This is a genomic window from Comamonas humi (assembly GCF_054782535.1).
Map to the genome: position 1 here is coordinate 334,815 of NZ_BAAGSH010000018.1, position 55,699 is coordinate 390,513.

53 protein-coding genes and 1 riboswitch (1 of these 54 running past the window's edge) are annotated in these 55,699 nt (G+C 65.9%); of the genes, 26 read left to right on the top strand and 27 right to left on the bottom strand.

The window, feature by feature from the left end:
• The 4 genes from ACYVKR_RS19630 to ACYVKR_RS19645 all read right to left on the bottom strand — a co-directional run.
• Positions 1–663, bottom strand: partial view of a nitroreductase gene (locus ACYVKR_RS19630; protein WP_460482641.1) — the 5' portion only. The gene continues 3 nt to the left of window position 1, outside the view; the window shows 663 of its 666 coding nt (coding positions 1–663); the start codon lies at positions 661–663; its stop codon lies beyond the left edge, outside the window.
• A gap of 175 nt (positions 664–838) precedes the next feature.
• Positions 839–2,023, bottom strand: coding sequence for a hypothetical protein (locus ACYVKR_RS19635; RefSeq protein ID WP_460482642.1), 1,185 nt, complete (start codon positions 2,021–2,023; stop codon positions 839–841).
• A gap of 41 nt (positions 2,024–2,064) precedes the next feature.
• Complete coding sequence (locus ACYVKR_RS19640) at positions 2,065–2,514, bottom strand: YdcA family protein (protein WP_460482643.1); 450 nt, start codon at positions 2,512–2,514, stop codon at positions 2,065–2,067.
• Positions 2,515–2,567: 53 nt separating this feature from the next.
• The gene (locus ACYVKR_RS19645; protein WP_460482644.1) at positions 2,568–2,861 is read right to left on the bottom strand and encodes a hypothetical protein; all 294 of its coding nucleotides are present in this window, start codon (positions 2,859–2,861) and stop codon (positions 2,568–2,570) included.
• 132 nt (positions 2,862–2,993) lie between these two features.
• Between ACYVKR_RS19645 and ACYVKR_RS19650 the strand changes: the two genes are divergently transcribed.
• Positions 2,994–3,710 carry an ArsR/SmtB family transcription factor gene (locus ACYVKR_RS19650; RefSeq protein ID WP_460482645.1) on the top strand — a complete coding sequence of 239 codons (717 nt, stop codon included), beginning with the start codon at positions 2,994–2,996 and terminating at the stop codon, positions 3,708–3,710.
• A 289-nt stretch (positions 3,711–3,999) separates the two neighbouring features.
• Positions 4,000–4,731 (top strand): TorF family putative porin, encoded by a 732-nt coding sequence (locus ACYVKR_RS19655; protein ID WP_460482646.1) that lies wholly within the window; start codon positions 4,000–4,002, stop codon positions 4,729–4,731.
• A gap of 2 nt (positions 4,732–4,733) precedes the next feature.
• Here the strand turns inward: ACYVKR_RS19655 and corA are convergent, their stop codons facing one another.
• Positions 4,734–5,708: a magnesium and cobalt transport protein CorA gene (gene corA, locus ACYVKR_RS19660; protein WP_460482647.1), complete on the bottom strand. Its 975-nt coding sequence runs from the start codon at positions 5,706–5,708 to the stop codon at positions 4,734–4,736.
• 146 nt (positions 5,709–5,854) lie between these two features.
• Here corA and ACYVKR_RS19665 point away from each other — a divergent pair, with 146 nt between their 5' ends.
• The gene (locus ACYVKR_RS19665) at positions 5,855–6,283 is read left to right on the top strand and encodes a nuclear transport factor 2 family protein (protein ID WP_460482648.1); all 429 of its coding nucleotides are present in this window, start codon (positions 5,855–5,857) and stop codon (positions 6,281–6,283) included.
• Positions 6,284–6,391: 108 nt separating this feature from the next.
• Here the strand turns inward: ACYVKR_RS19665 and thiC are convergent, their stop codons facing one another.
• The 3 genes from thiC to ACYVKR_RS19680 form a co-directional block, all read right to left on the bottom strand.
• On the bottom strand, positions 6,392–8,326 hold the full coding sequence (gene thiC, locus ACYVKR_RS19670) for a phosphomethylpyrimidine synthase ThiC (RefSeq protein ID WP_460482649.1): 1,935 nt from the start codon (positions 8,324–8,326) through the stop codon (positions 6,392–6,394).
• A 225-nt stretch (positions 8,327–8,551) separates the two neighbouring features.
• Positions 8,552–8,679: riboswitch (TPP riboswitch) on the bottom strand.
• 29 nt (positions 8,680–8,708) lie between these two features.
• Positions 8,709–9,488, bottom strand: a complete 780-nt coding sequence (gene cysE / locus ACYVKR_RS19675; RefSeq protein ID WP_460482650.1) for a serine O-acetyltransferase — start codon at positions 9,486–9,488, stop codon at positions 8,709–8,711.
• 43 nt (positions 9,489–9,531) lie between these two features.
• Complete coding sequence (locus tag ACYVKR_RS19680; RefSeq protein WP_460482651.1) at positions 9,532–10,332, bottom strand: RNA methyltransferase; 801 nt, start codon at positions 10,330–10,332, stop codon at positions 9,532–9,534.
• A gap of 127 nt (positions 10,333–10,459) precedes the next feature.
• Here ACYVKR_RS19680 and ACYVKR_RS19685 point away from each other — a divergent pair, with 127 nt between their 5' ends.
• Positions 10,460–11,356 (top strand): inositol monophosphatase family protein, encoded by an 897-nt coding sequence (locus tag ACYVKR_RS19685; RefSeq protein ID WP_460482652.1) that lies wholly within the window; start codon positions 10,460–10,462, stop codon positions 11,354–11,356.
• Between the two features lie 102 nt (positions 11,357–11,458).
• Here the strand turns inward: ACYVKR_RS19685 and phbB are convergent, their stop codons facing one another.
• From phbB to ACYVKR_RS19700, 3 genes are all read right to left on the bottom strand, one after another.
• The gene (gene phbB / locus ACYVKR_RS19690) at positions 11,459–12,196 is read right to left on the bottom strand and encodes a Rossmann-fold NAD(P)-binding domain-containing protein (RefSeq protein WP_460482653.1); all 738 of its coding nucleotides are present in this window, start codon (positions 12,194–12,196) and stop codon (positions 11,459–11,461) included.
• A 238-nt stretch (positions 12,197–12,434) separates the two neighbouring features.
• Positions 12,435–13,616, bottom strand: a complete 1,182-nt coding sequence (locus tag ACYVKR_RS19695; protein ID WP_460482654.1) for an acetyl-CoA C-acetyltransferase — start codon at positions 13,614–13,616, stop codon at positions 12,435–12,437.
• Between the two features lie 98 nt (positions 13,617–13,714).
• Positions 13,715–15,427 carry a PHA/PHB synthase family protein gene (locus ACYVKR_RS19700; RefSeq protein WP_460482655.1) on the bottom strand — a complete coding sequence of 571 codons (1,713 nt, stop codon included), beginning with the start codon at positions 15,425–15,427 and terminating at the stop codon, positions 13,715–13,717.
• A 227-nt stretch (positions 15,428–15,654) separates the two neighbouring features.
• Here ACYVKR_RS19700 and ACYVKR_RS19705 point away from each other — a divergent pair, with 227 nt between their 5' ends.
• The 4 genes from ACYVKR_RS19705 to ACYVKR_RS19720 all read left to right on the top strand — a co-directional run bounded on the left by ACYVKR_RS19705 (position 15,655) and on the right by ACYVKR_RS19720 (position 17,486).
• Positions 15,655–15,840, top strand: coding sequence for a hypothetical protein (locus tag ACYVKR_RS19705; protein ID WP_460482656.1), 186 nt, complete (start codon positions 15,655–15,657; stop codon positions 15,838–15,840).
• 153 nt (positions 15,841–15,993) lie between these two features.
• Positions 15,994–16,242 (top strand): GlsB/YeaQ/YmgE family stress response membrane protein, encoded by a 249-nt coding sequence (locus ACYVKR_RS19710; RefSeq protein ID WP_460482657.1) that lies wholly within the window; start codon positions 15,994–15,996, stop codon positions 16,240–16,242.
• Between the two features lie 86 nt (positions 16,243–16,328).
• Entirely contained in the window at positions 16,329–16,859 is a 531-nt protein-coding gene (locus ACYVKR_RS19715; protein ID WP_460482658.1) for a hypothetical protein, read from the top strand.
• Between the two features lie 24 nt (positions 16,860–16,883).
• On the top strand, positions 16,884–17,486 hold the full coding sequence (locus tag ACYVKR_RS19720; protein ID WP_460482659.1) for a cysteine hydrolase family protein: 603 nt from the start codon (positions 16,884–16,886) through the stop codon (positions 17,484–17,486).
• A gap of 15 nt (positions 17,487–17,501) precedes the next feature.
• On the opposite strand, the gene ACYVKR_RS19725 is transcribed toward ACYVKR_RS19720, so the two are convergent.
• Positions 17,502–18,413 (bottom strand): LysR family transcriptional regulator, encoded by a 912-nt coding sequence (locus tag ACYVKR_RS19725; RefSeq protein ID WP_460482660.1) that lies wholly within the window; start codon positions 18,411–18,413, stop codon positions 17,502–17,504.
• Between the two features lie 89 nt (positions 18,414–18,502).
• On the opposite strand from ACYVKR_RS19725, the gene ACYVKR_RS19730 reads away from it, so the two are divergent.
• The 8 genes from ACYVKR_RS19730 (at position 18,503) to ACYVKR_RS19765 (ending at position 25,157) form a co-directional block, all read left to right on the top strand.
• Positions 18,503–19,285 carry a Clp protease/crotonase-like domain-containing protein gene (locus ACYVKR_RS19730; RefSeq protein WP_460482661.1) on the top strand — a complete coding sequence of 261 codons (783 nt, stop codon included), beginning with the start codon at positions 18,503–18,505 and terminating at the stop codon, positions 19,283–19,285.
• A 24-nt stretch (positions 19,286–19,309) separates the two neighbouring features.
• A complete protein-coding gene (locus ACYVKR_RS19735) occupies positions 19,310–20,290 on the top strand; it encodes a Bug family tripartite tricarboxylate transporter substrate binding protein (protein WP_460482662.1) in 981 nt (326 codons plus the stop codon).
• A gap of 2 nt (positions 20,291–20,292) precedes the next feature.
• Positions 20,293–21,492 carry a CaiB/BaiF CoA transferase family protein gene (locus ACYVKR_RS19740; RefSeq protein ID WP_460482663.1) on the top strand — a complete coding sequence of 400 codons (1,200 nt, stop codon included), beginning with the start codon at positions 20,293–20,295 and terminating at the stop codon, positions 21,490–21,492.
• Between the two features lie 29 nt (positions 21,493–21,521).
• Positions 21,522–23,015 carry a protein adenylyltransferase SelO gene (locus tag ACYVKR_RS19745; protein ID WP_460482664.1) on the top strand — a complete coding sequence of 498 codons (1,494 nt, stop codon included), beginning with the start codon at positions 21,522–21,524 and terminating at the stop codon, positions 23,013–23,015.
• On the top strand, positions 23,012–23,428 hold the full coding sequence (gene msrB / locus ACYVKR_RS19750) for a peptide-methionine (R)-S-oxide reductase (protein ID WP_460482665.1): 417 nt from the start codon (positions 23,012–23,014) through the stop codon (positions 23,426–23,428). The genes ACYVKR_RS19745 and msrB overlap by 4 nt, the downstream gene beginning before the upstream one ends.
• A gap of 42 nt (positions 23,429–23,470) precedes the next feature.
• On the top strand, positions 23,471–24,025 hold the full coding sequence (locus ACYVKR_RS19755; protein ID WP_460482666.1) for an inner membrane-spanning protein YciB: 555 nt from the start codon (positions 23,471–23,473) through the stop codon (positions 24,023–24,025).
• 5 nt (positions 24,026–24,030) lie between these two features.
• Positions 24,031–24,300, top strand: coding sequence for a BolA family protein (locus ACYVKR_RS19760; RefSeq protein WP_460482667.1), 270 nt, complete (start codon positions 24,031–24,033; stop codon positions 24,298–24,300).
• A gap of 74 nt (positions 24,301–24,374) precedes the next feature.
• Positions 24,375–25,157, top strand: coding sequence for a peptidylprolyl isomerase (locus tag ACYVKR_RS19765; protein ID WP_460482668.1), 783 nt, complete (start codon positions 24,375–24,377; stop codon positions 25,155–25,157).
• Between the two features lie 172 nt (positions 25,158–25,329).
• Here the strand turns inward: ACYVKR_RS19765 and ACYVKR_RS19770 are convergent, their stop codons facing one another.
• The 10 genes from ACYVKR_RS19770 to ACYVKR_RS19815 form a co-directional block, all read right to left on the bottom strand.
• Complete coding sequence (locus ACYVKR_RS19770; RefSeq protein WP_460482669.1) at positions 25,330–27,753, bottom strand: AI-2E family transporter; 2,424 nt, start codon at positions 27,751–27,753, stop codon at positions 25,330–25,332.
• Positions 27,754–27,856: 103 nt separating this feature from the next.
• Entirely contained in the window at positions 27,857–29,239 is a 1,383-nt protein-coding gene (locus tag ACYVKR_RS19775) for a PI-PLC domain-containing protein (RefSeq protein ID WP_460482670.1), read from the bottom strand.
• Positions 29,240–29,345: 106 nt separating this feature from the next.
• Complete coding sequence (locus ACYVKR_RS19780; protein ID WP_460482671.1) at positions 29,346–30,254, bottom strand: LysR family transcriptional regulator; 909 nt, start codon at positions 30,252–30,254, stop codon at positions 29,346–29,348.
• Positions 30,255–30,280: 26 nt separating this feature from the next.
• Positions 30,281–31,054 carry an SDR family oxidoreductase gene (locus ACYVKR_RS19785; RefSeq protein ID WP_460482672.1) on the bottom strand — a complete coding sequence of 258 codons (774 nt, stop codon included), beginning with the start codon at positions 31,052–31,054 and terminating at the stop codon, positions 30,281–30,283.
• A 116-nt stretch (positions 31,055–31,170) separates the two neighbouring features.
• Entirely contained in the window at positions 31,171–31,836 is a 666-nt protein-coding gene (locus ACYVKR_RS19790; RefSeq protein ID WP_460482673.1) for a methionine ABC transporter permease, read from the bottom strand.
• A 14-nt stretch (positions 31,837–31,850) separates the two neighbouring features.
• Positions 31,851–32,888 (bottom strand): methionine ABC transporter ATP-binding protein, encoded by a 1,038-nt coding sequence (locus ACYVKR_RS19795; protein ID WP_460482674.1) that lies wholly within the window; start codon positions 32,886–32,888, stop codon positions 31,851–31,853.
• A gap of 212 nt (positions 32,889–33,100) precedes the next feature.
• Positions 33,101–34,231: a branched-chain amino acid ABC transporter substrate-binding protein gene (locus ACYVKR_RS19800; RefSeq protein WP_460482675.1), complete on the bottom strand. Its 1,131-nt coding sequence runs from the start codon at positions 34,229–34,231 to the stop codon at positions 33,101–33,103.
• 74 nt (positions 34,232–34,305) lie between these two features.
• Positions 34,306–34,767 carry a hypothetical protein gene (locus tag ACYVKR_RS19805; protein ID WP_460482676.1) on the bottom strand — a complete coding sequence of 154 codons (462 nt, stop codon included), beginning with the start codon at positions 34,765–34,767 and terminating at the stop codon, positions 34,306–34,308.
• A 5-nt stretch (positions 34,768–34,772) separates the two neighbouring features.
• Positions 34,773–35,228, bottom strand: coding sequence for a DNA polymerase III subunit chi (locus tag ACYVKR_RS19810; protein WP_460482677.1), 456 nt, complete (start codon positions 35,226–35,228; stop codon positions 34,773–34,775).
• On the bottom strand, positions 35,225–36,679 hold the full coding sequence (locus tag ACYVKR_RS19815; RefSeq protein ID WP_460482678.1) for a leucyl aminopeptidase family protein: 1,455 nt from the start codon (positions 36,677–36,679) through the stop codon (positions 35,225–35,227). The genes ACYVKR_RS19810 and ACYVKR_RS19815 overlap by 4 nt, the downstream gene beginning before the upstream one ends.
• A gap of 80 nt (positions 36,680–36,759) precedes the next feature.
• Between ACYVKR_RS19815 and lptF the strand changes: the two genes are divergently transcribed.
• From lptF to ACYVKR_RS19835, 4 genes are all read left to right on the top strand, one after another.
• A complete protein-coding gene (lptF, locus tag ACYVKR_RS19820) occupies positions 36,760–37,797 on the top strand; it encodes an LPS export ABC transporter permease LptF (protein WP_460482763.1) in 1,038 nt (345 codons plus the stop codon).
• Positions 37,794–38,888 carry an LPS export ABC transporter permease LptG gene (gene lptG, locus ACYVKR_RS19825; RefSeq protein WP_460482679.1) on the top strand — a complete coding sequence of 365 codons (1,095 nt, stop codon included), beginning with the start codon at positions 37,794–37,796 and terminating at the stop codon, positions 38,886–38,888. Before lptF ends, lptG begins: the two co-directional genes overlap by 4 nt.
• 50 nt (positions 38,889–38,938) lie before the next feature.
• A complete protein-coding gene (gene gloA, locus ACYVKR_RS19830; RefSeq protein ID WP_460482680.1) occupies positions 38,939–39,352 on the top strand; it encodes a lactoylglutathione lyase in 414 nt (137 codons plus the stop codon).
• Positions 39,353–39,453: 101 nt separating this feature from the next.
• Entirely contained in the window at positions 39,454–41,463 is a 2,010-nt protein-coding gene (locus tag ACYVKR_RS19835) for an OPT family oligopeptide transporter (protein ID WP_460482681.1), read from the top strand.
• 105 nt (positions 41,464–41,568) lie between these two features.
• On the opposite strand, the gene eda is transcribed toward ACYVKR_RS19835, so the two are convergent.
• The 3 genes from eda to ACYVKR_RS19850 all read right to left on the bottom strand — a co-directional run bounded on the left by eda (position 41,569) and on the right by ACYVKR_RS19850 (position 44,607).
• Entirely contained in the window at positions 41,569–42,210 is a 642-nt protein-coding gene (gene eda, locus ACYVKR_RS19840; protein ID WP_460482682.1) for a bifunctional 4-hydroxy-2-oxoglutarate aldolase/2-dehydro-3-deoxy-phosphogluconate aldolase, read from the bottom strand.
• Positions 42,195–44,018 carry an IlvD/Edd family dehydratase gene (gene edd / locus ACYVKR_RS19845; RefSeq protein WP_460482683.1) on the bottom strand — a complete coding sequence of 608 codons (1,824 nt, stop codon included), beginning with the start codon at positions 44,016–44,018 and terminating at the stop codon, positions 42,195–42,197. Before edd ends, eda begins: the two co-directional genes overlap by 16 nt.
• Positions 44,019–44,106: 88 nt before the next feature.
• The gene (locus tag ACYVKR_RS19850) at positions 44,107–44,607 is read right to left on the bottom strand and encodes a gluconokinase (RefSeq protein WP_460482684.1); all 501 of its coding nucleotides are present in this window, start codon (positions 44,605–44,607) and stop codon (positions 44,107–44,109) included.
• Between the two features lie 158 nt (positions 44,608–44,765).
• Between ACYVKR_RS19850 and gntR the strand changes: the two genes are divergently transcribed.
• From gntR to ACYVKR_RS19880, 6 genes are all read left to right on the top strand, one after another.
• Positions 44,766–45,833 carry a LacI family DNA-binding transcriptional regulator gene (gene gntR / locus ACYVKR_RS19855; RefSeq protein WP_460482685.1) on the top strand — a complete coding sequence of 356 codons (1,068 nt, stop codon included), beginning with the start codon at positions 44,766–44,768 and terminating at the stop codon, positions 45,831–45,833.
• 13 nt (positions 45,834–45,846) lie between these two features.
• A complete protein-coding gene (locus ACYVKR_RS19860; protein ID WP_460482686.1) occupies positions 45,847–46,920 on the top strand; it encodes an endonuclease/exonuclease/phosphatase family protein in 1,074 nt (357 codons plus the stop codon).
• Between the two features lie 176 nt (positions 46,921–47,096).
• Positions 47,097–48,854, top strand: a complete 1,758-nt coding sequence (locus ACYVKR_RS19865) for a M14 family metallopeptidase (protein WP_460482687.1) — start codon at positions 47,097–47,099, stop codon at positions 48,852–48,854.
• Between the two features lie 140 nt (positions 48,855–48,994).
• On the top strand, positions 48,995–49,369 hold the full coding sequence (locus ACYVKR_RS19870) for a hypothetical protein (protein ID WP_460482688.1): 375 nt from the start codon (positions 48,995–48,997) through the stop codon (positions 49,367–49,369).
• Between the two features lie 68 nt (positions 49,370–49,437).
• Complete coding sequence (locus tag ACYVKR_RS19875; RefSeq protein ID WP_460482689.1) at positions 49,438–51,747, top strand: TonB-dependent receptor; 2,310 nt, start codon at positions 49,438–49,440, stop codon at positions 51,745–51,747.
• A 79-nt stretch (positions 51,748–51,826) separates the two neighbouring features.
• On the top strand, positions 51,827–52,717 hold the full coding sequence (locus tag ACYVKR_RS19880) for a copper chaperone PCu(A)C (RefSeq protein WP_460482690.1): 891 nt from the start codon (positions 51,827–51,829) through the stop codon (positions 52,715–52,717).
• Between the two features lie 1,248 nt (positions 52,718–53,965).
• Here ACYVKR_RS19880 and ACYVKR_RS19885 read toward each other — a convergent pair.
• A complete protein-coding gene (locus tag ACYVKR_RS19885; RefSeq protein ID WP_460482691.1) occupies positions 53,966–55,039 on the bottom strand; it encodes a caspase family protein in 1,074 nt (357 codons plus the stop codon).
• A 5-nt stretch (positions 55,040–55,044) separates the two neighbouring features.
• Positions 55,045–55,674 carry a DUF1353 domain-containing protein gene (locus tag ACYVKR_RS19890; RefSeq protein ID WP_460482692.1) on the bottom strand — a complete coding sequence of 210 codons (630 nt, stop codon included), beginning with the start codon at positions 55,672–55,674 and terminating at the stop codon, positions 55,045–55,047.
• Between the last annotated feature and the right edge of the window lie 25 nt (positions 55,675–55,699).

Sequence of the window (55,699 nt, forward strand, 5' to 3'; positions counted from 1 at the left end):
GAAGCCGCGCATCTGCGCCCACTCTTCCCACGGCGCGCGGTCGGAGCGCAGCGCGTTGATCGGCGCCTCCAGGTCCTCGTAGCCCAGCGCAATGCCGAAGGCCACGCGGTACGGCTCGGGCACCTTCAGCGTGCGCTCCACCGCATCGCCAAAGCGGCGCCAGTAGCCCTGCGCACAGGTGGCCATGCCGCGCTCGGTGGCCAGCAGCATGAATGACTGCAGGTAGATGCCCAAATCCACCCACTGCGGATGCACCATGCGCTCGTCCACCAGCACGATCAGCCCCACCGGCGCGCCAAAGAAGCGGCCGTTCTTCGCCACCTGCTCCAGGCGCGCGGCCCTGTTGTCGCGCGGGATGTCGATGGTGCGGTACAGATCCTCGCCGTTCTTGTAGCGGCGGCTGCGGTACGGATCCCACAGGCTGGACGGGTAGGATGCGCTGGCCGGCAGATCGTCGCCCGGCACCGACTGCGCCACGGCATCGATGAACTCCTGCAGCGGCTCGCCCGTCAACGCCACCACGCGCCAGGGCTGCACATTGCCGCCTGACGCCGCTGCCTGCGCGGCATCGGCCATCAGGCCTTGTACCTGCTCCTTGGTAGGCACACGGGGCAAAAAGGCGCGCACCGAGCGGCGTGCGAGCATGGCTTCGGAAACATTCATCACAGGGTTCTCCAGGAAATTCGGCACGCCATGGACGAGCGCCATGTCCAGCCATTGCGCGGCAGTGTAGAACAGCGCGGCGGGAAGCACTGACGCCTGGGCGGCACTTTCGGTGGGAACGGAATGGAAGGCCGCTCGACAAGCACTCGCCACCATCGATGTTTGGCCCAAGCGGCTACTGCAAACACATGGACATCGGTATTTTCGTATCGCGCCCTACCGAGAAGGCAGTTTCCATCAGATGCGAATACACCACCTGCCAATCCAGCTTCTGGTCCACAGCACCGATCAGCCAAGCGCCAACGACCACGGGACTATTGCCATAGACATGCGTACCCTGAGTGATCAAAGGTTTGAACCATGAGGGGAATTTATCCTTCTGCCCATGTTCTTTGTGATTCTGCTCATTGTAATTGTAGGCATCATAAAGAACGGCTTTCACCATGCCATCTGCATCCTGCCGTACTCGACACGTATGTGCAGGAGAAAATGAATCCTGAAGTATATGCAGCATGGTTCCCAGCGCCACATCCGGAGTGATTTGGTTGCGATACGCCAGAGAAGCTGCGTCACTGGGCCCCACTCTGGCCAGGAGCGAGCGCACCTTGACGTTGGCGGGATTGCTCAGACAGAGGTTCTTGGCAATGGAGGGCAATCGTAGACGCTCCTCATCCTCAGGGGTGAGAGGATCCGTCGGCCTGATTTCCCCAATGGCAACCTTGTAGGCAAACTCCATCCACACCATGGCATTCGCGGTCGTTTGCTCCACCCGCTCTTTCGCCGTATGGTTTTGGTCCAACGTCGACATGAAATGCAGATGCTGCAGAGATCCAAAATGCGACCATCGCGGCAAATGCTGCTCTCTTCTCACGTCGCAATTCTCCACATCACCTTGATAGTGCGATCGCTCGCCTATATCAAATACCTGCTTGAATTTATATGCCCCCTTGGTAAAGTCCAGCCCACTGCCCCAAAGGTACATGAGCGGATCGTCGTTCCACCATGTTCCCTGCATCAAAGCCAGCGTATGGTGCCAGACACCGTCTCTCATTGACCAGGGATGCACCGACGAATAGTTGTACGCGAGTCGGCCAGTGGGATCGAATTTATTGCGTGACCAATGAACCGGGGCCCCATACGTATGGATGGTGGCCAGCGTCATATGCTCATGCACTGCCAGTTGCAACTGAGCATCTGCGATCGCACATGGGTTCCCCTTCCAAACTGGCTCCTGCGACGGACTGCCATCTGTTATGGTAAGAACTCGCATGCATGGATTCAGCTTGAAAGCCCAGGCCTCGCCTGAAAACAAGCCAAACGCCAAGATCAATCCCAGTATTGATCGAAAAATCATTTTCATCCCCCGTTTCTTTCTAATTTTCTCAGCACGAACTCCATCACTTATTTCCTGACGTAGCTCTTATTACCTGTGTCGCTTATGCAGTATTGTCCACCCCGTGGTCCGGTGCAAACTCTCCCCTGGCGGCAAGAGCATCCTCCATCCGAGCCGGCACTGAGCCTATTTGTAGGCGCCGGCGATAGCAGCATTCGCGGCGCACCACCCCCCAACTCCGCTTGGCAGTTGCGCTGGCTTGCACTGATAGAACCGTCATTGCATACAAATCGTTCCCCGGCACAATGTGCCACCCCGCCTTTTCGTCCACTATAGGGATAGTTGGCTGCATGCGTGGTGGCTGCCAATACTGAGAGCAATAAGACAGCGAGCATCATCTTCATGGCAATACCGGGATGGGATTGAAAATGAAAGCCACATTGTCCCGGTTTGCCATCAGCAAACCAGCCCATGCCCCAACCAAGCTTCTTGATCGCACACACAAACCCATCCACCATGCCGTAACAATTTGTGCAAATATTAGCCTATATCGCGGCCTGATATCTGCCATTCATTGCAGATTCAAGATAATCCCAGCATCCAGGGGCAGGCAAGGCACCATGTTCGCTCTCAAAAAAGAAGCGTCCAGCGCTTGAAAAGCAATAGATTCAGAAACAAATACATCACAACCCGAATAAAACAAGGCGCTAGACGCTATCTTTTCTATATCGATGGCTCTTGCAGGAAAGCACCCCCAACTCAGGCCCGGGCTGTCCGGCCCAGCATCACCGCCGCCAGAACTGGCGGCGACGGTCGTCGCCACGACGGCATGGCGGCCCGGCAAGGGCATGGCTGCAGAAGGCATGGTGGATAGCTCATGGAACAAGGGATGCCCCACTTTGCCGCCCCCCGCCGCCGCGATGCTTCGGCGCGCGCCGAAGCATCGCCGTCCGAAAAATGGCTAAGCTGGCCGGGCCTGAACAAAGGAGCCCCCGCCATGGTTAGCACCGCCTCATTGGCCGAAACCGCATCGCTCATCGGAGACCTGGCGCGCGCCAGCATGCTGGCCGCGCTGATGGACGGGCGCGCCCTCACGGCCGCCGAACTGGCACAAGGGGCCGGCATCACCCCGCAGACCGCCAGCGGGCACCTCGCCAAGCTCACGCAGGCGGGTTTGCTGTCGGTGGAGAAGCAGGGGCGCCACCGCTACCACCGCATCGCCTCGCCGGCCGTGGCACGCCTGCTGGAGAACCTGATGTCGGTCTCCATCGAACGCGACGACGGCGCTTCGCCTCGCGGCCCGAAGGTCGTCACCGGTCCCCGCGACCAGGCGCTGCGCTATGCGCGCACCTGCTACGACCACCTGGCGGGCGAGGTGGGCGTGGCCATCACCGAACGCATGCTGGAGGCCGGCCATATCGAGCTGACCTCCGAGGCCGGCGCGCTGACGCAGTCCGGAGCGCGTTTCCTGCAGGACCTGGGCGTCGCCGTGGACACGGGCGCTCCCGCGCGCCGCGGCTCGCGCCGTGTCTTCTGCCGCCCCTGCCTGGACTGGAGCGAGCGCCGGCTGCACATCGCCGGCGCGTTGGGCGCGAGCCTGTTCCAGCACTATCTGGCGCAGCACTGGATACGGCGCAACGAGGCCGGCCGCTCGGTGAGCGTCACGCCCGAGGGGCACCAGGCCTTTGCCCGCATTTTTGGCCTGCACTTCTAGCGAACGCTGCGCCCGCCCAAAAGCGCAGGCCCGGCCTGCGCTTCTTATTTGATAGCTGCTCGCGCTTGATGGGAAATCGCTACAGCCCTTTTTGGCTTCACCCCCGTGCCCTGGCATCCGGCGCGACCGGGGCTGGGACCACCTCGCCTACACGCGCCCGAAGCCATGGCCCCCGCCGCAGGAGCCGCCTCCTGATCTGAAATTGACGGCCACGCCCGCATTCTTGAGGAAATCTATAGGCGCCTTTTTCTACGCTGGCAGCTTCGTTCATTTCCGCAAGATCGCTTCCATGATTTTCTCTGCCTCCAAGGTGCTCGCCACGGCATGCCTCGCCTCCTTTCCGCTGCTGGCTGACGCGCAGCTCACCGGCAATGTCAGCCTGACGAGCAACTACAAGTTCCGCGGCCAGGACCAGGATGCGTCCAGGGCCCGGGCCATCAAGCCCGCGCTGCAAGGCGGCTTCGACTATGCCTTCGGCGAATCCGGCTGGTACGCGGGCAACTGGAACTCCAGCGTGGACTGGCTGGCCAACAACTCGCTCGAATCCGACCTGTACGGCGGCTACCGGTTCAAGGCCGCTGGCGCGGACTTCGACGTGGGCGCACTGACCTATGTCTACCCCGGCAACCGCAGCGGCAATACCACCGAGCTGTATGGTGCTGCTACCTTGGGGCCCTTCACCGCTAAGTACTCGCACACCGTCTCCAAGGACTACTTTGGCTTTGCTGGCGCCAAGACCGGCTCAGGCCTGAGGGGACGCAACACCGGCTACCTCAACCTGGCATTTGCACAGGAAGTAGCGCCCCGCATCACGCTGAAAGCCGCGGTGGGCTTCACCCGCTTCGCCAGCGGCATCCGGGATACGGGCGTACCCAACTACCTGGACTACAGCCTGGGCGGCGCCTATGACTTCGGCGGCGGCCTCTCGCTCGGCGCTGCCGTGGCGGGTGCCAGCAGGCAGGCCTTCTTCGGCCACGTCAACAAGCCGCGCCTGATCGTCACGCTCAGCAAGACACTCTAGATCTACAGCCAGCCCGCCCGGCGGAAGCGGTAGTAGACATAGCCGCAGACGCTGGCCATGAGCAGCAGCGCGGCGGGGTAGCCGTACTGCCATTTCAGCTCGGGCATGTGCTCGAAGTTCATGCCCCACACGCCCACGAAGGCCGTGCAGATGGCGAAGATGCTGGCCCAGGCCGCCAGCCGCTTGGTGACTTCGTTCTCATCGATGGTGACCAGGGCGAGGTTGACCTGCATCGCCGTAGCGATGGTGTCGCGCATGCCGTCGATGAGCCCATTGATCCGCACCAGGTGGTCAGCCACGTCGCGGAAGTAATCCTGCGACCCGGCGCAGATCTGCGGCACGCGCCCGCCGTGGAGCTTGCTCACCGCCTCCAGCAGCGGCGCAACCGCATGCTTGAGGACCATGGCCCGCTGCTTCAGCCCGTAGAGCTGCTTGATGCTTTCGCGGGCCGCGCGCCGCGTGAAGATCTGCAGCTCCACCTCTTCCAGCTCGGCTTCCAGCGCCTCGATGATGGGGAAATAGCGGTCCACCACCGCATCCATCAGCGCATACAGCACAAAGCCCGAGCCATGCCTGAGCAGCTCAGGCTCGCGCTCGCAGCGGTCCCGCACGCCGAGGAAGCCGTGCTTGCTGCGGTTGCGCACCGACAGCACGTAGTTCGGGCCGACGAACACGTCCACCTCGCCCAGGTTGAACTGGCCGGGCTGCCCGGGGTCCGGCTCCAGCAAGTGCATCACCGCGAACAGGAACTGGCCGTATTCCTCGATCTTGGGCCGCTGGTGCCCGTGGCTCGCATCCTCCACCGCCAATTCGTGCAGGCCGAACTCCTCGCGCATCTCGTCCAGCTCGGCCGGGGTCGCATCGGCCATGGCCACCCAGACAAAGCAGCCCGGGCGGGCAATGTACTCGCTGATGTCGGCCACCGGAATATCCGCCAGCTTGGATCCGTTTTCGTAGGCAACGCAGTTGATCAGCATCGAGATCCTCAGGGGTCATTCGAGGACTTCGATGGTGCCACAAGCGACACCGGCCCAGAGGCTCGCATCGTCTGCCAGGACGATGGCAAACCCGTGGGCGGACGTAGGCTTGCAGGCCTCCACACCCTTCCCACTGAAAGGCCAGAATGACCCTGCAGGAAATCTCCGACAAGCTCGACATCCACGAACTCCTGGCACGGTACTGCCATGCGCTGGACCAGAAGGACTGGCTTGCCTTCCAGGCCGTCTTCACCGCGGATGCGGTGCTGGATTTCACGGCATTCGGTGGCCCCAAGGGGTCGGTGTCCGAGTTGCAGGCCTTCCTGGCGCCCATCCTGGCGAGCCTGGCCTCGTCCCAGCACACGGTATCCACGGTCAAGATCGACCTGGCGGGCGACCGCGCCCTGGCCCGATCGGCCGCCTTGGTGCCGATGACCGCCCCCGCGCCAGACGGCCGGGAGTCCACCTTCGTGAGCGGGCTCTGGTACGAAGACGTGCTGGAGCGCACCGCCGCCGGCTGGAAGATCCGCGAGCGCAAGCAGGTCCGGAGCTGGGCCGCCAACCTGGGCGGCTAGCCGCCACTCCCAGCACCCCACAAAAAAAGCGCAGGCTAGGCCTGCGCTTCTTATTTGATAGCTGCTTGCGCTTGATGGACAAGCGCTAGATCCCTATTTGGCACCAAATCAACGCGCCGTGGTATCCGACGCGATGGGGATATAGAAGTCGCCGCCCGCGCGGTTGAACTCCTCGGCCTTGGCCTGCATGCCCACCGAGATACCCTGCTCCGCCGCCACGCCCTGCGACTTGGCGAAGTCGCGCACCTCCTGCGTGATCTTCATCGAGCAGAACTTGGGCCCGCACATGGAGCAGAAGTGCGCCACCTTGGCGCTGTCCTTGGGCAGGGTCTCGTCGTGGAACTCGCGCGCCGTGTCGGGGTCCAGGCCCAGGTTGAACTGGTCTTCCCAGCGGAAGTCGAAGCGCGCCTGGCTCAGCGCATCGTCGCGCGAGCGCGCGCCCGGGTGGCCCTTGGCCACGTCGGCGGCGTGGGCCGCGATCTTGTAGGCGATGATGCCCTGCTTCACGTCATCGCGGTCGGGCAGGCCCAGGTGCTCCTTGGGCGTCACGTAGCACAGCATGGCGGTGCCGAACCAGCCGATCATGGCCGCGCCGATGGCGCTGGCGATGTGGTCGTAGCCCGGGGCGATGTCGATGGTCAGCGGGCCCAGGGTGTAGAACGGCGCCTCGTGGCAGTGCTTGAGCTGCTCGGTCATGTTGGCCTGGATCATGTGCATGGGCACGTGGCCGGGGCCTTCGATCATGGTCTGCACGTCGTGCTTCCACGCGGTCTGGGTCAGCTCGCCCAGCGTGCGCAGTTCGGCGAACTGGGCCTCGTCGTTGGCGTCTGACGCGCAGCCGGGGCGCAGGCCGTCGCCCAGCGAGAAGCTCACGTCGTACTGCTTCATGATGTCGCAGATGTCCTCGAAGTGCTCGTACAGGAAGCTTTCGCGGTGGTGGGCCATGCACCACTTGGCCATGATGGAGCCGCCACGCGAGACGATGCCGGTGCGGCGCTGCGCCGTGAGGTGGATGTAGGCCAGGCGCACGCCGGCGTGGATGGTGAAGTAGTCCACGCCCTGCTCGGCCTGCTCGACCAGCGTGTCGCGGAAGATCTCCCAGGTCAGGTCCTCGGCGATGCCGCCGACCTTCTCCAGCGCCTGGTAGATCGGCACGGTGCCGATGGGCACGGGCGAGTTGCGGATGATCCAGTCGCGCGTGGTGTGGATGTTCTTGCCGGTCGACAGGTCCATCACGTTGTCGGCGCCCCAGCGGATGGCCCAGACCAGCTTCTCGACTTCCTCTTCGATGCTCGACGTGACGGCCGAGTTGCCGATGTTGGCGTTGATCTTGACCTTGAAGTTGCGCCCGATGGCCATGGGCTCGATCTCGGGGTGGTTGATGTTGGCCGGGATGATGGCGCGGCCCCGCGCCACTTCGTCGCGCACGAACTCGGGCGTGATGATCTTGGGGATCGCGGCGCCCAGGCTGTTGCCGGCCAGGCGGGCTTCGCGGGCGGCGTCCTGCTGGTACTCGGCCATCCATTCGCGGCGGCCGTTCTCGCGCAGCGCCACGTACTCCATCTCGGGCGTGATGATGCCGCGCTTGGCGTAGTGCATCTGGGTCACGTTGCCGCCGGATTTGGCCCGGCGCGGCTGGCGCTGCAGCGCGGCCGCCTCGGCACGCAGCTGGGCCACGCGCGTGTCTTCCTCGCCGCGCTTGCCGCCGTCGTCCAGCGCCACGCGCAGGCGGCCGGAGTAATACTCGCTGTCGCCGCGCGCCTCGATCCAGCTGCCGCGCACGCTGGGCAGGCCACTGCGCACGTCGATGGCCACCGAGGGATCGGTGTAGGGCCCCGAGGTGTCGTACACGCTGACCTGCTCGCCATTGGTGAGCGCGATGTCGCGCACGGGCACGCGCAGCTCGGGGTGCAGGCTGCCGGCAAGGTAGCTCTTTTGCGATGCCGGGAAAGGCTGGCGCGACTGGGTCAGCAGATCGGCAAAGCGTGCAGCGTCGGGCGCGTTGCCGGCGGCCGGGATAAAGATGGATTCGGGGGCGTTCATGAATGGCTCCTTGGAAGGTCAACACACAACAGGTGGTTGCTCCGAGAAGCCTGGCTGGGCCTGGTGCGGGTCAGGTGCCTGGAGACCAGGGCCTGTCCACTGTGCCATCACGATTGGGTACGCGCACCACGGTGCGCGAGCCGGCCCGTGGTGGCAGGAAACTGCTGGCCGGTGGTGCTTGCCTGCCCTCTTGCTTGGGGCCTTATCTACCACCGCAGGGTTTCCTGCATCAAGTTCCGCTCTTCTTCCGCCGGTATGATCCGGATCAAGTTCGTCGGGTTCGTGGGGCCGCTGCGATTTCCATCGCAGGGCCGCTCACATCTCAGCGCATATGCACACCCCGGAGCGCTGGCAAGTATAGGGCAGTTCCGGGGCCTGCGGCCTATTTGCCCACCAAATCGTTCAGCTTGGCGGCCTCGAACTGCTCCTCGCGCGCGGCGTCGCAGGGCACGCAGTCGCCCACCTTGCCCTGCATGGACAGCTTCTCGATGGCCTGCCACAGCAGCGTGATCTGGTGCTCCTGCCCGGCGGCGTTGTCGATCAGCCCGCGCATGGCCTTGGACAGCGGATCGTCCTCCTGCGTGACGCCGTAGGCGGTGAACTTCTTCTCGCCGTGGCTTTCGGTCACGTCGGCGCTGTGCCCGTCCTTGGACGGGATGATGCGCGCCGGAATGCCCACGGCCGTGGCGCCGGCGGGCACGGGCTTGATGACCACGGCATTGCTGCCGATCTTGGCGCCGTCGCCCACCTCGAAGCCGCCCAGCACCTTGGCGCCGGCCGCCACGACCACGTCGCGCCCGAGCGTCGGGTGGCGCTTGGCGCCCTTGTACAGCGAGGTGCCGCCCAGCGTCACGCCGTGGTAGATGGTGCAGCCGTCGCCGATCTCGGCGGTCTCGCCAATGACGACGCCCATGCCGTGGTCGATGAAGACGTTGCGGCCGATCTTGGCGCCGGGGTGGATCTCGATGCCCGTGAGCCAGCGCCCCAGGTGCGAGACGAAGCGCCCCAGCCACTTGAAGCCATGGTTCCAGCACCAATGGGCCGGCCGGTGCAGCCAGATGGCGTGCAGGCCCGGATAACAGGTGATGACCTCCCAGCGGCTGCGGGCCGCGGGATCGCGGTCCAGGATGCACTGAATATCCGAGTTCAGGCGGTCAAGCATGGGGCGGGATTTCCGTTATCGTTGTGTTGTGTGGCCGCACAGTCTAGCGGTTTGCCGCCGCTGCCGTCTGCAGCATGGCCTTGGCAACACCGCGCAGTATGTGGATTTCCTCCTGCGTGAGCTGGGCCCGGTTGAACATCTGGTTGAGCCGCGGCATCAGCTTCTTGGGCGCGGCCGGATCGAGGAAGCCCACCGCCGCCAGCGCCTGTTCCCAGTGGCCCAGCATGCCGGCCACCTGGGCCGCATCGGCGCGCTCGCGCTGGCGCACGGCGTCCTCCACCTCGTAGCCGCCCAGCGCCTGGCGCCAGTCATAGGCCACCACCTGCACGGCCGAGGCCAGGTTCAGCGAGCCGAACTGCGGATTGGTAGGAATCGACAGTGCCACATCGCAGCGGTAGACGTCCTCGTTGGCCATGCCGTAGCGCTCGCAGCCGAAGAGGAAGGCGATGCCGGATTCCTGCGGCACGGCCTGGTCGGCCGGATTTTGAGCATTTTTGGCGTCTAAGGCAGATACAGCATGCACTGACAGCTCACCTTTCAATAGCAGATCGAAATGCTCGCGCGGCGAACGGGCCGGCGGGCCGAAGTCGCGCGGCGTCATCGCGGTGGCGCACAGATGGGTCATGCCGTCCAGCGCCTCTTCCACCGTGGCCACGATGCGGGCGTTGTCCAGCACGTCGAGCGCACCGCTGGCCCGCTGGATGGTCTCGGCCTTGCGCAGCACGTTGGCCCAGCGCGGGCGCACCAGCACGAGGTCGTCGAACCCCATGGTTTTGATGGCGCGGGCGGCCGCCCCCACATTGCCGGCGTGGCTGGTTTCGATCAGGACAAAACGGGTCTTCATAAACAGAGGGCAAGCAAAAGAATGCCGAGCTAGGTACAATCACCCCCCTATTGTCGCCGCCCGCATCGCCGGGCACGGCCAAACCGATCTTCACCCAGCGCGGCAGCTCGCCCGCGCCTTACAACCTATGTCGTCCTCCTCCCTGCACCCCATGCTCAACATGGCCATCAAAGCCGCACGCGCCGCCGGCGCCATCATCAACCGCGCCGCGCTCGACATCGAAGCCGTGCGCGTGTCGCAGAAGCAGGTGAACGACTTCGTGACCGAGGTGGATCGCGCTTCGGAGCAGGCCATCATCGACACCCTGCTCACCGCCTATCCCGACCACGGCATCCTGGGTGAAGAAACCGGCACCGAATACGGCAACCGCGATTCCGACTACGTGTGGATCATCGATCCGCTGGACGGCACCACCAACTTCATCCACGGCTTTCCCGTCTACTGCGTGAGCATCGCGCTGTCGGTGCGCGGCCGCATCGAGCAGGCCGTGGTCTACGACCCCACGCGCAACGACCTGTTCACCGCCACGCGCGGCCGTGGCGCGTTCCTCAACGAGCGCCGCATCCGCGTCTCCAAGCGCACCATGCTGCGCGACAGCCTGATCTCCACCGGCTTCCCCTACCGCCCGGGCGACAACCTGCAGCACTACCTGGCCATGCTGGGCGACGTGATGCAGCGCGCCAGCGGCCTGCGCCGCCCCGGCGCCGCCGCGCTGGACATGGCCTATGTGGCCGCAGGTTTTGCCGACGGCTTCTTCGAAACCGGCCTCAGCCCCTGGGACGTGGCCGCAGGCTCGCTGCTGGTGACCGAGGCCGGCGGCCTGGTCGGCAACTTCACTGGCGAGTCCGACTTCCTGGAACAGCGCGAGTGCCTGGCCGGCAACCCGCGCATCTACGGCCAGCTGGTGGGCATCCTGGGCAAGTACAGCAAGTTCGCCAGCGCCGGCGACAAGGCCGCCGTGCGCTCGGCGCAAGCCGCTGAGCCTCAGGACGAAACCCCGGCCGAAGGCGAAGACGCCGAATAAGCCCAAGCCCCGTTTGGCCCCATGCCCTTGCACGGCGGGGCTGGGCTGCAGGCATAAAAAAGCGCACCTTGCGGTGCGCTTTTTGCATGGGAAGCTGCGCGCTCAGTGCGTGTGCAGACCGCCGTTGACGGAGAACTCGGCACCCGTCGCGTAACCGCCGTCTTCCGAGGCCAGCCAGGCGATGATGGAAGCGATCTCCTTGGGCTCGCCCAGGCGCTTGGTGGGGATGGTGCCCACGATCTTTTCCAGCACGTCAGGGCGGATGGCCTTGACCATGTCGGTGCCGATGTAGCCCGGGCTCACGGTGTTCACCGTCACGCCCTTGCCTGCCAGCTCCTGCGCCAGCGCCATCGAGAAGCCGTGCATGCCGGCCTTGGCGGCGGAGTAGTTGGTCTGGCCAGCCTGGCCCTTGGCGCCGTTCACCGAGCTGATGTTGACGATGCGACCCCAGCCCTTTTCGACCATGTCCGCCACGACCTGCTTGGTCACGTTGAACATGGAGTTCAGGTTGGTCTCGATCACCGCCTGCCAGTCTTCGGGCGACATCTTCACGAACATGCGGTCACGGGTGATGCCGGCGTTGTTCACCAGCACATCGATCTTGCCGTGCTCAGCCTTGGCCTTCTCGAAAGCCTCGACCGTGGAAGCCCAATCGCCCACGTTGCCCACCGATGCGTAGAACGTGTAGCCCAGCGCCTTCTGCTCGTCCAACCATTTCTGGAAGTCGCGAGTCGGACCGCAACCTGCAATCACCTTCAAACCGTCTTGGTGCAAACGCTGGCAGATGGCCGTTCCGATGCCTCCCATGCCACCAGTTACATAGGCCACTTTCTGAGTCATGCAATATCTCCTTTGTGCTTGCGAAATACTCGATAACCACTGTACCCAAGAAATGAGGGGTCGCACTTCTGGTTAATACTCAACGCTATTAAATTTATGGCATTAAGCTTATTCCTGATGCGGGCTACAGCAGCATAAAAAAGAAAAGCGCACTGCTTGCGAGTGCGCTTTTTTGGGAAAACGATGCTCGACTAAGACCCAGGGATTTACATCAGCAAGCCATCGTTTTCCCTGCGTTTTAAACGCGCTCCACGGCCAGTGCCACGCCCATGCCGCCGCCGATGCACAAACCGGCTACGCCACGCTTGGCACCGGTGCGTTGCATCTCGTGCAGCAGAGTCACCAAAATGCGGCAACCGGACGCACCGATGGGGTGGCCGATGGCGATGGCGCCGCCATTGACGTTAACCTTGGACGTGTCCAGGCCCAGCTCCTGGTTCACGGCACAGGCCTGCGCGGCGAAGGCTTCGTTCAGCTCGAACAGGTCGACTTCTTCCTGCTTCCAGCCGGTCTTGGCCAGCACCTTGCGCACGGCGTGCATCGGGCCCATACCCATGATCTTGGGGTCCAGGCCCACGGTGGCAAAGCCGGCGATGCGCGCCAGCGGCGTGGCGCCCAGTTCCTTGGCCTTCTTGGCGCTGACCACCACCACGGCGGCGGCGCCGTCGTTGAGGCCGGAGGCATTGCCTGCCGTCACCGAGCCCGCCTTGTCGAACGCGGGCTTCAGGCCGCCCAGCGCATCGGCATTGGTCTTGCGGTTGATGAATTCGTCGGTCTTGAACTCGACCGGATCGCCCTTGCGCTGGGGAATATTCACGGTGACGATCTCGTCGGCGAACTTGCCGGCATCCTGCGCCGCGGTTGCCTTCTGCTGGCTGGCCAGCGCGAAGGCATCCTGCTTCTCGCGGCTGATCTCGAACTCCTTGGCCACGTTCTCGGCAGTGATGCCCATGTGGTACTGGTTGTACACGTCCCACAGGCCGTCGACGATCATGGTGTCGGTCATCTTCCAGTCGCCCATGCGCTGGCCGTCGCGCGAGCCGTTCAGCACGTGGGGCGACAGGCTCATGTTCTCCTGGCCGCCGGCGACGACCACATCGGCGTCACCGTTGCGGATGGCCTGCGCGGCCAGCATGACGGATTTCAGGCCCGAGCCGCACACTGCGTTGATGGTCAGCGCGGGCGTGCTCTTGGCCACGCCGGCCTTCATCATTGCCTGGCGCGCGGGGTTCTGGCCCACGCCCGCAGCCAGCACCTGGCCCATGATGACTTCGTCCACCTGGTCCGCGCTCACCCTGGCGCGCTGCAGTGCCTCCTTGATGACGGTGGCGCCCAACTCGGTTGCCGGCACCTTGGCCAGCGTACCGCCGAACTTGCCCACGGCGGTGCGTACGGCGGAGATGATGACTGCGTCTTCCATTATGTGTTTCCTTCTGTGTGAAAAATCAAGTGATTGCTTCGATGGGAATCGACCGGCGGCGACGGAGCCGCCGCACGGTCAGCGATCCATCAGGCAGCTCAGGCCTTGTGCAGCACGTAGCTGCCCGGCGCCGGCTCCTTGGACTTGTACTTGCGGGCCCCGCCATAGCTCTTGGGCGCCGCCACCTTCTTGCCGCCGGACTTCTGCAGCCACTCGGCCCAGTCGGTCCACCAGCTGCCGGGGTACTCGTCGGAACCAGCAATCCATTCGTCGACCGAGGCCGGGAACTTGCCGTCCTCGCGCAGCCAATGGCTGCGCTTATTCTTCGTGGGCGGGTTGATCACGCCGGCGATATGGCCCGACGCCCCCATCACGAAGCGCTTCTTGCCCTTGAAGACCTGCGTGCTGGCGTAGGCGCCGCCAATGGGCACGATGTGGTCCTCGCGCGAGCCGTAGAAGTACATGGGCACCTTGACCTTGGACAGGTCGATCTGCTCGCCGCACACCGTCACGCCGCCCGGCTGGATCAGGCGGTTCTCGAGGTAGAAGTTGCGGATGTACCAGGCGAAGTACGGGCCAGGCAGGTTGGTGCAATCGCTGTTCCAGTACAGCAGGTCGAACGGCGGCGGCGTCTCGCCCTTCAGGTAGTTGCCCACCACGTAGTTCCACACCAGGTCCACCGGGCGCAGGAAGCTGAAGGTCGATGCCAGCTCCTGGCCGCGCATCAGGCCACCCTTGCCGATGGACATCTCGCGGAAGCGCACGAAAGCCTCGTCGATGAAGACATCGAGCACGCCGGTGTCGGAAAAGTCGACCAGGGTCGTGAGCAGCGTGGTGCTCGCCACCGAATCGTCGCCGCGCGCGGCCAGCACGCCCAGCGCATTGACCAGCATGGTGCCGCCTACGCAGAAGCCCAGGGTGTTGATCTGCGGCTGGCCGCTGATCTCCTTGGCGACCTCGATGGCACGGATGACAGCGTTCTCGATGTAGTCGTCCCAGGTCTGGTTGCCCAGGCCCTCGTCCGGGTTGCGCCAGCTCACCACGAAGGTGCGGTGCCCCTCGCTGACGGCATAGCGGATCAGCGAATTGTCAGGCTGCAGGTCGAGGATGTAGAACTTGTTGATGCAGGGCGGCACGAACAGCAGCGGCCGCTCGTAGACCTGCGCCGTCAGCGGCTTGTACTCGATCAGCTGGAACAGCTCGTTCTCGTAGACCACGGCGCCTTCGGTGGTGGCCACGTTCTTGCCCACCTCGAACTTCGACTCGTCGGTCATCGAGACATGGCCCTGGCGCAGGTCGTTCAGCAAATTCTGCATGCCCTGGGCCAGGCTCTGCCCCTTGGTGTCGATGGCTTTCTGCTGGGCCTCGGCGTTGAAGGCCAGGAAGTTGCTCGGCGCCATCGCCGCCATCCACTGCTCCACGCCGAAGAGGATGCGCGCCCGCGTCTTCTCGTCGCCGACCACGGCGTCGGCCAGCCCCATCATGGTCCGGGCGTTGAGCACATAGCTGGCCGCGGAAAACGCCGCCAGCGGGTTCTGCTGCCAGGCGGCGGCGGCAAAGCGCTTGTCCTTGATGCCGCCCACCACGCCCTGCGAGCTTTGCTTCCACAACTCCATGGCTTCCTGCAGATACTGCTGCTGCAGCTCCCGCAAGCGGTCCTGGTCGAAGGCAACCGGCGCCGGGATGTCCGCAGCGGTGCCTGCGGGGGCGCCTGGCACATTCTGGAACGCTTTGAGCGCCTGCGCCCAACCGTTGCTCAACATCTGCATCATCTGCTCGTTTCCGGCGCCCCAAAATGCTTGCTGATTCATAGCCTCTGCTCTATCTGGTGGACAATGATCGCCGTATGGCCGAAACGATACGGCAAGGACGGCAGGCCATGGTCCATGTGTCTCCCCTGCACATTCCCGGGAACCATCTTAGATGCAAAAAAGGGGGCCTCAAGCCGTATTTACGCCATATTTCCCCCAATACGCCTGTTTAAAAAATGTACCTGATAGCCATAGCATGGCTCTATGTCGCGGTGATGATGGCCGTTGTGGAAGCAACCAGTTCGCAGGGCAGCCTGCTGGGCGCGTTCTTCACGCTGCTGCTCTATGGATTGCTGCCACTGTCCATCGTGCTGTATGTGGTCGGCACGCCGGCCCGCAAACGGGCGCTGCGCCGCAAGCAGCTCGAAGAGCAGCAGGCCAGCGCGCCGCCCTCCCCGCCGCAGGATCCGTAGCCCACCAGCCACCCCGTATCCGCCGGTTTGTGAATTTTGTTGGGCCCGTGCGGACAGGACGATGAATAGTCCTACACTCCCGCTGCGATCAGGCGGCTAAGCTGCTTCGCAGCAGAGCCTGAGCCCTGTCCTTCACTCTCTGGGAGAAACCAAGTGTCCATCATCGTTACGATTTTTGTAGGTCTGGTTGTCGGCCTGCTGGCGCGCGCGCTCAAGCCTGGCGACGACAAGCTGGGCTGGATCATGACCATCCTGCTGGGCATCGCCGGCTCTTTGCTGGCAACCTATGCCGGCGTGGCCATGGGCTGGTACCGCGAAGGCGAATCCGCCGGCTGGATTGCCTCGATCGTCGGTGCCGTCATCCTGTTGTTCATCTACGGGCTGGTGCGCAGCAAGCGCTGATCCACTCCGACCGGCGGCCGCTTGCACCAGCCACAATGGCATGGCGCAGGCGGCTTTTTCTTTTCCTTTCCTGAAAGCGGTAACCGATGAAGCTGCGCCACCGACCTCGCCAACCCGATGCACTGGAGCTGGCCCATGCCAGCGGCAATGCGGCCCTGGTCGATGCCGTTCAGGCATCGCGCAAGCTGCTGCACCGCAAGGCCCTGATGGCCGCCGTGGCCAGCGCCACCCCGCTGCCCGGGCTGGACATGGCCGTGGATGCCGCGCTGCTGTCGCGGCTGATTCCGCAGATCAACACCCATTTCGGGCTGAGCGATGCGCAGATCGCCAAGCTGACGCCCGAGCGGCGCGACAAGGTGCAGCGCACCGTGAGCATGCTGGGCGGCGTGTTGATCGGCAAGCTGATCACCAAGGACGTCGTGCTGCGCGCGGCGCGCCAGCTGGGCGTGCGCCTGACGGCGCAGCAGGCCTCCAAATACGTGCCCATTGCAGGGCAAGCCGTTTCGGCGGCCCTGGGCTATGCCACACTACGCTACCTTGGGGAGCAGCACTTGCGCGACTGCGTCAAGGTGGCCCATGCGGCAGGCCTGGCGCTGCCGCCGGCGGCCGGCTCCTGATGCCATTTGAGATTGGGTACCGGAATGCTATTGGACGTTGAAGATTCGCAATTGGTGCTGGTGGACTACCAGGCCAAACTGATGCCAGCCATTTTTGAAGGCGAGCAGGCGCTGCAGAACGCGCTGCGCCTCGCCCGCATCGCCAAGGCCGTCGAGGTGCCCGTGTTTGGCACCGAGCAGAACCCCGACCGGCTCGGCACCAACGATGCCGCGCTCAAGGAACTGTGCGACCGCACGCTGCGCAAGCTGTATTTCAGCGCCGTGCCCGAAGGTCTGAACGAATGGCTGCGCCCGCCTGTCAAGGCACCTTCGGGTAACGCCCGCAGCCTGCCGCGGCACCTGCAGAAGCCCGCGGCCCCGGAGGCCCAGCGCAACAGCATCGTGATCGCCGGCTGCGAAGCCCATGTCTGCCTGCTGCAGACCGCGCTCGAGCTGCTGGAAGACGAGTTCGACGTCTGGGTGGTCACCGACGCCTGCAGCTCGCGCACCGAGCGCAACCGCGATGCGGCCTTCGACCGCCTGGCCGGTGCCGGTGCCGAGCTGGTCACCACCGAGATGGTGGCCTTCGAGTGGCTGCGCACCTGCGAGCACCCGGAGTTCAAGACCCTGCTGTCGCAGATCAAGTAAGGCAGCCCTCCAGACTCATGCAGCGTCCGGCCCCAGCAGCGAAAAACTCTGCTGCAGATGGGCCAGAAAGCTGCGGGCCGACACCGACAGGCGCTGCGCATTCCTGCGGATCAGCGATACCTTGTGCCTGAACGGCGCCAGGTCTTCGATATCCAGCGCCTGCATGCCCCACTGGCCGGCAATCGCCGCCGTGTAGCCGGGGGCGATCAGGAAACCCGCCCCCTCCTTCACCAGCCCCAGGGCCGCGGTCAGCGTACCTACCTCGAGATGGCTCTCGTAGGCTATGCCGGTGCTGGCGAAGATCTGGTCCAGGCTGCGGCGGATGCTGTAGGAGCCGCGCAGCGAGATGTAGTTGTAGGGCACCAGTTCCGCAAGCCGCACCTGCTGGCGCCCAGCCAGCGCGTGTTCGCGGTGGACGATGGCATGCATGGCGTCCTCCAGGATCACCGAGCGCTGGATGTCGGGCAGCCCGGCGTCGGCCGCGCAGAAGCCGAAATCCACGGTACCCGCCATGACGCTGTCGATGGTCTCGTCGGTCGAATACTCGAATATCTCGAAATCGATGCCGGGATACCGCCGCCGGTAACCGGCGATGACCGGTGACAGAAAGCCGTACAGCATCAGCGGCGAAGCCGCGATGCTGACCTTGCCCCGCTCCAGCGTGATCAGCTCCTGCACGCTGCGCTTGGCGGTTTCCATGGTCGCGGTCACATCCAGCGCGAAATGGTAGAACTCGGTCGCCGCAGTGCTGGGCACGACCCGCCGCGTGGTCCGCTCGAACAGCGGCAGGCCGAGCTGGCTTTCGAGTTCGGCAATCATCTTGCTGGCCGCCGACTGCGTGACATGCAGCTTGTTCGCCGCCTCGGTGAAGCTGCCCGAGCGGAACACTGCGAGGAAGACCTCCAGCTGGCGGAAGGTGATATTCATTCCTTTAACTACTCAATGGATTAGAAGAATTCCATTGTGTCATGAGAAGCCGGCTTGAATAATTTGGGCATTCCCTTGAAAGCATGCCCATGAACACCCCAGCTTCCGCTCCCCAATGCCATGTCTCCCACTCCGATGACGGCGTGGCCACCGTACGTTTCGACAACGGCCGCCTCAACCTGCTCACCGAGGATGCCGCGAATATCTACGCCCAGACCCTGGGCAAGCTGGGCCGGCGCGAGGATATCAGCCTGCTGGTGATCCAGGGCGGCGCCTCGGCCTTCCTGGGCGGTGCGGACATCAAGTTCCTTAAGGACGCCGGCAAGGCCGACATCGACGCCTACATCCGCAGCGTCTACCGGCTGTGCGAGACCATCCGCGACATCCCCTATGCCACGATGTCGGTGATCTCGGGCTACTGCCTGGGCGCGGGCATGGAGGTGGCCGCCGTCTGCGACTTCAAGATCGCCGCGGCCGATGCGCAGTTCGGCATGCCCGAGGTCAAGCTGGGCGTGCCCTCGGTGATCCACGGCGCCATGCTGCCGGGCATGATTGGCTGGACCCACACGCGCGACCTGCTGCTCAGCGGCCGCATCATCCCTGCCGGCCTGGCCCAGGCCTGGGGCCTAGTCACCGACGTGGCCGGCGAACCGGGGCTGGATGCCGCCGTGGCGCACTGGAAGGCCGAGATCCTGGCCAACGGCCCGGTGTCCATGCGCATCCAGAAGAAGCTGATCCGCGACTGGGAGCGCATGCCGCTGCAGGAGGCCATCAACATCGGCATAGACGGCCTGGTCTCGGCCTACGAGACCGACGAGCCCAAGCGCTATATGGAAGCCTTCCTCGCCAGCCGCAAGCGCCGCGCCGACTGAGCAACTACTACCCAGGAGACAAGCATGACATTCCAGAAACTCCGGCGCAGCCTGCTGGTGCTGGCTACGGCACTCGCCACCCCACTGGTAACTGGCGGCGCCCTCGCCGCGGACTACCCTTCCCAGCCCGTCACCCTGGTCGTACCCTTCGCGGCCGGCGGCATGACCGACATCCTGGCGCGCCAGTTCGCCAAGACCCTGCAGACCCGCAGCGGCCAGCCCGCCGTGGTGGACAACAAGCCAGGCGCCGGCGGCATCATCGGCGCCACCCGCGTGGCCCGCGCCAAGCCTGACGGCTACACGCTGCTGATCACCACCACGGCGCACGTGGTGAACCCCTCGATCACCAAGAACCTGCCCTACAACACCGAAAAGGACTTCGCCCCCATCGCCATGCTGGCGCGCACGCCCAACGTGCTGCTGGTGAACCCTTCGCTGCCGGTCAAGACCGTGCCCGAGCTGCTGGACTATGCGCGCAAGCACAACGGCGTGAGCTATGGTTCCTCGGGCACCGGCGGCACCACCCACCTCTCGGGCGAGCTGCTGGCCGGCAAGACCGGCGCGCCGCTGATCCACGTGCCCTACAAGGGCACGGCACTGGCGGTGAACGACCTGCTCGGCGGGCAAATCCAGGCTTCTTTCGTTGATGGCCTCAGCGCGCTGCGCTACGTCAAGGCTGGCTCGCTGCGCGCCATCGGCGTTTCCACCAAGGAGCGCAACCCCATGCTGCCCGACGTGCCCACCATCGCCGAGCAAGGCGTGCCCGGCTACGAGACGGAAATCTGGATCGGCCTGTATGCGCCCGCCGGCACGCCACCCGCCCTGCTCGACCAGTTGAACAAGCTGGCGCTCGAATCCATGACCGAGCCCGCCTTCAAGAAGACCCTGGACGAGCAGGCCACCACGGCGGGCACCATGGACGTGGCCCAGACCCGCAGCTATGTCTCCGGCGAGATCCGCAAGTGGGGCGAGATCGTGAAGAAGGCCGGGATCGAGCCCCAATGAGCATGGCAGGCACCACCCGCCGGCTGCCGCTCGCCGGCATCCGCATCCTCGACCTCACCAGCGTCATCATGGGCCCCTATGCCACGCAGATGCTGGCTGAATATGGCGCCGACGTCGTCAAGCTGGAGCCGCCCGAAGGCGACATCATGCGCAACATGGGCCCGCACCGCGAACCGCAGATGGGCCCGGTCTACCTCAACCTGAACCGCGGCAAGCGCAGCGTGGTGCTGGACATGAAGCAGCCCGAGGCGCACGGCATCGTGGCCCGGGCCGTCCGCCACCAGGACGTTTTCGTCACCAACATGCGCCGCAAGGCGCTGAAGAAGCTGGGGCTGGACTGGGAGACCCTGTCGCGGCACAACCCGCGGCTCATCTATGTCTTCCTGGCCGGCTTTGCCGAAGACGGCCCGCATGCCGGCAAGCCGGCCTACGACGACCTGATCCAGGGCATGGCCGCGCTGCCCGACCTGGTGCAGACCGCCACCGGCGAGCGCCCCGGCTACCTGCCCATCAACATCGCCGACAAGACCGTGGGCCTGTTCGTGGTGCAGACCGTGCTGGCCGCGCTGCTGGAGCGCATGGCGTCCGGCGAGGGCCAGTACATCGAGGTGCCCATGTACGAGACCATGGCCGGCTTCATGCTGTCCGACCACCTGGGCGCAGCCACCTTCGCCGACGAAGCCGCCAGCCAGGCCGGCAATCCGCGGCTGCTGTCGCGCTACCGGCGGCCGTATCAGACGGCGGACGGCTGGATCAGCACCATCGTCTACACCGACAAGCACTGGGAGAGCTTTCTGCTCCTGATGGGTGACGAGCAGCTCTGGCTGACCGATGAACGCTTTCGCAGCATGGCCAGCCGCACGCAGCACATCGATGCGGTCTACGCCTATGTCGAAGAACAGCTGGCGCGCCGCGACACGGCCACCTGGGTTCGCCTGCTGGCCGAGGCAGACATCCCCGTCGCGCCCGTGGCGCGGCTGGGCGGATTGATCGAAGAACTGGAGCAAGGCGGCCAGGGCCTGATCGGCCGCTACCACGACGCGCAGGGCCGGGCCTACCGCGGTATCAACCCCAGCATCCGCTGGCAGCGCACCCCGCTGCGCGCCGGCGCCAAGGCGCCGCACCTGGGCGAGCACACAGAACAGGTGCTGGCGGAATGGGCTGCGCAGTCCGCATTGGCCGTGCAGGAGCATCCGGGATAAGGTTTTTGCCACTGGGTGACAATGCCCGGATGTCTCTTACCGACAACGATCTCCAGGCGGACAGCGAAACCGCCGCGGGCGGGCAGCCATCGGACTGGACCAACGGCTTTGCCCAGTTGCCACCGGCGTTCTATACCCGGCTGCGCCCCACCCCGCTGCCCGAACCGGTGCTGCGGGCCTGGTCGCCCGAGGTGGCGGCCAGCCTGGGCTGGGATGCCGCCTGGTTCGCCAGCGACGAGGCCGCGCACGTGCTGGGCGGCAACGCACTGCGCCCTGGCATGGACCCCATCGCCACGGTCTACAGCGGCCACCAGTTCGGCCAGTGGGCCGGGCAGCTGGGCGATGGCCGGGCCATCATGCTCGGCGAAACAGCCACCGGCCAGGAAATCCAGCTCAAGGGCAGCGGCAAGACGCCCTACTCGCGCATGGGCGACGGCCGCGCCGTACTGCGCTCCAGCATCCGCGAATACCTGTGCAGCGAGGCCATGCACGCGCTGGGCGTGCCCACCACGCGGGCGCTGAGCCTGGTGGCCTCGCCGCAGCCGGTCTACCGCGAGACGGTGGAAACCGCCGCCGTCGTGGCCCGGGTGGCGCCGAGCTTCGTGCGCTTCGGCCATTTCGAGCATTTCGCCGCGCGCGACCAGATCGATGCGCTGCGCACGCTGGCCGACTACGTCATCGAGCGCTACTACCCCGCGCTGCAGGCCCAGCCGGGCACGGCCCAGGAACGCTATGCGGGCCTGCTGCGCGAAGTGTCGCTGCGCACCGCCGGGCTGCTGGCCCACTGGCAGGCCATAGGCTTTTGCCATGGCGTGATGAACACCGACAACATGAGCATGCTCGGGCTGACGCTGGACTACGGCCCCTTCCAGTTCCTCGACCATTTCGACGCCAACCACATCTGCAACCACAGCGACACCAGCGGCCGCTACGCGTTTGCGCGCCAGCCGCAGATTGCCTACTGGAACCTGTTCTGCCTGGGCCAGGCGCTGCTGCCGCTGATCGAGGACGAGAAGGCCACCGTCGCGGCCATCGACGTCTACAAGGACCGGCTGCAGCAGGCCTTTGCGCAGCGCATGGCCCCCAAGCTGGGCCTGGACCTGGCCGGCGCCGAGGCGCTGATCGGCCCGCTGCTGTCGCTGCTGCAGACGCATACGGTGGACTACACGCTCTTCTGGCGTCGGCTGTCGCACGCCGTGGCCGACGGCGGCTACGATCCGGTGGCGGAGTTGTTCGGCGGCAGCAGCAGCTGGCAGGACTGGATGCTACAGTATCAAGAGCGCATTGCGCTCATGGATACTGCGCAAATGGCCGATTTGATGCTGAAGACCAATCCCAAGTACATTCTGCGGAACTACCTGGGCCAATCGGTGATCGAAGCGGCACAGCAGGGCGACTGGCAACCGCTGCACGACTTGCAAGCCGTGCTGCAGTCGCCCTATGAAGAACACCCGGCCTTCGAGGACTGGGCCCAACCACCGCCCGACTGGGCGCGGCACATCGAGATCAGCTGTTCATCATGACCTATCCCATCACCAAGACCGACGCCGAATGGCAGGCCGAACTGGCCGCCAAGCATGCCGAGCCGCAGGCCTTCCAGGTCACGCGCCATGCGGCCACCGAGCGTCCGTTCACCGGCAAGTACGAGGCGCACTGGGCCGACGGCAGCTACCACTGCATCTGCTGCGGTGCCAAACTGTTCGACTCGGGCACCAAGTTCGACGCCGGCTGCGGCTGGCCGAGCTTCTCCGAGGCTGTGCCCGGCGCCATCGCCGAGCATGTGGACCGCAGCCACGGCATGGTGCGCGTCGAGACGGTGTGCGCCAGCTGCGGCGCGCACCTGGGCCACGTCTTTCCCGACGGCCCGGCGCCCACCGGCCTGCGCTACTGCATGAATTCGGCCTCGCTCGATTTCGAGGCCGACGGCCAGCCCTAAACTCCCCCCTTTCCGCATTGTTGCCAAGGCCCATCCCACGCCATGAAGCTGCTCATTGAATTCTTCCCGATCCTGCTGTTTTTCGCGGCCTTCAAGCTGTGGGGCATCTTCGTTGCCACGGCCGTCGCAATCGCGGCCACCGTGGTGCAGATCGCCTACCTGCGCTACAAGCACGGCAAGGTCGAGCCCATGCAATGGATCAGCCTGGGCGTGATCGTGCTGTTTGGCGGCGCCACGCTGATCTCGCACAACGACACCTTCATCAAGTGGAAGCCCACGGTGCTGTACTGGGTGATGGCCGTGGTGCTGCTGGGCGGCCAGTGGCTGTTCAAGAAGAACCTGATGCAGAAGCTCATGGGCGCGCAGATGCAGCTGCCCGCGCCGGTCTGGAACACGGTGAACTACAGCTGGGCCGTGTTCTTCGCGGCCATGGGCGTGCTGAACCTGTGGGTGGCCTTCAACTTCGACCTGGATACCTGGGCCACCTTCAAGATGTTCGGCGGCCTGGGCCTGATGGTTGCCTTCGTCATCGTGCAGGCCATCTACCTGAGCCGCTACCTCAAGGACAGCGACACCGGCTCGTCCGCCCACGAGTGACCCGCATGCAACCCCAGGACATCACCGCGCCCGCCATCGAGGCGGCCCTGCGCAGCGCATTCCAGCCCACGCAACTCGAAGTCATCGACGAAAGCTGGCAGCACGCCGGCCACGCCGGCGCCAACGGATCGGGCTTCGGCACGCATTTCCGCGTACGCATCGGTTCACCGATTTTTACGGCTCGTTCCAGAGTGGCGCAGCATCGCCTTGTGTATGATGCGCTGCAAGAATTCCTGGATGCGGGGCTGCACGCCCTGGCCATCGAAATTCTGTGATGCCCTGCCGGGCGGACGGAACTCCGGCATGCGCATCGTACTCACACCACTTTCATAAACCGTTTGGAATCCGCATGAAAAAACAGCTCCTGAGCGCCCTCGTTGCTACCGCTGCATTGGGCATGAGCACCGCCGTATTGGCGCAAAACCTGGCTGTGGTCAATGGCAAGCCGGTTCCCGCGTCGCTGCTGAGCACGATCAAGCAGCAATTCGAGCAGAACGGCCGCCCGGTGCCGCCCGAACAGGAAGCCCAGCTCAAGGACGCCCTGATCGAGCGCGAGATCTACGCCCAGGAAGCTCGCAAGCAGGGCCTGGATGCCACCGAGTCGTTCAAGAACCAGGTGGAACTCAATCGCCAGGGCCTGCTGGCCCAGGAGCTGTTCGCCAAGTACGAGAAGTCCCATCCGATCACGGACGAGGCGGCCAAGGCCGAGTACAACAAGCTGGTCGCCGCCAACAGCGGCAAGGAATACCACGCCGCCCACATCCTGGTCGAGTCCGAGGACAAGGCCAAGGCCCTGATCGCCCAGATCAAGAAGGGTGGCAAGTTCGCCGACCTGGCCAAGAAGGAATCGAAGGACCCCGGATCCGGCCAGCGCGGCGGCGATCTGGACTGGGCCAATGCTTCCAGCTACGTGCCCGAGTTCTCGGAAGCCATGACCAAGCTGAAGAAGGGCGAGATGACGAGCCAGCCCGTCAAGACCCAGTTCGGCTACCACATCATCCGCGTGGACGACATCCGCGAAGCCCAGGCGCCCAAGTTCGAGGACGTGAAGCCCCAGGTCGTGCAGAAGTTGCGCCAGGAGAGCCTCCAGAAGTACCAGCAGGAACTGCGCGAAAAGGCCAAGGTGGAATAAGCCACCGGCCCTGCCCGCCCTACAACAAAGCCCCTGGCAGCCGCCAGGGGCTTTGTGCTTTCTGAGGTATCGTTTTAAAAATGATAGCTTCCAGCGCTTGATACATGAGGAATTCAAATACATTCATATTCGAAATCCTTGTAGAGCAATCGCCAGCAGCTCCTGTTTTTGATCAACCGCCCGATGCCCCACCGTCCGCGTGCAACAGCGCCTGCATCAAGCGGTTGGCCATCCCTTGCAGCAGTTCGAGCTCGTCGGCCTGTAGCGTACGCGGCCGGTCGTCGAACACCACCAGCGCGCCCAGGATGTGCGACTTGCGGTCCACCAGCGGCGCCGCGGCAAAGCTGCGTATGCCGTGCGCCAACAGCAGCGGGTGCTGCGCAAAGCGCGGATCGCGCTGCACGTCGCCCACCACGACCAGGCCCTTCTCGGCCACCACATGGGCGCTGACGGACTCGTCGCGCGGCAGCCCGCCCTGCGGCGCGTCGGTGCGGCTCCTGACGAGCAGGCTGCGCGGCGTGTGCACCCAGTCCGCATCCACCCAGGCCACATGGGCCCAGCGCACCTGGAAGGCGTGCATGGCCTGCACGGCGCATTCCTGGCAGGCGTCCACGCCGGCGGCCTGCAGCACGCCGCTGGCATGCAGCGCCGCCACGCGCTGCGCATCACCGCGGGGCCGCTCGGCCGGCAGGTAGGGCAGCGGCCCCGCGGCCTGCAGCACATGCTCCACGCGCAGCGCCAGCTCGCGCGCGCTGTTCACCACCACGTCCACGCCCAGCGCCTCGGCGGCGCCGGGCTGGCGCAGCTCGTCGCCGGCGTTCCAGGCGGCCACGGCGATCTTCACCTGCGGCCAGCGCCCGCGCAGGCGGCGGCACATCTGGCGCACCGCCGCCTGGGGGTGCGGGCTGAAGGTGGACAGGCACACCAGCTGCGGGTTGCGCCAGTCGGCAAAGTCGCCATCCGCCGCCAGGTGGGGCAGCGCGTACTCGGAGCAGCCGGCGTCATAGCCCTGCACGCCCAGCATGTGGGCCAGCATGGCGGCGGCCAGTGCGTCGATCTCCCAGCGCAGGCCCACGCAGTGGACCACGGGGCCGGCCTGGCCCGGCCGCGCGGGAAAGCGCTGCTGCAGCTCCTCGATCAGCTCGGAGGTGCCCAGCGACAGGCGCAGCCGGTGCTCGGCGGTGATGTACTCGCTGTTGTTGCGGCTGGCGATGGTGAGCGCGGGGATCGCCACCTCGTCGTAGAACTGCGTGACCGCGGCCGCCTTCTGCTGCGGCTCGGCGCGGGACGGCAGATGGGCGCGGATGGACTCCTTGGCCACGTCCACCGCCGCCTCCACATTGGCGCTGAGCAGCCGCTGGTAGAGCTTGTGCGCCGGGTCCAGCACCGACTTGCTGCCCAGCAGCACCTCCATGAAGCCCAGCGCCGGGATGTAGCGCCCCAGCACCAGCAGGCACACGGTCAGCGGCGTCGACAGGATCAGGCCGATCGGCCCCCACAGTGCGGTCCAGAACGTGGCCGCCAGGATGATGGACAGCGTGGACAGCCCGGTGCTCGCGCCGTACAGCCAGGGCTCGATCACGTTGTTGCTGAGCAGCTCGAGCAGCACGATCAGCGCCAGGGTCCACAGCAGCAGGTTCCAGCCCGGGTCAACCGCAAAGGCCAGCAGCAGCGGGAATACCGCTGACACCATGGGCCCGATGTAGGGCACGAAGCGCATCACCGCCGCCAGCGCGCCCCACAGCACGGCGCCGGGCACGCCTATCCACCACAGGCCCAGCGCCATCGGGATGCCGTAGCTCACGTTGACGACCAGCTGCATGCGCAGGTACTGGCCAATGCGGGTCGAGGCCTCGTCCAGCGCGTCGGTGGCCATGTGCATGTTCGGCCCCATCAGCCGGATCAGGCGGTCCTGCAGGTCGCTGCGGTCGAGCAGGATCAGGATCACGAACAGCAGCACGATGCCCACCATGGCCACCGGCTCGCCCAGCCGGGCCAACATCTCGGCGGCCTGCTCCAGCGGCCGGTTGGCCGGCGGCTGGATCTCCACCTTCTGCACGCGCGCCGGCCGCGCGGGCGCGGCGCGGCCCGAGGCATCGGGAGGCGCCACCTTGGCGATCTCGGTCTCGACGGTGTTGAACACCTGCCGCGCCCCATCGAGCACGCCGGGGCCCTGCGCGTAGACCCGCAGGTGGCGCAGCTTCTGGCGGATGGTGTTCTGGTAGGTCGGCAGCTCCTCGCTCAGCTGGGTGACCTGGCTGCCCAGGTACAGCACGCCCGCCCCTATGCTGCCCACGGCCAGCGCCACCACCAGCAGCACGGCCGCCATGCGCGGCAGCCACAGGTGGCGCAGCAGCCGCACCAGCGGATCGAGCAGAAAGCCCAGCAGCGAGGCCAGCGCCAGCGGGATGAGCAGGTCGCGCCCCACATAGAGCGCCAGGATGACCAGCGCCCCGATCACCAGGCCCACCATCAGGCGCACCCCGGGCACCAGCGACGACAGCTGCGCCAGCACCTGCTGCTGGCGCGGCTGCGCCGTGCCGTCCCCCACGGCGGCACGATCCTCGGTTTCCTGGCTGCCCGGCTCCAATGGCATCTATCCCTCGCTTCCCTGCCCGGTCGTCGTCCGGGCCAGCAAGCATATTAAAGGGCCTGCGGGGCAGGCGCCATGTCAGCGGGCATTGGATACGGATGACGGATCAGGGCGCGCCGAGCGGCCGCTTCAGCTCATCCAGGTAGCGCGTGCGAGCGGCCACGCCGGTGTTCGCGAAATCGGTGAACACGCCATCCACGCCGGCGCGGTAGAACGCCAGGTATTCCTGCACCGGATCGCCCTGGTAGGCGCCGGCCAGGTATTTCTTTTCGTTGCGGAAGGTGAAGACATGCACGAACAGCCCGGCCTTGTGGGCATCGGCGATCAGGCTGGTGGGCTCGACCGTGTTCACGTCGGCCAGGCCCGCGCCCTCCTTGTACGGCACGGCGCGCAGCCGCATGGCCTGCGGTTTCCAGGGGCCGATGCCGTCGGCATAGGTCTTGATCTCGGCCAGGCCCTGGGGCGTGAGCATCTCGCCGAAGTAGCGGCCGTCGCCAGCCAGCGTCCAGCTATAGGGACGCGCGCTGACGAAGTTGTACTGGTCGTCCGTCTTGTAGACCATGGCGCCGCTGCGGTAGTCTACGTCGTTGCCATCCACCAGTTGCACCACGCGCGTGTTCAGCCCGATGGAGCGCATGTACTTGAGGCTGGCCGGGTCGAAGCTCTGCACCAGGATGGGTGCATCCTTGCGGTTGAGGTTGTTGTCCTTGACCAGCTTGACGATGGCATCCTCGAACGGGTGCTCGCCACTGCCGCAGCCGTTGGCGATGGCCTGCTGGTTGTTCCAGTAGGGGTTCTTCGCCTCGGGGTAGACCGTGATCGTGCGGCCGGTGGCGGCGCTCTTGGCCTTGGCGATATCGATGATCTCCTGCATGGTCATCACCGGGAACTTGCCATTCAGCTCGGTCGGTCGCTCGTTGCGGGCGTCGTACGTGGTGCCGCCAATCCACTGCTTGAGTTCGGCCGCGGTGAAGTCGGTGATGGACCAGTCGCCGGTGTGGTCCTCGCCGTCCACCACCAGCGACTTGAGCACCGACTTGGGATCGTTCGGATCGGTGCGGTCGCTCAGGTAGGTGGCAGGGCCGCCATAGGTGGCCAGCGAATACTTGACGGGCACCTCGACGCCGGGCACGGTGCGCTTGCGGGCCGCCACCGAGGCATTGGTCTTGGCGACCTCGGCGATGTTGGTGTTGTCGCTGAGCCAGGGGTTGTGGCGCGCCACCAGCACGCAGTCCTTGCTCAGGTGCAGGTCCTCTTCCAGCGAGTCGGCGCCGGCATCGGCCGCGGCCTCGTAGCCCGGCCGGGTCTGCTCGGGGTACAGCCCCGGCAGCCCGCGGTGGCCGACGACCAGCGGCGGCTTGCCGTCCAGCGTGCGCAATTGCGGGCTGCTGCCGTCGCCGCCCCCGCAGGCGGCCAGCAGCAGCGATACGCCCACGGCGGGCCCGGCCAGCTTCAGGCCGCGTGCTGTTAGGGATTTTGAATGGGCCATGACACAGGTATTAAAAATGAAAGATGCTGCATTGTTCAGTTGCAACATGTCAATCCGGTGACGGCACCAGGCTGTATCCATATGTCAGGAGAATATGTCAGGAGATTCAGCCGCACAGGTGCGGCGCCATCAGCGCACCGAACCAGTCTATGAAGGCCGCGAGCCGGCGCGAGCGATGGCGGCGGTGTGGGTACAGCAGCGACACTGGCATGGGCGCGGCGCGGTGCCCGGGCATGACCTCGGCCAGCCGCCCCGCATCGAGCAGGTGCTGCACGTCGTAGCGGGGGATCTGGATCAGCCCGAGCCCAGCACGGCAGGCGGCGATATAGGTCTCGACATTGTTCACCGCGACCCGGCTGGCCAGCTCCACGGTCTGCAGTTGCCCTGCGCCATCGACCCACTCCCACGGCGCGCGCCGGCCCGCCTGCGGTGCACCGTAGCCGATGGCCAGGTGCCCGTCGGGCAGCTCGTCGGGATGCAGCGGCTCGCCATGCGCCTGCAGGTAGGCCGGGCTGGCGCAGTTGATCAGCTCGATGCAGCCCAGCCGGTGCACCACCAAGCTGCTGTCGTCGAGCATGCCTATGCGCACCACACAGTCCACGCCCTCCTCCACCAGGTCGATGGCCCGGTCAGTGGAGCCCACATGCAGCTGCAGCTGCGGGTGCTGCGCCAGCAGGCCGGGCAGCGCCGGCGCCACCAGCCGCCGCGCGATGCGGCTGGGCAGGTCCACGCGCAGCTGGCCGCTGACCTGGCTGCGGCTGGTGTGAAAGAGCTGGTCCACGTCCTCCAGCTCCTGCAGCAAGGGCTGCAGCCGCTGCATGAGGCGCGCGCCGTCGGCGCTGAGGCTGACCTTGCGCGTCGTACGGTGCAGCAGGCGCACGCCCATGTGGGCCTCGAGCTGCTGGACGGCAGCGGTGACGCTGGCGCGCGGCAGGTCCAGCGCCCGGGCGGCCTGGATGAAGCTGCCCTGGTCGGCCACCTGCACGAAGATGCGGTACTGGTCGAATCGATCCATGCGCGCCATTGTGCAGCGCCGGCGGCTTACTTGGTGGTGTAGCCGCCGTTGATCAGGATGGTCTGGCCGGTGATCCACCAGCCATCGCTCACCAGGTGGCGGATGAAGGGCACCACGTCCTCGATGTGCGTGAGCCCGGTGAGTGAGAACGGCGACAGCGCGGCCGCCGTCTTGTGGTAGGCCACGGCATCGGCGCCTTCGGCGGGGTAGAAGAACGGCGTGTCCATCGGGCCTGGGCCCACGGCGGTCACCGAGATGCCGCGCGCACCAAACTCCTTGGCCGCCGCGCGGGTGAAATGCTCCACCGGCGCCTTGGTGCCGGCGTAGGACGCATAGAACGGCGTGAACGCGCCCAGCAGCGAAGTCACCAGGGTCACGACCTTGCCGTTGTCGTTGACGTGCCTACCGGCTTCCTTCAGGAAGAAGAACGCGGACTTGCTGTTGACCGCCGCCATCTCGTCGTATTCGGCCTCGGTGATGTCCACCAGCGGCTTCTTCTGCACCTTGCCCACGGTGTTGATGGCGATGTCGGGACGGCCCACCGCGGCGATGGCGTCGGCGAACAGCTTTTCCATCGCGGCGGCGCTGCTCAGGTCGGCCTGCAGCGCCACGCCCTGGGCACCGGCGGCCTCGATGGCGGCTACCGTCGCATCGGCATCGGCCTTGGAGGAAGCGCTGTTGTAGTGCACTGCCACGGCCTGGGCGCCCTGGGCCGCCAGGTCACGGGCGATCAGGCCGCCGAGGTTCTTGGCGCCGCCGGCGATCAAGGCTACCTTGCCGCGAATCGAATGGTCTGCCATGGGTATCTCCTGCTTCGGTTGCTAAAAGCCGGAGTCTACGCAGCACTATCGATGCAATAAAGACGATAGATGTGGATGGATTGTCCAGGAAATCCACCCAATCCCCGCCCTGCGCCCTACTTGTGGCTGAGCCTGCGCACCGCCCAGTCGCCCAGGCTCTGGATCACCTGCACGAACAGGATCAGGATCAGCACCACGGCCAGCATCACGTCCGGCAGGAAGCGCTGGTAGCCGTAGCGGATGCCGAGGTCGCCCAGGCCGCCGCCGCCGATCGCGCCGGCCATGGCCGAGTAGCCGGTCAGGCTGACGAAGCTGATCGTCAGGCCCGCGACGATGCCGGGCATGGCCTCGGGCAGCAGCACCTTCCAGACGATCTGCCACGAGGTCGCGCCCATGGCCTGGGCGGCCTCGATCAGGCCGTTGTCCACCTCGCGCAGCGAGGCCTCGACCAGGCGCGCCACGAAGGGCGCGGCCGCCAGCGTCAGCGGCACGATCGCCGCGGCCGTGCCAATCGACGAGCCCACGATCAGGCGCGTGAACGGGATGATGGCCACCAGCAGGATGATGAAAGGCGTGGAGCGCACGGCGTTCACCAGCCAGCCCACGATGCGGTTCAGCGGGCCGTTCTCGAGCACGCCGCCGCGGTCGGTCAGGCGCAGGAACACGCCCAGCGGGATGCCGATCAGCGCCCCCGCGATGCCCGAAATACCGACCATGATGAGCGTCTCCCACAGCGAGGTGGCGAACAGCTCCAGCATCATTTCCGAAAAATTCTCAAACATGCTTGCCTCCGCCCTCAGTGGTTGACTTCCTGCACCTGCACGCCGCTGGCCTGCAGCGCCACGATGGCTGCTTCCAGTTGTTGCTGGTCGCCGCTGGCGTAGACCGCCAGAAAGCCGAAGGTCTGCTCCTGGATCTCATCGACCTGGCCGTTGAGGATGCTCAGGTCGAGCCCGAAATCGCGGATCAGCCGCGACAGGATCGGCTGGTAGGCCTGCTCGCCGGCATAGGACAGGCGCAGCAGCTTGCCACTACCGTGGCTGCGCTGCGCCTCTAGCGCCCGCACGCGCTCCATCACGCTGGCGGGCAGCTCCTGCGGCACGATCTCATCGATCAGGCTCCGGGTGATGGGCTGCTGCGGGCGAGTGAACACATCGATCACCGAACCCATCTCCACCACGCGCCCGGCCTCCATCACCGCGACGCGGTCGGCGATCTGCTTGACCACCTGCATCTGGTGCGTGATGAGCACCACCGTCAGGCCCATGTCGCGGTTGATCTGCTTGAGCAGCGCCAGGATGGCGCGCGTGGTTTCCGGGTCCAGCGCCGACGTGGCCTCGTCGCTCAGCAGCACCTTGGGGTGGTTGGCCAGTGCGCGGGCAATGCCCACGCGTTGCTTCTGGCCGCCCGACAGCTGCGCCGGAAAGCGGTCGCGCAGCGCGGCCAGCCCCACCAGGTCGAGCAGCGGCTCGATCCGCTGCCGGATCGCTGCCTTGTCCATGCCGGCCAGTTCCAGCGGCAGGGCGGCGTTGTCGAACACGGTGCGCGACGACAGCAGGTTGAAGTGCTGGAACACCATGCCGATGTCGCGCCGCGCCTCGCGCAGCCGGGCGTCGCTGAGCTGCGTGAGGTCGTGGCCGTTGACGATCACCTGCCCGGTGGTCGGGCGGTTGAGCAGGTTGATGTTGCGCACCAGCGAGCTCTTGCCGGCGCCGCTGCGGCCGATGATGCCGAACACCTCGCCCGCGCCGATCGCGAGGTCGATGCCGCGCAGCGCATGCACCGGCCCATGGGGGCTCGGGTAGGTCTGGGTGATACCTTTTAATTCGATCATGGAAACAAACAACAAGGCGCCGCGGACCAGGCCCGGCGCCTTCAAAAGAAAAGCAAGGCGGCACTGTAAGCCACAGCGGCCCAGCTGCCAAAGAATGAAATTTTAGTTCTTTGGTACTTCGAGTTATGAGGCAAAGGGATTTTGCTGCGCGGCGCAAGCAAAAACGGCAACCCGGAGCCTCCGGATTGCCGTCGTCACGAAGCGCCGCGGACTCAGTTCAGCGGCGTCTTCTTGCCGTCGCGGTACACGTACAGCGTGATCGCGGGGTTCTTCAGGTCGCCGTTGGCCTCGAACTCGATGTTCGCCGTCACACCCTTGTAGTGCGACTTCTTCAGCTCGGGGATGTAGACCTTCGGGTCCCACGAGCCGGCGCGCTTCATCGCGTCGATCAGCAGCATGGTCGCGTCATAGGTGTAGGGGCTATACAGCACGTACTGGCCGGGGTACTTGGCGTCGTAGCGGGCCTTCCAGGCCGTGCCGCCGGGCATCTTGGCCAGCGACAGCGCGCCCTCGGCGCAGACCACGCTGTCCAGCGCCTTGGAGTTCGCCGACAGCTTGGGCAGCTCGGTGGTGCAGATGCCGTCGCCGCCGAAGAACTTGACCTTGGACAGGCCCAATTGCTGCATCTGGCGCAGCATGGGGCCGGCCTGCGGGTCCATGCCGCCGTAGAAGATGGCATCAGGCTTCTGGGCCTTGATGGCGGTGAGGATGGCCATGAAGTCGGTGGCCTTGTCGGTGGTGAACTGGTCGCTGACCACGCTCACGCCCAGCTCGGCCGAGGCCTTCTTGAACACGCCGGCCACGCCCTGGCCATAAGCGGTGCGGTCGTCCACCACGGCCACGCGCTTGACGCCCAGCGTGCGCGCCGAGTACAGGGCCAGGCCCGCGCCCAGCGCATTGTCGTTGGCGATGATGCGGTAGGTGGTGTTGTAGCCGGGCTTGGTCAGGTCGGGGTTGGTGGCCGCGCCGGTCACGTGCGGGATGCCGCAGTCGTTGTAGACCTTGGACGCGGGAATCGTGGTGCCCGAGTTCAGGTGCCCGACCACGCCGGCCACCTTGGCGTCGCACAGCTTCTGCGCCACGGCCGTGCCCTGCTTGGGATCGGCGGCGTCGTCCTCGGCCACCAGCTCGAACTTGACCTTCTTGCCGCCGATGGTCACGCCCTGCGCGTTGGCTTCCTCAATGGCCATGCGGGCGCCGTTTTCGTTGTCCTTGCCGAAGTGGGCCTGCGGGCCGGAGGCCGGCCCCACGTGGCCGATCTTCACCACCACGTCCTGGGCCGACACGGTGCCCACCAAGGCGCCCAAGGCTGCCAGGGCCACGATACTGTGCTTCATCTGCATGGAACTCTCCGCTTTCCGTTATGGTTAAAGAATGGTTGTCGCGTCATGCGGGCGGCGCCGTCGGGGCGCCTGCATCATCGGCCGTCCTTCAGCTCCTGCTGCACGGCATCCCCCACGGTGTCTCGCACGACTGCTTCTATTTTTTCACTCAGGGGCGCAAGCATAGCCTGTGTGTGCTGTCGCACCAAGTCCTCGATGGCGCCTGCCAGCTGCGCCTGTAGCGCGGCCTGCACACGCTGCAGCACGCGCTGCGTGAGCTGCGCCTCGAAGTCCTCTGCTAAATTGATAGCTGCTGGCGCTTGTTCCTCCTGGGCTGGAGGCATATTTGGCTGAAAATCCTCGGCTGCGGGCGGTGCCGGCGCCTCGGCGGGCTCGGCCCAGCCGGCGCGGCTGGTTCGGGTCTGGGCCAGCGCCTCGTCCGGCGGCAGGCTGCTGGCGCCCATCGACGCCTCGGGCTCGTCGCCCTCCGCGCCCTCGTCGAAGGCCACCACCTCGGTCAGGGTCGGGACGAATTTCGGTGGAATCCTCGGCTCCATGCGATTCACTCCTGCGCGTCCGGGCGCATGTCCAGGTCGTGCCGCTCGATGGCATGGCCGCCGGCCTGGTAGGCGCGCCAGCGTTGCCGGGCGGCGCTGCGGTCTTCCTCGTCCTGGGCGCTCACCACTTCGATGACGCGCTCGAAGCGCTCGAAACCCGCCGGCGTCGCCGCCTGCAGGTTGAGCAATACCTGGTGGTGCGGCAGGCGCTCGTCGAGCTTCTGCGCCAGCACCGTGGGCGAGGCCTGCAGCACCTCGGGCGCGGCATCGGCCAGGCAGTGCGCCAAGAACTGCGAGCCGCCGCCAAAGGCCCACAGCCGGTCGCTCAGCGCTGCGGCCACATCGGCATCCGCGGTCACCACCAGCGGCACCTCCATGCGCTGCAGCTTGCGCACCAGCTTGCAGGTGTACAGCAGCTTGTCCGGGACGTTGAAGTGGAAGGCGACGGCCGTATCACTCATGCCTTGCCCGGGTTCGCACGCGCCACCAGGTAATTCACTAGCAGGCCGACGGGCCGGCCCGTGGCGCCCTTGCTGGCGCCGCTCTTCCAGGCCGTGCCGGCGATGTCGAGGTGCGCCCACGGGGTGTTCTCGACGAAGCGCTGCAGGAACTTTGCCGCCGTCACCGCGCCCGCGGCCCGGCCGGCCACGTTGGCCATGTCGGCGAAATTGCTCTTGAGGCCCTCGCCGTACTCGTCGTCGAGCGGCATGCGCCAGCACCCGTCCTGCGCGGCGTCGCCGGCCTGCTGCAGCGCGGCTGCCAGCTCCTCGTCGTTGGCGAACAGGCCACTGCGCTGCGCGCCCAGCGCGATCACGCAGGCGCCGGTGAGCGTGGCGATGTCGACAATGGCGGCCGGCTTGAAGCGCTGCGCGTAGGTCAGCGTATCGCTCAGCACCAGGCGGCCCTCGGCGTCGGTGTTCAGGATCTCGATGGTCTGGCCGCTCATGCTGGTGACCACGTCGCCCGGCTTGACGGCGCGGCCGTCGGGCATGTTCTCGCAGGCGGGGATCAGGCCCACCACATTGATGTTGGGCTTGAGCAGCGACAGCGCCTTGAAGGTGCCCAGCACGCTGGCGGCGCCGCTCATGTCGAACTTCATCTCGTCCATCTCGGCGGCCGGCTTCAGCGAGATGCCGCCGGTGTCAAAGGTGATGCCCTTGCCGACCAGCACATAGGGGGCCTCGTCCTTGGCGCCGCCCTCGTAGTGCAGCTCGATGAAGCGCGGCGGCTCGGCCGACCCCTGGGCCACGGCCAGGAAGGCGCCCATGCCCAGCTTCTCGATGTCCTCGGTCTTGTGGATCTTGCAGCGCAGGCGCTTGCCGTTGGCCAGTTCCTCGGCCGCTGCCGCCAGCATCTTGGGCGTCGCGTAGTTCGCGGGGCGGTTGGCCCACTCGCGCGCCAAGCCCACGCCGGCCAAGGTGGCGCAGGCCAGGTCGAACGTCGCGCGCAGCGCATCGGCACCCGGCGTGCCCAGCGTGCAGAGCACTTCCTTCTCGGCCTTGGCGGACGGTTTGCTGGTGCGGTAGACATAGAGCAGCTCGCCCACGCACTGCACCGCGGCCTGCACGGCCTCGGGTACCAGAGCGGAGGCTGCGGCCATCAAGACCGACTTGGTGCTTTCCAACTGCAATAATGACGCCACCGCGCCGAGGCCCTGGCGCATGCCCTTGGCCTTGCCGTCGCCAATGCCCACCAGCACCACGCGGCGCGCCGCGACGGCAGGTACCTGGTAGAGGTGCAGCGTCTGGCCGGCCTTGGCATCGAAGTCGCCGTTCTTCTGCGCATGCGCCGCCAGCACGGAGAGCGGATCGCTGCTCTTGGGTGCGTTGGCCGGAACCAATACCAGCAGCAGATCGCAGGCTTGTGATGCGGCAGCCGCCAGGTCCAGGTTTTTCAGATCAAAATTCGTCATCGAGGTCATCCTTCTCGCCAATGTTATTCGATTCGTCCATTCGCAAAGAGCTTTCACGCAGCTTCGGCGCCACTTTGGTGGTGATTGTGACCATCGTGATGACCATGATGCTCATCCGCGTGCTCGGGCTGGCGTCCAAGGGCCGCGTCGACCCGTCCGACGTGCTGCTCGTCATGGGCTACACGGTGCTGGGCCAGTTGTCGACCATCCTGAGCCTGTGCCTGTTCGTGGCCGTGGTGGCGACGCTGTCGCGCATGTACCGCGACAGCGAAATGGTGATCTGGTTCAGCGGCGGCCAGAGCCTGACGCAGTTCCTGCGGCCGCTGATGCGCTTTGCCTGGCCGGTGCTGGCCGTCATCGCGGTGCTGTCGCTGGTGGTCTGGCCCTGGGCCAACCAGCAGATCGTGCAGTTGCGCACCCAGTACGAGCAACGCAGCGACGTGGACCGCATCGCCCCCGGCGAATTCCAGGAATCGGCCGACGGCTCGCGCGTGTTCTTCATCGACCGCGAGCGCTCGTCCGACACCGAGGCCAGCAATGTCTTCATCGTGACCTCGGAGCGCGGCAAGGACACGGTGACCAGCGCGCAGTCGGCGCACCTGGAGGTGCAGAAGGACGTGAAGATGGCCGTGCTCAACAACGGCCAGCGCATGGAGACCGATGCCGCCAAGCCCGGCCTCAAGATCAGCGAGTTCCAGGAATACGGCACGCGCGTAGGCAGCGCTTCGGCCAGCGACTCCAGCGACGAGGTCACCAAGGTGGTCTCCACCATGGACCTGATCGCCAAGCCCTCGCCTGCCTTCATGGGCGAGCTGGCCTGGCGCCTGGGGCTGGTCGTGGCTGCTATCAATTTTGTTATTCTCGGGCTGGCCATGGCCAGCGTGAATCCGCGCGCAGGCCGCAGCAGCAGCCTGATGTTCGCCCTTTTCGCCTTTATCGTGTACTACAACCTGATGACGTTCGCCCAGAACTGGATCGCCGCTGAAAGAACCACGCTGGCCACGTCCTTCATCCTGCTGCATGGCGCGGCATCGGCCGTAGCGCTGCTGCTGCTGGCCGCGCGCAGCCGCCAGCTCAGTGCGGCCCGCCTGCTCGGCCGCCTCTGGAGGCGCGCATGAACACCTTGCGCCGCATGATCTACCGCGACATCGCCGTCGCGGTCGGCTTCGTCACGCTCGCCTTCCTGGCGCTGTTCTTCTTCTTCGACCTGGTGGACGAGCTGCGCTGGACGGGCAGCACCTACACCGCGCGCCATGCCGTGCTGGCGGTGGCGCTCGATATCCCGTCGCACATCTACGAGCTGCTGCCCATCACGGTGCTGATCGGCACCATCTTCGTGATGGCGCGCATGGCCCAGACCTCGGAGTTCACCATCATGCGCACCAGCGGCCTGGGGCCGTGGCGCGCGCTGGGGTTGCTGGCATCGATAGGCGTGGCCTTCGTGGCCCTGACCTTCGTGATCGGCGATTACATCTCGCCGCTGGGCGAGAAGACCTCGGAGCTGGTGCGCGCCCAGCGCCTGGGCCAGCTCTCCACCGGCCGCACCGGCGCCTGGCTGCGCGAGAAGCACGACGGCGGCATGGTCGCCGTGAACGTGGGCGCCATCGGCACCGATGGCGGGCTGCAGAACCTGCGCGCCTACCGCTTCGACGACCAGGGCCGCCTGACCATGCAGTGGAGCGCCAAGGCAGGCTCGTTCCTGGACGACACCCATTGGCAGCTGAGCGAGGTCACGCAGCGCGTCTACCACATCGACGGCCGCAGCGAGGCCCGCGTAGAGACGCGCACGCTGCCCCAGCTCGACTGGCCCACGCAGATCACCCGCAACATGGTGGCCGCGGCCGTGCTCAAACCCGACCAGATGAGCACCTACGACCTGTTCCAGTACGTGCGCCACCTGCAGGCCAACGGCCAGACCACGCAGCGCTACGAGATCGAGCTGTGGCGCAAGGTCTTCTACCCCATCAGCTGCCTGGTGATGGTGGTGCTGGCGCTGCCGTTCGCCTACCTGCACTTCCGCTCCGGCGGCATCGCCGGCTACGTGTTCGCCGGGGTGATGGCGGGCATCAGCTTCTTCATGCTGAACAACGTATTCGGCTATGCGGGCAACCTGCAGAACTGGTCGCCAATGATCACCGCCGCGGCGCCGGGCCTCATCTATTCGATGCTGTCGCTGGCCGCATTCACCTGGCTGGTATTGAGACGCTGACAAATCCAGGCTTTTACCTACCTATCGATAGCCCGGGCACAATACACCCCATGAGATTCCTGCACACCATGCTGCGCGTTGGAGACCTCCAGCGCTCCATCGACTTCTACACCCAGGTGCTGGGCATGCAATTGCTGCGCACCTCCGAGAACCCCGAGTACAAGTACTCGCTCGCCTTTCTTGGCTTCGACGGTGGCAACCCGAACCAGGCCGAGATCGAGCTGACCTACAACTGGGGCACGGACAGCTACGAGCTGGGCACGGCCTATGGCCACATCGCGCTGGGCGTGCCCGACGCCTATGCCGCCTGCGACAAGATCAAGGCCGCCGGCGGCAACGTCACGCGCGAGGCCGGCCCGGTCAAGGGCGGCAGCACGGTGATCGCCTTCGTGACCGATCCCGACGGGTACAAGATCGAATTGATCCAGCGCGCCGACGGCGACGCCGGCCAAGGGCTGCGCTGATCCGCACGCCCGCTTTTCGTTGACGGCCGGGCGCAGTTCCCGGCCCTCGCCCTACCGACGGCGCCCATACCAGGGCGCCGCTCTTGTTTCCATCCTCCCCCATGCACAACCACCATTCCGGGCGTGAACTCACGCTGCGCGGCGTTGTCCTCGGTGCGCTGATCACCCTGCTCTTCACCGCGGCCAACGTCTACCTGGGCCTCAAGGTCGGCCTGACCTTCGCCTCCGCCATCCCCGCCGCCGTCATCTCGATGGCGCTGCTGCGCAAGCTGCCGGGCTCCAACATCCTCGAGAACAACATCGTGCAGACCCAGGCCTCGGCGGCCGGCACGCTGTCGTCGGTGATCTTCATCATGCCGGGCCTGCTGATGCTGGGCTACTGGGCCGGCTTTCCGTTCTGGCAGACCGCGCTGGTCTGCGCGGCCGGCGGCATCCTCGGCGTGCTCTACACCGTGCCGCTGCGCCGCGTGATGGTCGTGCAGAGCACCCTGCCCTATCCCGAAGGCGTGGCCGCGGCCGAGGTGCTGAAGATCGGCCACCAGCATGACACGGGCAAGGCCGGCGGCGGTGAAGCCGCGCAGGGCATGAAGGCCCTGCTGGGCGGCAGCCTGGTGGCCGGGCTCTATGGCCTGTGCAGCTCCGGCTTCCGGATACTCGGCGAGGGCTTTTCCAGCTGGATTGGCGCGGGCGGCATGGCCTTTCGCGTGGCCACCGGCTTCTCGCCGGCGCTGCTGGCGGCCGGCTACCTGATGGGCGCGGCCGCGGGCTTCGCCATCATCACCGGCGTGCTGCTGTGCTGGTGGCTGCTGGTGCCCTACCTGGCCAGCCTGGCCACGCCCGCCGCGGGCCAGGCCCTGGCCGACCTGTCCACCCAGGTCTGGAGCAAGCAGGTGCGCTTCATCGGCGCGGGCGTCATCGGCGTCGCCGCCATCTGGACGGTGCTCAGCCTGCTCAAGCCCATCGCCCAGGCCATGCGCGCCAGCGCGCGCAGCACGGCGGCGCCGACGGCCACCGGCTCGGCCCGGGCCGACCGCGACATGCCCGTGGGCGCGATCGCGGCGCTGGCCGCCGGCGTGTTCATCGTGCTGCTGGCGGTGTTCCACCACTTCCTCGCGGCAGGCGCTCCGGGCCTGTCGGTGGCCGCGCACTGGGGCCTGAGCCTGCTGTGCGTGGTGTTCGCCTTTGTCTTCGGCTTCATGATCGCGGCCGCCTGCGGCTACATGGCCGGCCTGGTGGGTTCGTCCAGCAGCCCGATCTCGGGCATTGGCATCATCGGCGTGATCCTGATCTCGCTGTTGCTGCTACTGGTGCGCTGGCTCGTGCCCGGCGCGCTCGAAGGCCTGGCCGGCAAGCCGCTGGTGGCGCTGGCGCTGTTCGCCACCTCGGTGGTGGTGGCGATTGCCGCCATCTCCAACGATAACCTGCAGGACCTGAAGACCGGCTACCTCGTGGGCGCCACGCCGGCCACGCAGCAGTGGGTGCTGGTGATCGGCTGCATCGTCGGCGCCCTGGTGATCCCGCCGGTGCTGGAGCTGCTCTACCACGCCTACGGTTTCATGGGTGCGCTGCCGCGCGCCGACATGAACCCGCAGCAGGCGCTGGCCGCGCCGCAGGCCACCTTGATGACGGCCGTGGCCAGCGGCATCTTCGACGGCAGCCTGGACTGGAACATGATCCTCACCGGCGTGGCCATCGGCGCGGTGTTCATCGTCGCCGACCAGGCGCTGCGCCGCAGTGGGCGCGGCGCCATGCCGCCGCTGGCCGTGGGCCTGGGCATCTACCTGCCGCCGACCATCGGCGTGACGCTGTTCATCGGCGCCATGCTGGGCTGGTGGATCGAGGGCCGCATCGCGCGCGCCAAGGCCGCCCGGCCCGACGGCGCCGCCTGGGCCGAGCGCGCGCAGCGCACCGGCGTGCTGGTGGCCTCGGGCCTGATCGTGGGCGAGAGCCTGATGGGCATCGTGCTGGCCGCGGCCATCGGCCTGTCGGGCCAGGGCGCGCCGCTGGCGCTGGTGGGCGAGCATTTCGAGCCCACGGCCCAGTGGCTGGGCCTGGCCTTCTTCGCGGCCGTGTGCGCGCTGATGGCCCGGCGCGTGCTGCGCACCGCGTAGCGCACGCCTCTCCATAACAAAAACGGCTGCCTCGGCAGCCGTTTTTTTATGGTTTTTTGGCCTCCAGGCCAATACCATCAAGCGCGAGCAGCTATCAATTTTGCATCAAGCCTTGCGCGGCAGCGCCGCCGCCTCGCGCGCCAGGGCGGTGACATGGTTCCAGTCGCCGCGCTCCAGCGTATCGGTGGGCACCAGCCAGGAGCCGCCGACGCAGACCACGTTCTTCAGCGCCAGGAATTCGGGCGCGTTCGCCGGCGAGATACCGCCCGTGGGGCAGAAGCGCACGTCGCCGAACGGCCCCTGCCAGGCCTTGAGCATGGCCAGGCCGCCCGCCTGCACGGCCGGGAAGAACTTCAGCTCGCTGAAGCCGTCGGCCTGCGCCATCATGATCTCGCTTCCGGTGGCCACGCCGGGCAGCAGCGGCAGCTGGATATCCCGGCAGGCCTGGCCCACCGCGCTGGTATAGCCGGGGCTGACGGCAAAGCGCGCCCCCGCCTGCGCGGCGGCCTTCGCATCCGCCGCATTGCGCACCGTGCCCGCGCCGACGATGGCGCCCGGCACGGCCTTGGCGATCGCCTCGATGCTGGCCAGGCCCTGCGGCGTGCGCAACGTCACCTCGAGCACGCGGATGCCGCCGGCCACCAGGGCCTCGGCCATCGGCACCGCGTGTTCCACCTTGTGCAGCACGATCACCGGGATCACCGGTGCGTCCTGCATGATCGACAACGCTGTCAGTTGTCCAGCCATGTGCAAGCTCCCTCTTCTGCGCTGAGCGCGTGGCGCCGGAATCCGGCAAACAATTCACGACCAAAACCCCGGCCGTTGGCCTGCCGCAGGGCCTGCGGCATCTCGGCCAGGGGGCGCCGGCCCCATTCGGCCGCGTCCACCAGCACTTCCAGCGTGCCGGCCTGGGCGTCGAGACGGATGATATCGCCGTCTTGCACCTTCGCGAGCGGACCGCCCACACAAGCTTCGGGCGAGACATGGATGGCCGCCGGCACCTTGCCGGAGGCGCCGCTCATGCGCCCGTCCGTCACCAGCGCCACCTTGAAGCCCTTGCCCTGCAGCACGGCCAGCGGCGGCGTGAGCTTGTGCAGCTCGGGCATGCCATTGGCGCGCGGCCCCTGCCAGCGCACCACGCAGATCACGTCGCGGTCCAGCTCGCCGGCCTTGAAGGCCTGCTGCAGCGCCTCCTGCGAGTCGAAGACGCGCGCCGGCGCCTCGACCAGGTGCCGGTCCTCGGGCACGGCGCTGACCTTGATCACGCTGCGGCCCAACTGGCCCGTGAGCAGCTTGAGGCCGCCGGTGGGGCTGAACGGCTCGCCAGCCGGGCGCAGCACCGACAGGTCGCCGGACGTGCCCGCGTCGTGCCAGGCGAGCTGGCCACCCTCGACGCGCGGGATGCGCGCAAAGGCCTGCAGGCCTTCCTCGCGCACCGTGAGCACATCGCCGTGCATGAGGCCGGCTTGGAGCAGTTCGCCGATCACATAGCCCGGGCCACCCGCGGCCTGGAACTGGTTCACGTCGGCGCTGCCGTTGGGGTAGACGCGCGCCAGCAGCGGCACCACGCCCGAGAGTTCGGAGAAGTCGTTCCAGTCAATGAGGATGCCGGCCGCGCGCGCCACCGCCACCCAGTGGATCAGGTGGTTGGTCGAGCCACCCGTGGCCAGCAGGGCCACCATGGCGTTGACGATGCAGCGCTCGTCGACCACGTGGCCGATGGGCGCGAAGCGCCCGGCCTTGGTGATGGACAGCACGCTGTGCATGGCCTCGCGCGTGAGCAGCTCGCGCTCGGAATCGCCCGGGTTGATGAAGGCCGTGCCCGGCACGTGCAGGCCCATGGCTTCGAGCAGCATCTGGTTGCTGTTGGCCGTGCCGTAGAAGGTGCAGGTGCCCTGGCCGTGGTAGGCGGCCGACTCGGCGGCCAGCAGTTCCTTGCGGCCCACCAGGCCCTGGGCGGCCTGCTCGCGCACCTTGGCCTTGTCGTTGTTCGACAGGCCCGAGGTCATCGGCCCCGCGGGCACGAAGACCGTGGGCAGGTGGCCGAAGTGCAGCGCGCCGATCAAGAGGCCCGGCACGATCTTGTCGCACACGCCCAGCATCAGCGCGGCGTCGAACACATCGTGCGTGAGCGCTATGGCCGTGCCCTGGGCGATGGCGTCGCGGCTGAACAGCGACAGCTCCATGCCCGGCGCGCCCTGGGTCACGCCGTCGCACATGGCCGGCACGCCGCCGGCCACCTGGGCCGTGGCGCCGAGCTTGCGGGCCTCGTCCTTCAGGATGTCGGGGTAGCGCGCCAGCGGCGCGTGGGCCGAGAGCACGTCGTTGTAGGCGGTGACGATGGCGACATTGGGCGCCTTCTGCTCGACGATGCGGAACTTGTCCGCGCCCGGCAGGCCGGCAAAGGCATGGGCCACGTTGGCACAGCCCAGGCTTTGCGCGCCGGGCGGGCGCGAGGCCATCTCGTCCACCAGGGCCAGATAGTCGCTGCGCGTGGCGGCGCTGCGCTCGCGGATGCGGCGCGTGACCGTATCGATAGTCGTGTGGAGTTTCATGTGGGGGTCTTCCTGATTTCTGCGAGGAATAGGCCCTATCGTAACGGTGCGATGGGGCCGGGAAATGAAGGCCTGTGGCTTGTCCGCTTCAGGCGTGCAGCCACTCGCGCACCTGGGCCGTGATCTGCGCCAGGCTGGCCGTGGCGTCCACGCGCAGCACGCCGGGCTCGCCCACCGGGCTTTCCAGCGTCTGGAACTGGTTGGCCACCAGTTCGGGCCCGAAGAAATGGCCGGGGCGCGTCTGCACCCGCGCCAGCGCGGTGTCGTAGTCCAGGTCGAGGAACACGAAGCCCAGCCGCGGCTGGGCGGCGCGCAGCTGGTTGCGGTACTTCTGCTTCAGCGCCGAGCAGGTCAGCACACGCGGGCTGGCCTCGCTGGCCTGCGCCAGCTGCTGCGCCAGCTCGGCGAGCCAGCCCTGGCGGTCCTCGTCGGTCAGCGGGATGCCCTGGTGCATCTTGGCCACGTTCTCGGCCGGGTGGAAGGCATCGCCCTCCAGCAGCTCCCAGCCCAGCGCCTCGGCCACCGCGGCCGCGGCGCTCGACTTGCCGCAGCCGGAAACACCCATCACAACGAGAGCAGTCGGTTTCATCATGGGACAGCGCTATCCTATAGAGGCCAAAAATAAGGCAGAGCGCGCTCTGCCGCGGTTTTCTGCCTGCGAACCGGTAGCGGAAAAAACCGGTTCACAAGCACTTGGATAGCGCTATCATAGTCTGGCTTCAAGCCGATTCCACCTAGGAGAATCCCTTGCCCGACCCGCATCGCGCACCTGTTCCAGCCATCCTGTCCACCGAGAAAAAGGCCCGCCCCTCCCGCGCCAGCGGCCGCGTCACCTTGAGCGATGTGGCCCAGGCCGCCGGCGTCAGCCCCATCACCGTGTCGCGCGCGCTGCGCGGCGAGCGGCGCGTGGCGCCCGAGCTGGTGGAGCGCGTGCAGGCCGTGGCCCAGCAGATGGGCTACGTGCCCGACCCTGCCGCGCGTGCGCTGGCCTCGCAGAAGAGCAACCAGGTGCTGGTGCTGGTGCCGCTGCTGTCCAACACCTTGTTCGTGGAACTGCTCGATGCGGTGCACCGCGAACTCTTTCCGCAGGGCTACCAGACGCTGATCGGCGTGACCCACTACGACCCGGCCGAGGAGGAGCAACTGCTGCGCAGCTACCTGCCGATGCGCCCCGCCGGCCTGCTGCTGACCGGCTTCGAGCGCAGCCTGGCCGCCCAGGCCCTGCTGGACCAGGGCAGCGTGCCCTGCGTGCACCTGATGGAGCTGGGCGATGGTGGCACCGCCTGCACCGTGGGCTTCTCGCAGGCCGAGGCGGGCGCGGCCATGACCCGCCACCTGCTGGCGCGCGGCTACCGGCGCATCGCCTTCTGCGGCGCCCAACTCGATGCGCGGGTGATGCAGCGCCTGTCGGGCTACCGCAGCGTGCTGCAGGCCGAGGGCCTGTACGACCCGCAGCGCGAGCTGCTGTGCCCCGAGCACTCGTCGATGGCGCTGGGGGCGCAACTCTTCATGCAGATCGTGCAGGGCATGCCGGCGGTGGATGCCATCTTCTTCTGCAACGACGACATCGCCCAGGGCGCGCTGCTGCAGGCCAACCGCAGCGGCATCGCGGTGCCGGGCCAGGTCGCCATCGCCGGCTTCAACGACCTGCCGGGCAGCGACCAGATGGTGCCGCCGCTGACCACGGTGCGCACGCCGCGCGGCACCATAGGCACCGAGGCCTCGCGCCTGCTGCTGCAGCTGATGCGCCAGCAGCTGCCCGAGCGCCGCCAGCTCGACCTGGGCTACGAACTGCTCGTGCGCGACAGCACCTGATATCCTCGTTTGCATGCGCCCCATTGCACCACCCCTGCCCCTGGACACGCTCACCGTGGCCACCTGCAACCTGCTGAACCTGGCCCGCCCCCAGCGCCCGTTCTACCCCAACCAGGAGCCGTTCACGGCCCAGCAGTACGAGCGCAAGATCCTGTGGCTGGGTGACCGCTTCCGGGCGCTGAACGCGGACATCCTCGCGGTGCAGGAGGTCTGGGACCTGTCGGCGCTGCAGGGCGCCGTCAAGGCCAGCGGGCTGCACTACCCGACCGTGATCGCACCCGGCGCCGAGGACGGCGACGGCGCCCCCGGCGCCCAGGGCACGCCGCGCGTGGGCCTGGCCACGCGGCTCAAGGTGCTGGCTACGCAGTCATTCACCGACTTTCCGGCCAACCTGGGCGTGGCGGTGCCGGGCATAGGCGTGCATGCCAGGTTCGAGCGCCCGCCGCTGGTGGCCACGCTGGAGCTCAAGCGCGGCCAGCAGGTCACGGTGCTGGTGACGCACCTCAAGTCCAAGCGCCCCAAGTTCCTGCAGGCCGAGAACGGCGAGCCGCTCGAAGACCGCGACAACCCCAAGATAGCCGCACTGGCCTCGCTGCGCTCGCTGATGATGCGCGGCGTCGAGGCCACGGCGCTGCGCTGCCTGGTGATCGACCTGCTGCGCAACACCCGCATGCCGGTGGTGGTGATGGGCGACTTCAACGACACGCCGGACAGCGTCACCACCCAGATGGTGGCCGCCACGTCCGAGGTGGCCTACGACCGCGCGGCGCGCGACTCGGCGCTGTTCAACGCCAGCGACCTGCTCGGCGCCGTGGCGCTGAAGAAGGACGTGGCCTATTCGCACATCCACCAGGGCGCGCCGGCGGTGCTGGACCAGATCCTGGTCAGCGAGGAGTTCGACCCCGCCAGCCGCCATGCCATCGGCGACGTGCGCCGCGTGGACTACTTCAACGACCACCTGCACGAAGGCCACGACCGCACGCGCTCGGACCATGGCTTCGTGCGCGCGCTGCTGCGCCTGCGCTCGCCGCGCAACGGCAATGGCAACGGCGCGACCGAGCCCGCCAGCGATGCGCCGCAGGCATAGCTTGTTGTCATTCTTACGCCCGCTTCCTACGCGCAGGGGCCAGCGGGCTCCCGCATAATCCCGCCAATGGCCTACTTCCGGAGGGTTTTGTGATCCGTAGCACAAAAATCACTGCATCGTTCCTGTCCGCCGACCTCCAGGCGGCAGACCATCTCGTTTCCACGCGCTCCGCGGGTGTGCTCACCGCAGTGGCGCTGGCCGCCCTGCTCAGCGCCTGCTCCAGCACCCCGCTGCCGCCCTGGCCCACGTCGGGCGCCAGGCCCGGCACGGTCGCCACCGCGCCGCGCGCCGGCGGCACGTCGCCGGTGCAGATTCCCGGCGTATCCGGCAATGCCGATGTGGTCAGCAGCCCGGTCGGCACCGTGCCGCTGGAAGCCAGTCCGCTGGGCAGCTGGCAGGAGAGCCCCGGCGTCGCCGCCCGCTTTCCCGACCCGGCCGTCCGCTACGACACGCCCGGCCTCGCCGACGGCCGCAACACCTTCACCACCAATGCCGAGCTGAGCCAGATGCTGCGCCAGATGGTCAATAGCGCCCGCCAGGCCGGCAGCAAGGCCGAGCTGCTGACGGCCGGCACCTCGCAGGAAGGCGCGCCCATCCAGGCGCTGCTGCTGACGCGCGCCGCCGGCACCTCGCTGCAGCAGCTCGACGAAAGCGGCCGCCCCACCGTCATGCTGGTGGGCCAGCAGCACGGCAACGAACCTGCGGGCAGCGAGGCCCTGCTGGTGGTCGCGCGCGAGCTGAGCACCGGCAACCTGCGCCCCCTGCTCGACCAAGTCAATGTGCTGATCGTGCCCCGCGCCAACCCCGACGGCGCCGCCGCCAACCGCCGTACCACGGCCAACGGCATCGACATGAACCGCGACCACCTGCTGCTCAAGACGCCCGAGGCGCAGGCGCTGGCCGAGCTGGTGCGCTCGTACCGTCCCATCGCCAGCTTCGACTCGCACGAGTTCACCGTCGCGGGCCGCTATGTCGAGAAGTTCCAGGGCGTGCAGCGCTACGACGCGCTGCTGCAGACCCCGACCACCGGCAACATCCATGAGTTCATCGCCAAGGCCTCGAACGAGTGGTACCTGCTGCCCATGCAGAAGGCGTTGACCGACCAGGGCCAGAGCACCAACTGGTACTACACCACCACGGCCAAGGCCGAGGACCGCAGCCTGTCCATGGGCGGTGTGCGGCCCGACACCGGCCGCAACGTCAACGGCCTGCGCAACTCCGCCAGCCTGCTGATCGAGACCCGCGGCGTCGGCATCGGCCGCGCCCACATCCAGCGCCGCGTGCACAGCCATGTGCTGGCCATCACCAGCGCGCTGCAGACCACGGCCCAGCGCTCCAAGGACCTGATGCAGGTGCGCTCGTACGTCAGCCGCGACATCAGCTCGCAGGCCTGCAAGGGCCAGTTCGCGGTGGATGTGGCGCAGACGCCCGAGCAGCGCCGCATCATCTTCCTCGACCCCACCACCGGCGAGGACCGCCCGCAGGAAGTGAACTGGAACTCGTCGGTCAAGCTGCGCACGCTGAACACCCGCCCGCGCCCCTGCGGCTATTGGCTGTCGGCCTCGTCGTCCGACGCGGCCGACAAGCTCAGGCAGCTGGGCCTGCAGGTGCTGCGCGTGGCCGAGCCGGGCTCGCTGCTGGCCGACACCTACCACGAGACCAGCCGCCAGAGCGCGTCCCGCGACGACGTGCGCGGCGCCACCACCACCGAGCGGCCGGTCGAGAAGGTCACGGTCAACCTGGTGCGCAGCTCGGTCGACGTGCCGGCCGGCAGCTACTACGTGCCGCTGAACCAGTCCAATGCCAACCTGGCCATCGCCGCGCTGGAGCCCGACACGCAGAGCAGCTTCTTCGCCAACCACATCGTCGACAGCCTGCAGGACGTGGCACGCTCGATGAACAACCCCTCGCTGGTGTACGAAGAGACGGACTGATTCCGACGCACTCTCAAAACAAGAGCTGCCAGCGCTTACTACACGAGAAATTCAATAGAATTTCTATTGCAGTTGCTTATATAGCAAGCGCTGGCAGCTCTTATTTTTGATACCTGCCCTGCATGGTATGCTGCCCAGCCATGCACCGCTCCACCACCAGTACCCTTCTTCTGCGCCTAGGCCGCTGGGTGCTGGCATGGTGGATGCTGTCGCTGGCCGTGGCCACCGCGGCGCCGCTGGTGCAGCCGCAGGCCATGCAGGTGGTCTGCACCACGGCGGGCAGCATCAAGCTCGTGGCCACGTCCGACGACGGCACCGCCACCGAACTGGGCGCCGGCCACCTCGACTGCGCGCTGTGCCTGCCCATGCTGGCGCCGCCGCCGTTCGAGGCGTCTTCCCTTCCCCTGCCCTCGCCGCTGGCCTATGCGCTGCAGCCCGCGCGCGCGGCCCACATCGCGGCCGCCACCGCCGCGCCGCTGTCGGCGCGCGCGCCGCCCGCCTTCCTCGCCGTCTGATTCCCCGTGGGGCCTGTGCCCCGCGACCCGAACGACCAGGCGCCGAGCGAGGCGCCGCGAGGATTTTCATGAGCAAGCTTTATGGAGCACTGCTGTGCGGCAGTGCGCTGCTGCCCTGCCTGTCCGGCCCCACCTGGGCGGCCGCGGATGGCGAAGAAGAGCGCAGCAAGTCGCTGGGCGTGGTCACCGTGCGGGGTGGCCAGCCCAGCTCGCTGCCCACGCAGATTCCCACCACGATGGAGAGCGTCACCCGCGACGAGGTCGACACCCGCATCAACGCCACCGACAGCGAGGACGCCCTCAAGTACCTGCCCAGCCTGCTGGTGCGCAAGCGCTACATCGGCGACTACAACCACGCCATCCTGTCCACCCGGGCCTCGGGCACCGGCAACAGCGCGCGCTCGGCCGTGTATGCGGACGGCATCCTGCTGTCCAACTACCTGGGCAACGGCATCGCCAACGGCAGCAACTACGCGCCGCGCTGGGGCATGGTCAGCCCCGAGGAGATCGAGCGCGTCGATGTGATGTACGGGCCGTTCTCGGCCGCCTATCCGGGCAACTCCGCCGGCGCCGTGGTCGACTATGTGACCCGCATGCCCAGCCGCTTCGAGGCCCATGTGAAGGCCGGCTTCTCGTCGCAGCCCAATGACCTGTACAGCACGCACCGCACGTTCAACAGCTGGCAGACCAGCGCCACCGTGGGCAGCAAGAGCGGCGACTGGTCGTGGTGGCTGGCGCTGAACCGCTCGGAAAGCGACAGCCAGCCGCTCACCTTCGCCACGGCCACCCTGGCATCCGGCGTGCCGGGCGCGGGTGGCACGCCGGTGACCGGCGCGGTGCCGGGGCTCAACACCACCAACAAGCCCTGGTACATCCTCGGCACCGGCACGCAGTACCGCACGGTGCAGGAGCAGGCCAAGCTCAAGCTGGCCTACGACATCAACGCCACGCTGCGCGCCAGCTACACGCTGGGCTGGTGGCGCAACGATGCCCAGGGCCGCTCCGAAAGCTACCTGCGCGGGGCCGATGGCCAGCCGGTGTACAGCGGCAACGTCAATATCGACGGCAGCCGCTACACGCTGGGCCCCACGGCCTTCCCGTCCACCAACGACGCGCAGATCCACACCATGCACGGCTTCGCGCTGCAAAGCCTTACCAACGGCGTGTTCGACTGGGCGCTGAAGGCCAGCCTCTACGACTACGGCCAGGACCGCCAGACCGCCCCCACCACCGCGCTGCCCGGCGCGCTGCAAGGCGGCCCCGGCACCGTGCAGCGCCAGGACGGCACCGGCTGGCACACGCTGGCCGCCCAGGGCACCTGGCGGCCCGACGGCACCGGCGGCGCGCACATCGTCGACTTCGGCACCGGGCAGGATGCCTACAAGCTGCTGATCGACAAGTTCGCCACCGTCGGCGACTGGCAGGGCGGCGTGGCCAACCCGGCGGCGCTGGTCAGCAGCGTGGGCGGCCGCAGCAGCACCCGCTACCTGTGGGCGCAGGACACCTGGCGCTTCGCCCCCGCGTGGACCACGGTGCTGGGCCTGCGCTGGGAGCACTGGCGCGCGCAGGACGGCTACTCGCGCAACAGCGGCAGCGAGCTGGCCTATGCCCGCCGCAGCGAATCGCATGCCTCGCCCAAGGCCGCGCTGGCTTACCAGTGGAGCGCCGACACCGTGCTCAAGGCCTCGGTGGGCCGGGCCGTGCGCTTTCCCACCGTGGGCGAGCTGTACGGCGCGACCTCGGGCGGCGCACTGGCCTTCGTCAACGACCCGAACCTGAAGCCCGAGCAGTCGTGGACCGGCGAACTCAGCGCCGAGAAGGATTTGGGCAACGGCCTGGCCCGCGCCACGCTGTTCCACGAGACGACCCGCGACGCGCTCTACAGCCAGCTCGTGCCCGGCACCACCACCTCGCGCGTGCAGAACGTCGACCGCGTGCGCACCTGGGGGCTGGAGCTGGCCTACACCGGGCAGTCGGTCTTCGTGCGCGGGCTCGACCTGGGCGCCAGCCTCACCTACGCCAACTCCAGGATCGCGGCCAACGCGGCCAATCCCGCCAGCGTAGGCCAATGGCAGCCGCGCGTGCCGCGCTGGCGCTCCACCGCCTACGCCACCTACCAGCCCGACGAGCACTGGGCCTTCACGGTGGCGGCGCGCTACAGCGGGCGCCAGTATTCGGCGCTGGACAACAGCGACGTGAACGGCTTCGCCTACATGGGCGCGAGCAAGTACTTCACCGTCGACCTGCGCGCCCGTTACCGTATCAACCGCGAGTGGAGCGCCGCCGTCGGCATCGACAACGCCAACAACTACCAGTACTGGAACTTCCACCCCTACCCGCAGCGCACCTACCATGCATCGCTGCAATGGGATCTTTGATATTCAAAATAGATAGCTATCCGCGCTTGCTGCATGAGCGCTACAAGCCGATTCCATTCATATTTCACAGGAGCTTGACATGAAACATCTTTCTCTCTCCCTGCTCGGCGCCCTGCTGCTGGCCAGCCTGCCCGCCCACAGCCACGTCACGCTGCCCAAGGGCGGCGCCAATGTCTCCACCAGCTACGACGCCGCCTTCCGCGTGGGCCATGCCTGCGAAGGCGCCCAGGCCACCACGGCCATCCGCGTGCAACTGCCGGCCGGCTTCCGGCTGCAGGAGGCCCTGCCCAAGGCCGGCTGGAAGCTGAGCGCCCCACCCGCCGGCAGCCAGAGCGGCGAGGTCGTGTGGACCGCTGAATCGGCCGACACGGCGCTGCGCGGCAAGGCCGCCGCCGAGTTCGTGCTGCGCGGCACCCTGCCCGACAAGCCCGGCACGCTGTACTTCCCGGTGCGCCAGGTCTGCGACGTGGGCGAGGCCGCGTGGACGCAGATCCCCGAGGCCGGCCAGCCCGCCCCCAAGCAGCCCGCCGCCAAACTGGACGTGCTGCCCGCCAACGTCGCCGCCATCGACGCGGGCGACCCCTGGGCCCGCGCGACCGTGCCCGGCCAGAGCGGCTCCGGCATCTTCATGACGCTGCAGGCGCCGCTGGGCGGCTCGCTGGTGGCCGTGAAAACGCCAGCCGCCGGCATCGCCGAGGTACACGAGATGAAGATGGAAGACAACGTGATGCGCATGCGGCCGATCGCCAAGCTGGACCTGCCCGCGCGCCAGCCGGTGCAGCTCACGCCCGGCGGCTTCCACATCATGCTGATGCAGCTCAAGCAGCCGCTGACGGCCGGCCAGAGCATTCCGCTGACCCTGACGGTGGAAGACGCCAAGGGCCAGCGCCGCGAGCGCACCGTCGACGTGCCCGTGCGCGCGGCCACGGCGACCGCCCCCGCGGGTGGCCACGCCGGCCACCAGCACTGATCCGGCCAAGCCAGCCGAGCCAGGAAGGGCCGCGAATTCAGCGATAATGCGGCCTCTTCATGACTGCCCGTAGCTCAGTTGGATAGAGCAACGCCTTCTAAGCTGCCTATTCAGCAGTGAACGTAAGGGGCTACGTCCGGCCGCGTGAACATTTCTAAATTGCCTGTACGGCAGTGAACGGGCCTGCGCAATAATCTTGCGGGCCGCGATTTTCTACACTGCCTATCCGGCAGCAAACGCAAGGGCGCTGACTGGAGGGGCAGCGCTGGATTTCTAAGCTGCCTATCCGGCAGTGAGCCGAGGGAATATCTCGCGCTTCCACCAGCGATTTTTCTGAGCTACCTAAGCGGCAGTGAACATGCTCTCCCTACCCAGTGGGACAATCATCAATTTTTAAGCGGTCTAATCAGCAGCAAACGGCTTGAGGATTTGAGCCTCAGTTTTTGCCATTTTCTAAGCTGCTTACTCGCCAGCAAACGTCCTCGGCAGTTGGATCAGCGCCATGGCGTCGTCGACCGACCCATGCAACCGACGGTCCCCGTCGGACTCCCAGATCGGTACCACGGGGCGCTTATCCTGCTTCTCCACGATAGCGGGGCCCCCAGCCTTGGGATCGAGATCAGGCCGGTGCATACGGCTCAGCAACGAGAGCGCGTGCAGTTCTGGCTCAGCATGGCATGGCGCCACTACAGCGTCTCTGGGCTCGTCAGTCTCTAACTGTCAAGTGGACATAGTGGGGCGCACTGTCATACTTTGCCATGACCCAGAAGGTTACAGAGCCCTTTTCTGCTGTCACTTCGACGCGTGTTGACCCTCCTCGATCGTTCTGCGAAACGCTCCCCTCTTTGATGCAGGACTTCAACTGATCACGTATCGCTCGATAGTAGGCGCCCATCAATGCTCGGTTATCCTCCGCCTCCCACCGGCAGTACAGCTCACTATGGATGGACGAAGGTGCTCGCCTGATAACGCAAGACGATGCGCCTCGCATTCTTAGAGAAGTGCCATAGGTGTTGTACATCGACCCCGAGTTGGAGACCTCCAGCCCACTACGCACTGAGTCGAAACCATCTAGTGCTGCGCGGAACGCTCCTCGCAATTCTGCGCAAGTGGGAGCCATGGAAGATTTGGCCTCAACAAATGGAGGCTGAGATTCGCACCCCACAACCGTCAGGCACGTGATCGCTGCGAGACAGAGTTTTTGCATTGGGTATTTCAGCATCATCACAACCTCCTGCCCACCTTTATTTACAGTTTCGTGCAGTCAAAAAGCCTGCACTCCTCAGACCTAAGCGCGGGATCTTGCGGTCGCTCCGTCGGTGGTGTCCATGGTGCTGGTGCTGGCGATGGCGATGGCGACGGCGACGGCGACGGCGACCCCATAGCTATATCTACTCCTGCCTGACTTGGGTCATACTGAAATACCATGTCCCCAAAAATAAATTTTGTATCATGAGAAACGCCGGAAGCAGGATGCTGCTGTCCTGCGCGCTTTACGCTAACCACACGCTCCAGAAAAACCCCAAGCTCTTTCCCTGTCACATATCCGTCTTTAACAGCGGATGCCCCGCCCTGAATTCCCTCAATAAAAACAGGGACAAATGAGCTTTGAGAAGGAAGCTCTTCATTTGGCCCACCCGCCGAAATAAATTGCCGAACTGACTTCTTTGCCACATCATCCAAATAACGCCATCGATCATCCGCCCTCGGAGGTCTTATATTTGGCAAATCTGACATTGATTTTGTCGTAAAAATCGCCCCAGAAAAACATGAATCAAATATCGCCAAAAAATGCTTCGCCTGAAATTGACGCATCCATGTATGAAACGAATCCAGAGTGGCACTTTTCGATATAAATTCCGAATAATTTGTTCTCGGATTACCCGCATCTATCGGAACGATATAAGACATCTCATTATCACGATAGGTGTAGCCATGCCCCGAGTAAAAAAAAAGAAGTCGCGCATCTACCTTATCGCCATATTTACCCAAAAAAGCCTGCATTTCATCATATAGTTTTTTTGCCGTCGGCTCATATACTCTAGTTACTTCGAATCCTTGCTTCACCAGTACTTTGCTAACCTCGTCCATTTCTTTCGTTGTATATGACAACTCCCGCCAGCCCGTCTCTCCAGCAGAGTATTTCGACACACTAATCACCAGCGCAGCGCTGCGCCCATATAGTGGCTTCAGCCCACTTTGCGGCCGAATCACGAAGGGCTGCATGCCTTCAGCCTGGAAAATTTTTGTTTGCTGCGCGTCAACTGCGAATGCTACGCATAGCGCAGAAACCACCAGTGCATTTTTCAAAATCTTCTGCATTGACATCACCACCCGCCAACTACATTGCCACTTTGTTTTTTCCAATCTGCCCACTTGACTGCTGAAGTGGCTGGATATTTTTTCAGTTGACGCGACTCCCCCTCTTTTCTCAGTTTGGCATTATTTTTCCATGCCATCTCTCCAAATATTGATCGCACCCCATGATATATTATTTCCACGTTAAATGGATGCACCTCCAAATCCTTCATTGCTTCTTTAAGCGTTTCATCAGCGGTTAATCTACTCCCCTTCTGCATCCAATATAAATAATCATGCACTATTGCCGCATCTGCATAAGCCCCATCCCGCGGCATCAATGACCAAAATGGACGAGGAATACTTGTCAGGTCCGTAACAAACCCTTTCGGCACAGTCACAGAGCGAAGATCAGAAGATAAATTATTTGGCCTCCATATAAGCGGAGCCTGCATATAAAACATGCCGTCACTGAACTTCGAGTATGAACCCGGAGTATCAAATGACCTTGTCACCATTACAGACTCCATCCACTCATCACGCTCAGCCCTACCTTCAGCCCCCCATTCCGGTGATTTATCATCAGCTGCTTTACCAATAGAAAACAACGATCCCCCTCCCAATGCAAATGAGATCTGAATAAGTTGACGGCGATCCATAAAGCACCCCTCACAAATAAATTTA

What these genes read in the sequence shown, in the direction of transcription:
- ACYVKR_RS19730 (WP_460482661.1), top strand. Translation starts at nt 18,503, where the DNA reads ATGAACACCCCAGCTTCCGCTCCCCAATGCCATGTCTCCCACTCCGAT.
- ACYVKR_RS19680 (WP_460482651.1), bottom strand. Translation starts at nt 10,332, where the DNA reads ATGAAGACCCGTTTTGTCCTGATCGAAACCAGCCACGCCGGCAATGTG.
- ACYVKR_RS19780 (WP_460482671.1), bottom strand. Translation starts at nt 30,254, where the DNA reads ATGGATCGATTCGACCAGTACCGCATCTTCGTGCAGGTGGCCGACCAG.
- ACYVKR_RS19890 (WP_460482692.1), bottom strand. Translation starts at nt 55,674, where the DNA reads ATGGATCGCCGTCAACTTATTCAGATCTCATTTGCATTGGGAGGGGGA.
- ACYVKR_RS19880 (WP_460482690.1), top strand. Translation starts at nt 51,827, where the DNA reads ATGAAACATCTTTCTCTCTCCCTGCTCGGCGCCCTGCTGCTGGCCAGC.
- ACYVKR_RS19850 (WP_460482684.1), bottom strand. Translation starts at nt 44,607, where the DNA reads ATGAAACCGACTGCTCTCGTTGTGATGGGTGTTTCCGGCTGCGGCAAG.
- lptG (WP_460482679.1), top strand. Translation starts at nt 37,794, where the DNA reads ATGAACACCTTGCGCCGCATGATCTACCGCGACATCGCCGTCGCGGTC.
- ACYVKR_RS19885 (WP_460482691.1), bottom strand. Translation starts at nt 55,039, where the DNA reads ATGCAGAAGATTTTGAAAAATGCACTGGTGGTTTCTGCGCTATGCGTA.
- ACYVKR_RS19765 (WP_460482668.1), top strand. Translation starts at nt 24,375, where the DNA reads ATGAAAAAACAGCTCCTGAGCGCCCTCGTTGCTACCGCTGCATTGGGC.
- ACYVKR_RS19810 (WP_460482677.1), bottom strand. Translation starts at nt 35,228, where the DNA reads ATGAGTGATACGGCCGTCGCCTTCCACTTCAACGTCCCGGACAAGCTG.
- ACYVKR_RS19735 (WP_460482662.1), top strand. Translation starts at nt 19,310, where the DNA reads ATGACATTCCAGAAACTCCGGCGCAGCCTGCTGGTGCTGGCTACGGCA.
- gloA (WP_460482680.1), top strand. Translation starts at nt 38,939, where the DNA reads ATGAGATTCCTGCACACCATGCTGCGCGTTGGAGACCTCCAGCGCTCC.
- ACYVKR_RS19640 (WP_460482643.1), bottom strand. Translation starts at nt 2,514, where the DNA reads ATGGTGGATGGGTTTGTGTGTGCGATCAAGAAGCTTGGTTGGGGCATG.
- phbB (WP_460482653.1), bottom strand. Translation starts at nt 12,196, where the DNA reads ATGACTCAGAAAGTGGCCTATGTAACTGGTGGCATGGGAGGCATCGGA.
- ACYVKR_RS19815 (WP_460482678.1), bottom strand. Translation starts at nt 36,679, where the DNA reads ATGACGAATTTTGATCTGAAAAACCTGGACCTGGCGGCTGCCGCATCA.
- ACYVKR_RS19725 (WP_460482660.1), bottom strand. Translation starts at nt 18,413, where the DNA reads ATGAATATCACCTTCCGCCAGCTGGAGGTCTTCCTCGCAGTGTTCCGC.
- edd (WP_460482683.1), bottom strand. Translation starts at nt 44,018, where the DNA reads ATGAAACTCCACACGACTATCGATACGGTCACGCGCCGCATCCGCGAG.
- ACYVKR_RS19695 (WP_460482654.1), bottom strand. Translation starts at nt 13,616, where the DNA reads ATGGAAGACGCAGTCATCATCTCCGCCGTACGCACCGCCGTGGGCAAG.
- msrB (WP_460482665.1), top strand. Translation starts at nt 23,012, where the DNA reads ATGACCTATCCCATCACCAAGACCGACGCCGAATGGCAGGCCGAACTG.
- ACYVKR_RS19745 (WP_460482664.1), top strand. Translation starts at nt 21,522, where the DNA reads ATGTCTCTTACCGACAACGATCTCCAGGCGGACAGCGAAACCGCCGCG.
- thiC (WP_460482649.1), bottom strand. Translation starts at nt 8,326, where the DNA reads ATGAACGCCCCCGAATCCATCTTTATCCCGGCCGCCGGCAACGCGCCC.
- ACYVKR_RS19755 (WP_460482666.1), top strand. Translation starts at nt 23,471, where the DNA reads ATGAAGCTGCTCATTGAATTCTTCCCGATCCTGCTGTTTTTCGCGGCC.
- corA (WP_460482647.1), bottom strand. Translation starts at nt 5,708, where the DNA reads ATGCTGATCAACTGCGTTGCCTACGAAAACGGATCCAAGCTGGCGGAT.
- ACYVKR_RS19805 (WP_460482676.1), bottom strand. Translation starts at nt 34,767, where the DNA reads ATGGAGCCGAGGATTCCACCGAAATTCGTCCCGACCCTGACCGAGGTG.
- ACYVKR_RS19685 (WP_460482652.1), top strand. Translation starts at nt 10,460, where the DNA reads ATGTCGTCCTCCTCCCTGCACCCCATGCTCAACATGGCCATCAAAGCC.
- ACYVKR_RS19635 (WP_460482642.1), bottom strand. Translation starts at nt 2,023, where the DNA reads ATGAAAATGATTTTTCGATCAATACTGGGATTGATCTTGGCGTTTGGC.
- ACYVKR_RS19665 (WP_460482648.1), top strand. Translation starts at nt 5,855, where the DNA reads ATGACCCTGCAGGAAATCTCCGACAAGCTCGACATCCACGAACTCCTG.
- ACYVKR_RS19775 (WP_460482670.1), bottom strand. Translation starts at nt 29,239, where the DNA reads ATGGCCCATTCAAAATCCCTAACAGCACGCGGCCTGAAGCTGGCCGGG.
- ACYVKR_RS19650 (WP_460482645.1), top strand. Translation starts at nt 2,994, where the DNA reads ATGGTTAGCACCGCCTCATTGGCCGAAACCGCATCGCTCATCGGAGAC.
- eda (WP_460482682.1), bottom strand. Translation starts at nt 42,210, where the DNA reads ATGGCTGGACAACTGACAGCGTTGTCGATCATGCAGGACGCACCGGTG.
- ACYVKR_RS19795 (WP_460482674.1), bottom strand. Translation starts at nt 32,888, where the DNA reads ATGATCGAATTAAAAGGTATCACCCAGACCTACCCGAGCCCCCATGGG.
- ACYVKR_RS19870 (WP_460482688.1), top strand. Translation starts at nt 48,995, where the DNA reads ATGCACCGCTCCACCACCAGTACCCTTCTTCTGCGCCTAGGCCGCTGG.
- ACYVKR_RS19835 (WP_460482681.1), top strand. Translation starts at nt 39,454, where the DNA reads ATGCACAACCACCATTCCGGGCGTGAACTCACGCTGCGCGGCGTTGTC.
- ACYVKR_RS19760 (WP_460482667.1), top strand. Translation starts at nt 24,031, where the DNA reads ATGCAACCCCAGGACATCACCGCGCCCGCCATCGAGGCGGCCCTGCGC.
- ACYVKR_RS19700 (WP_460482655.1), bottom strand. Translation starts at nt 15,427, where the DNA reads ATGAATCAGCAAGCATTTTGGGGCGCCGGAAACGAGCAGATGATGCAG.
- ACYVKR_RS19875 (WP_460482689.1), top strand. Translation starts at nt 49,438, where the DNA reads ATGAGCAAGCTTTATGGAGCACTGCTGTGCGGCAGTGCGCTGCTGCCC.
- ACYVKR_RS19645 (WP_460482644.1), bottom strand. Translation starts at nt 2,861, where the DNA reads ATGCCTTCTGCAGCCATGCCCTTGCCGGGCCGCCATGCCGTCGTGGCG.
- cysE (WP_460482650.1), bottom strand. Translation starts at nt 9,488, where the DNA reads ATGCTTGACCGCCTGAACTCGGATATTCAGTGCATCCTGGACCGCGAT.
- ACYVKR_RS19785 (WP_460482672.1), bottom strand. Translation starts at nt 31,054, where the DNA reads ATGGCAGACCATTCGATTCGCGGCAAGGTAGCCTTGATCGCCGGCGGC.
- ACYVKR_RS19800 (WP_460482675.1), bottom strand. Translation starts at nt 34,231, where the DNA reads ATGCAGATGAAGCACAGTATCGTGGCCCTGGCAGCCTTGGGCGCCTTG.
- ACYVKR_RS19655 (WP_460482646.1), top strand. Translation starts at nt 4,000, where the DNA reads ATGATTTTCTCTGCCTCCAAGGTGCTCGCCACGGCATGCCTCGCCTCC.
- ACYVKR_RS19770 (WP_460482669.1), bottom strand. Translation starts at nt 27,753, where the DNA reads ATGCCATTGGAGCCGGGCAGCCAGGAAACCGAGGATCGTGCCGCCGTG.
- ACYVKR_RS19860 (WP_460482686.1), top strand. Translation starts at nt 45,847, where the DNA reads ATGCGCCCCATTGCACCACCCCTGCCCCTGGACACGCTCACCGTGGCC.
- ACYVKR_RS19740 (WP_460482663.1), top strand. Translation starts at nt 20,293, where the DNA reads ATGGCAGGCACCACCCGCCGGCTGCCGCTCGCCGGCATCCGCATCCTC.
- ACYVKR_RS19790 (WP_460482673.1), bottom strand. Translation starts at nt 31,836, where the DNA reads ATGTTTGAGAATTTTTCGGAAATGATGCTGGAGCTGTTCGCCACCTCG.
- ACYVKR_RS19720 (WP_460482659.1), top strand. Translation starts at nt 16,884, where the DNA reads ATGCTATTGGACGTTGAAGATTCGCAATTGGTGCTGGTGGACTACCAG.
- ACYVKR_RS19715 (WP_460482658.1), top strand. Translation starts at nt 16,329, where the DNA reads ATGAAGCTGCGCCACCGACCTCGCCAACCCGATGCACTGGAGCTGGCC.